Source organism: Comamonas sp. A23, from assembly GCF_004522605.1.
GTDB lineage: Bacteria > Pseudomonadota > Gammaproteobacteria > Burkholderiales > Burkholderiaceae_C > Comamonas > Comamonas thiooxydans.
The window spans coordinates 110085-166430 of sequence record NZ_RSDT01000012.1; the positions used below are offsets into that span (position 1 = coordinate 110085).

Genomic DNA, 56346 nt, shown 5'->3' on the forward strand with positions numbered 1-56346 from the left:
GCAGAGCGAGCCGCGGCTTCGATACGCTGCTGTGGACCTACCAGCAGTGGCCTGATCAGGCCTGCCTCCGCCGCTTGCAGGGCCGCCTGCACAGAGCCGCTATCGCAGGGGTAGGCCACGGCCACGGCGACCGGACCTTTGGCGCGGGCGAGCTCCTGCAGATGTTGCAGATGAGGGCGAGGCGTGGCGGGCGCATCGTCGGCGGCCACGGCAAGAGAGAGTGGGGGAGTCATGAATGCTCCTGCGGGAAGTACAGGGCCCGGCGCGAGCAACGCAGGGGGTCTGGGAGTCGGCTTTCGAGGGCCTTGCGCTTTACCCAAGGCGCATGGAGCTGGCGCGGCCCAACCCAGGGACACCGAGGAAGGGCCTGGCCGGCCGCGCCGCCCCGCACCGAGGGTGCCGAGGGGGCGCGCCATGCAACGGGAAGGCGCGCAGCGCCTCAGGGGGTGTCAGACGGCGTCAGACAAAGTCCTTGTACTTGTCCAGCATGCGCACGGGCTTGGACAAGGCGTCGCGGCGGAAGGGATCGCCGAGCTCGCGGGTGCACATGATCTCGATCACGCAGGTCTTGCCTTCCTTCATCTGCATGTCGATGGCTTTTTGCAGTGCCGGGCCCACGTCCTCGATGTGATCCACCACGATGCCTTCGGCGCCCATGGCCTTGGCGATGTCGGAAAAGCTTTCGCTCTCCAGCTCGCCGGCCACGAAGCGGCGGTTGTAGAAGTCCACCTGGTTCTTCTTTTCCGCACCCCACTGGCGGTTGTGGAACACCACGGCGGTCACGGGAATGTCGTGGCGCACGGCGGTCATGATTTCCATCATGCTCATGCCCCAGGCGCCGTCACCGGCGTAGGCAATGGCCGGGCGATCGGGTGCTGCGCACTTGGCGCCGATGATGGTGGGCAGGGCATAGCCGCAGTTGCCGAAGCTCATGGGAGCGAAGAAGCTGCGCGGTTCGTCGAAGCGCAGATAGCTGTTGGCCACCGAGTTGATATTGCCGATGTCGGTGGACACCATGACGCGCGCCGGCATGGCTTTTTCGAGTTCGCGCAGCACCTGGCGGGGATGCAGATAGCTGCCGCCGGTCGGCGTGCGTTCGCCCTTGGCCTCTTCGATCATGTCCAGGCTGTAGGGGTCGCGCTCATGGGTCCAGCCGTCGAGCTCCTTCTCCCAGGCGGCTTTTTCCGTGGCGATGGTGTCGGCGCGCGCTGCCTTGGTGGCATCGCAGCCCAGTGTCACATCGGCCAGGCGCCTGCTCAGTTCGGCCGCCACGGCCTTGGCATCGCCGTTGATACCCACGGCGATCTTCTTGACCAGGCCCAGATTGGTGTGGTCGGCCTCGATCTGGATGATCTTGGCGGTCTTGGGCCAGTAGTCCATGCCATGCTGGGGCAGGGTGCCGAAGGGACCCATGCGCGAGCCCAGCGCAATCACCACGTCGGCCTGGGCGATCAGCTTCATGGCGGCCTTGGAGCCCTGGTAGCCCAGAGGGCCGGCCCACAGCGGGTGCTTGGCAGGGAAGGCGTCGTTGCGCAGATAGCCTGTGGCCACGGGTGCGCCCAGGCGCTCGGCCAGTTGCTTCGCTTCCTCCACGGCATCGCCCATGACCACGCCACCGCCGGCCAGGATCACCGGGAACTTGGCAGTCTTGAGCAGCTCCACGGCGGCCTGCAGGCTGGCTTCGCCGCCATGGCCGCGGTCCACGCGCATGGGCTTGGGGATCTCGCACTCGATCTCGCCGTAGAAGTAGTCACGCGGAATATTGAGCTGGGTCGGGCCCATCTCGGACATGGCGCGGTCGAAGACGCGGCCCGTGAACTCGGCCATGCGCTTGGGGTTGCAGACATGGCCCTGGTACTTGGTGAACTCCTGGAACATGGGAAGCTGATTGGCTTCCTGGAAGCCGCCCAGGCCCATGCCCATGGTGCCGGTCTCGGGGGTCACGATCACCACCGGGCTGTGCGCCCAGTAGGCTGCGGCAATCCCGGTCACGCAGTTGCTGATGCCGGGGCCGTTCTGGCCGATCACCACGCCGTGGCGACCCGAGACGCGGGCATAGCCGTCGGCCATGTGGGCCGCACCTTGCTCATGCACCACCGGGATCAGGCGAATGCCTGCGGGGGCGAAGATGTCCATGGCATCCATGAAGGCGGAACCCATGATGCCGAACATCTCGCTGACGCCATTGGCGACGCAGGTTTCCACGAATGCTTCCGAAGGGGTCATCTTGTGAACGCCTTCAACCACTTTACGATTGTCCGTTGCAGCCATCTCTGTCTCCTTGAAAATTTGAAACCTATGGTTCCGAAAAAAGAAATAACGATGTCAGTCTATGGCATTTTTTTGTTTTCGTGCAAATAAATTTCTTTTTATGGAATAAATTGACTCGAAAAATGGAAATTAATATGATCGACAACGATATGAAGCACAGCGAAGACACCCCCTCGGCTCGCCTGGACGGAGACACGCCCAATCTGCGTTTGTTCGCGCTGCTGGAGGCCGTGGCGCAGAAAAGCCAGCCCTTCACCTTGCAAACCATGGTGGAAGAGACAGGCTTGCCCAAGCCGACCATGCACCGCATGCTTGCGCAGCTGGAGGGCGCCGGAATCCTGCAAAGAGATGGCAACGGCCGCCACTACGGCACGGGCCAGCGGCTGATGCGGCTGGCGGAGAACGTGTTGCTCAACAACACCACGCATGGCGCGCGGCATGCGGTGCTGACCCAACTGGTGCGCGAGCTCGGCGAGAGCTGCAACATCACGGCTTTTTCAGGTAGCGAGGTGCTGTATCTGGACCGCGTGGAGACGCCGGCGCCGCTGCGCTTTTATCTGCATCCGGGCTCGCGCGTGCCCGCGCACTGTTCGGCCACGGGCAAGCTGTTCCTGAGCCAGATGTCGCCTGCTCAGCGCCGCCGGCTGCTGGCCAATGTGCCGCTGGAAGCGTTCACCGGCAACACGTTGACGACCTTCGAGGCGCTGGACCAGGAGCTCGATCAGGTGCGCGCCCAGGGCTATGCCTTCGATAACGAGGAATTTCTGCCCGGGCTGCTGTGCCTTGGCGTGCTGGTGCCCGCACCCCATGGCAACTCCAATATGGGGCTTGCCGTGCAGGCTCCCATCATGCGTTTTTCCAAGGAGAAGGCCTTGTCCTTTCTTCCCAAGCTGCAGGCGGCCGTCGCGGCGATCGCCCGCATTAACGATGACGTTCCACCGGAAACCGATGATGACTGACCTGAGCCAGCTGCAGCCCACCCGCACCGTCAGCGTGCGCGATGTATTTGGCATCGACACGGACATGACCGTGCCGGCTTTTGCCGAGCCGGGCGAACATGTTCCCGCCATTGACAAGGCCTACCGCCTGAATCCGCAGGTGACGCAAGCCATTTTGGCTGGCTTCTCGCACAACCGGCGCGTCGTCATTCAGGGCCTGCACGGCACGGGCAAATCCACGCATATAGAGCAGGTGGCCGCCAGGTTGAACTGGCCCTGCGTGCGCGTGAATCTGGACGGTCATATCAGCCGCCTGGATCTGGTGGGCAAGGACAGCATCGTGCTGCAGGAAGGCAAGCAGGTGACCCAGTTCCAGGAAGGCATTCTGCCCTGGGCGCTGCAGCGGCCCGTGGCCATGGTGTTTGACGAGTACGACGCCGGACGCCCCGATGTGATGTTCGTCATCCAGCGGGTTCTGGAGCGTGAGGGCAGCTTTACCTTGCTCGATCAAAAGCGCGTGATCCAGCCGCATCCCTGCTTTCGGTTGTTTGCCACCATGAACACCCTGGGACAGGGCAATCTCAACGGGCTCTATCACGGCACGCAGCAGCTCAACCATGCCCAGCTCGATCGCTGGAATCTGGTCACCAGCCTGAACTATCTACCCCCGGAGGAGGAAGCGGCCATCGTGCTGGCGCGTGTGCCGGAGCTGTTCACGGCCGACGGGCGCCGCAAGGTGGACGCCATGGTGGCGCTGGCCGGGCTGACCCGCAAGGGCTTTGCCGTGGGCGATCTGTCCTTGCTGATGTCTCCGCGTACGGTGATCACCTGGGCTGAAAACGTTTCCATCTTCCATGACCTGAAGCTGGCCTTCGAGCTGTCTTTTCTCAACAAATGCGAGCCTGCCGAGCGCGACATCGTGCGCGAGTATTTCCAGCGCTGCTTTGCCCAGGAACTGACGCAGCCCGAAGAACCAGCGCTGGCGCTGCTGGCATGAGCGCCGGGACCGCCAGCCCTGCCTCGCTGTCTCGCATGGAGGCCTGGGGCGGCGCCATGCTGCGCGCGATCACCGGCGACGCCAGCCTGCAATGGAGCGGCCAGACGCTGTACCGAGGCACCACGCCCATACCCCAGGCGGCGGCCCACCATAGCCAGGTGCCGGTGCAGCCGACGGATCAGCGCGGCCTGCTCGACAGCATGGGTCTGCGTCTGCAGTGGAGCGATCAGGCCCTGTTTCAGGCGCATCTGCCCCAGGACCCGGTGGAGCGCATGGTGTTCGAGCAGCTCGAGCAGTTGCGCGTGGAGAGTCTGGTGCCCGAGGCCTGGCCCGGAGCGCGCGAGAACATGCGCCAGCGCTTTGTGAACTGGTGCCAGGCATTCGTGGATTCCGGCCTGACGGAAAGCAGTCTGGGCATCTTGCTGTTTGCGGTGGCCATCACGGCCTGGATCCGGCTGACCGGGCATGAGATACCGGAGCGCATGGCCGATCTGGTGGAGTCCACGCGGATGTCCATGGCTTCCCCGCTGGGCCGGCACTGGGATCGGCTGCGGCGCTTCAGAGACCGACAGCAGCAGTTTGTCGAGCCAGCCCTGGCCGTCAGCCGCTGGGTCGGCATGGCGGTGCGTGCGGCGCAGGACGATGCGCCGCGCGGTGCCGGCGGCCCCAGGCGGCGCAGCAGTTTTGCCCTGCCTCTGCACTTTGAATCCCAGAGTCAGGACGGCATGCCCGTGGCGCAAAGCGGCGACAGCCGGGCCTGGGCCGGCACTGCACAAAGCTACCGGGTTTTCACGCGCGAGTTCGATAGGGAGGTGCAGGCCGCCGAGCTGATCCGTGCGTTGCAGCTGGCCCAGTTCCGGGAGCAGATGGATGAGGAGCTGGCGCGCTCGGGATTGCAGCAGACCGGGCGGCTGGCGCGCTATCTGCAGCAGCGCCTGGCCAGCACGCAGCGCAATGGCTGGAACTTCGGGCTGGAGGAAGGCCATCTGGACGGCAGCCGTTTGTCCCAGCTGGTGACGGACCCGCAGCAGCGTGCGATCTTCAAGGACGAAATGCAGCGCCCCGTCAACGAGACCGCAGTCACCATTCTCATGGACTGTTCGGGCTCCATGAAGACCTTTGCCAGGCCCCTGTCGCTGTTGCTCGACGTGCTGGGGCGGGCGCTGGAGATGGCCGGTGCGAGCGTGGAGTTACTGGGTTTTTCCACGCAGGCCTGGAATGGCGGCAGAACGCGCCGCCGCTGGCAGCGCGCCGGCCAGCCGCAGTTTCCGGGGCGTCTGAACGAGCGCCTGCACATTGTCTTCAAGGACGGGGCCAAGCCCTGGCGCCACGCCCGGCATGGCATTGCGGCGCTGCGCAAGCCCGACATCTTTCGTGAAGGCATCGATGGCGAGGCCGTGGAATGGGCGTGCCAGAGGCTGCGTGCAAAGACCGCGCAGCGCCGCATCCTGCTCGTGGTCTCCGATGGCTGTCCCATGGACACGGCGACCCATCAGGCCAATGACGAGCATTATCTGGATCAGCATCTGCGGCAGGTTCTTGCCGCCCAGGAGCGCATGGGCGGCGTGAAGGTCTGCGCCTTGGGCGTAGGGTTGGATCTGGGGGTCTTCTATCGTCAAAGGCTTGCCGTCGATCTGCAGCACGATATCGACGAGGCCTTGCTGTTTTCGGTGGCCGAGATGCTGTGCCGACGATGACCGGGGTGGCGCGTGCGACAGGTATCGCACAAGGCCGAGCAAGCTCAGGCGACAAGCCGAAACAACGGAAAACGGAAAAGCGGGAAGGCGCAATACCTGCCCGCTTTCTGCTTGCCGGAGCCATCCCCGCCGGGGAGTCGGCAGCACTTACATGCGTCCCTTCCAGGGAACCAGGCGCTTTTCGACCCAGCGCATGAACAGGTCGAACACATAGGCGATCACACCGATGACGATGATGCCCATGATCACGATGTCCGTGCGCAGGAAGTTCGAGGCGTTGAGCACCATCTGACCCAGACCCACGTTCGCCGCCACCATTTCGGCGGCAACCAGAGTCGTCCAGCCAAAGCCGATGGCAATGCGCATGCCCACCAGAATGTCGGGCAGGGCCGCCGGCAAGATCACATGGCGGATCACCTGGAAGTAGCTCGCTCCCATCGAATAGGCGGCATTGATCTGCTCCTGTGCTGCGCTGCGCATGCCCGAGCGGGCCGCCAGGGCCAGGGGTGCAAAGCAGCTCAGGAAGATCAGCAGAATCTTCGGCGTTTCATCGATACCGAACCAGATGATGATCAGCGGCAGATAGGCCAGCGGCGGCAGGGGGCGGTAGAACTCGATGGGGGGGTCGAAGATGCCGCGTGCAAAGCGTGACATTCCCATCGCAATGCCCAGCGGAACGGCAATCATGAAGGCCAGCCAGAACGCCACGGTCACGCGCAGCAGACTTGCCGAGAAATGCTGCCACAGCGGTTTGTCGTTGGCTTGCCCGGTCAGGTATTCATAGAACTGCTGGAACACCGCTTGCGGGCTGGGCAGGAACAAGGGCTTGATCCAGCCGAGATTGGTGGCGGCAAACCACAGTGCCAGCAGCAAGGCCACGGTGACGATGCTGATGCCGAGGCTGGAGCCTTCGCCGGGGGTCTTGAAGCGACTGGTCTTCACCGGTCCCGACGCCTGCGGGGCAGTGGTCTTGGGCTGCACGCGCGCTGTCGTGGCGGGCAGATGGTTGATTTGGACTGCTTCAGACATTGGCAGGCTCCCGGTGGTGAATCAGACTTAGAACTTCCTCGCGCATCCTGATGAAGTCGGGGCGCGACTTGACGGCACGCGCATCGCCGGTGCGCAGAAACTCATGGCAGAACGGCATATCGTCGTAGACATGGGAGATGCGGCCCGGGCTGGGGCTCATGACGATCAGCCGGCTGGCGAGAAACAGCGCCTCTTCCACCGAATGGGTGATGAAGAACACCATCTTGTGGGTGGCATGCCAGACACGCAGCAGGATTTCCTGGACCTGCTCGCGCGTGAAGGCGTCCAGGGCGCCCATGGGTTCATCCATCAGCAGCAGGGCTGGATCGTTGGCCAGCGCACGGGCAATGCCGACACGTTGCTGCATGCCGCCAGACAGTTCATAGACGGCACGCCTGGCGTAGTTCTGCAAGCCCACGAGGCCCAGTTTCTCTTCGGCGATTTGCGTGCGCTGCTTCAGATCCATGCCGCGCATGCGCAGTCCCAGTGCGACGTTGTCGATCACATTGAGCCATGGCATCAGCGCATGCTTTTGAAACACCACCCCTTGGTTGGCTCCGGGGCCCTGAATGGGTTTTCCGTCCAGCAGGATCTGGCCGCTGGAAGGCGCCAGAAAGCCTGCCATGCAATTGAGCAGCGTGGTCTTGCCGCAGCCCGATGCCCCCAGAGCGACCACGAAGTCGCCTTCATGCATGGTCAGGTTGACGGGTGCCAGGGCTTGCAAGTGTCCGCCCTTGACCTCGTAATTGACGGTCAGGTCGCGTATATCCAGAGTCGGCATGACATTGCCCTCCTATGTGAAACAAAGCTGGGAGCCACGACGGGGTTGGCCGTCGTGGGCGGGCAGTCAGCGGCCGAGAGCCTGCTTGACATAGCTGCTGGTCACGTACGCGGCGTAGTCGGGCCTGACCTCCTGGATTCGTCCCTGCGACTTCAGAAACGTTGCGGTATTGGTCATTGCCTTGGCCGCACCGCCTTCCAGCCACTGCACGCCGAGCTGCTCTTCAGCACTGGGGAAGCGGTAAAGCGCCATGGCTGCGGGCACGTCCTTGGGGTCGGCCTTGCTCCATTTGGCAATCGCCTTGATCTCGGGCGAATCGGGAGTCCACCTGGCCAGGTTGTCGCGCACCTGGGCGCTGGCCCGATTCAGGGCCTTGATGAAAGCCACCATGAACTGGGGATTTTCCTGGGCGAACTTGCTGCTCACGGCAATGCCCTCGAAGGTGGGATAGCCCATCTGCGCAATGGAGCCGGAGGTGGCAATCACCTTGCCCTTTTGCTTGACCTTGGCCAGTACCGGATCCCAGACAAAGGTGGCATCGATATCGCCGCGTTCCCATGCCGCGGCAATCTCTGGCGGGCGCATGTTCATGATGTTGACCTTGCGCGCGTCGACGCCTTCCTTGCCCAGGGCAGCGACCAGCTGGTAATGCGCGGTGGAGACGAACGGCACGCCTATGCGCTTGCCTTCCATGCTCTTGAAATTGCTGATGCCGCCGCCATCGCGTGCCACCAGGGCTTCGGCACCGGCGATATCCGCGGAGATCCAGAGCAGCTTGATGTCCTGCCCCTGGCTGGCGGCAGCGGTCAGCGGGCTGGATCCCACCTCTCCCATCTGCACGTCGCCCGAGGCCATCGCCCGTATCACGTCGCCGCCGCCCGAGAACATGCGCCAGTTGATCTTGTAGCCCGTCTCCTTTTCCACCTCGCCCGACTCCATGACCAGGCGCAGAGGCACCAGCATGTCCTGGTTGGCGAAGGTCACGGTTTTCTGCTGCGCCAGCGCGAAGCCGGTCATGGCCAGTGCTGCTGTTGCGGCACCCGCTTTCAGCATCCATCGTTTTTGCATTTTCATTGCCAATTTCTCCATGGTTAGAGCGATATCGGTTGAAGACTTAGACCAGAGAACCCTTGCTGTGCTCACTCTTGCTGACTTGCTTTCCCATTCCCGCTTCTGGCTGAACCGGTAGAAAGCCGCATCGCGAGGCTCAAAGAGCTTTCTGAGCGGATCGTAGTGAGCAACCTTGCGCAGCCAGTAGGGCCAGTTGCTGTGAATCGTTAGGTCCAGTCGCGCACGGCCTGGGATGGGGCGCGCAGCATGGGTCGGCATGCACCGCGACCGTGCATTGCAAAGCCTTGCATGGCGCGGCTTGCGCGGTATATCTCGGTCCTGGTGAAGGGCGTTTTTGCGGCATCTGCATGGGCTTAGGTGGTTTCACTGATCGCAGACAGATGAGGGAGGATTGGGCTGTCCGAGAGGCATGAATGCTTGCGCAATATGCGTGCCAGAGAGGCGGTTTTTCCTGTGGCCGGGGCTCCGGGGTGTGCACCGCACCGCATCCGTAGATAGCATGAAAAAAGCACCTTCCTGGCGGAAGGTGCTCTTCGTTGCGTGAAGCCCGAACGGCTGCTGGCAGGGTCAGTTCTTCTCGTCGTTCATGTGATACCAGTGGTAGAGAAAGCGCTGCCCCATGCGGCGAAATGGTGCAAATGCCTCCGAGCGCACCATATTGAACACATTCGGATATTCGAGCGATGAGTTGTAGATTGGCAACTCGAAGGCCTTGAGGTTCTGGCCTGCGATGCGCTGGGCCATGCGCCGGCCTGCATGCGCAGAGAACGACACGCCGTTGCCACCATAGCCGACCGCATAGAAGACGCTTTCCCTTGGATCGGGCTGGGTGATGCGCGGCATCATGTCGTGGCTCACATCGACCCAGCCCCACCAGGAGTAGTCCACCTGGATTCCCTTGAGGGCCGGGAACTTGTGGTGCAGGCCCTCGACCAGCTTGGCCATATGGACCGGATTGGGCGCATCGGCGCCGGTGACGGCGCTGCGGCTGCCGATCTGCACGCGGTTGTCGGGCAGCTTGCGGTAGTAAAAGCGCAGCGTGCGCGTGTCGGTGATGACTTGCGTGGTCTTGAAATTGGTGGCGGCCAGCTCTTCTTCCGTCAAGGGTCTGGTGACCAGCGAGTTCGAGAGAATCGGCATGATCTTGGAGCGCAGACTGGAGTGCAGGCCGTTGCTGGTATAGCCGCCGGTGGCAAAGCCGACGGCGCGTGCCTTGACCGTGCCGCCCGGTGTCTGGAGGTAATGCACGCCGTTGCGTGTCTCCATGCCCAGCACGGGACTGGCGGGATGCACCTTCACTCCCAGCTCGCGGGCCTTGCGCAGATAGCCGAATGCCAGCTTGAGCGGATGCACGCCAATGCCGTCGGGCTCATGCATCGCGCCACGGCAGTCGGCGTCATCGACATAGTCGCGGCGCACAGCATCGACGCTGAGTATGCGGGCGTCGTAGCCGAAGACTTCGCGCATGACGCGGGTCTCGTTGCGCAGAAAATCCATTTTTCTGTCGCGGTGGGCAATATACAAATGCCCTCCCGGTTGCGGCTCGCATTCTGGAAACTCCGCAACCAGTTTCTTGAACGTGTCGAATCCTTCGCGGATCTCCGCATCCAGCTTCAGGGCTGTGTCCTTGCCCCAGCGCTCTATCCACTGCGAGCGATAGAGGCGGCCGCTGGCATTCTGGCCCTGGCCGCCGTTGCGGCTGGTGCAGCCCCAGGCGCTCTGGTTGGCCTCGAGAACCACGGCGCGAATGCCGTGTTCGCGGGCCAGAAACAGCGCAGTGGACAGGCCCGTGAAGCCCGAGCCCACGATGACCACATCGGCTTCCATGTCGCCGCAGACCGGACCATCGTCCTCGGGGGGGCGGCCTGCCGTTCCTACCCAGTAGGTCGGAGCGTAGCCGGCGCCATGTCCGGGGGTTCTTGCCACCAGGGGGTCGTACTGCGGGTCGTATGGATTCAGATGGCTGGGGCGGATGTCCTCGGCTTTCATGGCGGTCGTCTCCTGGTGTGGCTGCGTTTGAAGCGGCGCTCTATTGCTATGGAATTGATGGACGCAAAGTCAATGCAGATGCACTGCTTGCGATGTCCAGAGCAGCATAGCCAGCCCCTTGTGCAGCTGGTTAGGGCCACGGCACAGGTTTTGATGGAGCCAGCGCGCAAGCCTGGCCATCCGAATCTCGGGATTGCCGCAGACGGGCGGCAGCGAGTCTCCTGCAAACCGGGCGCCCCACCGAGTCACGCTCGCCGGGCGGGGCTGCGCGCCGGCCTGCTTCAGATCGGCATGACACAGGCTGTGTCAGCCGCAACCTCAGGGGGATGCATTGGAGTCCACCGCCACCTGTGCAGACAGCGGGCGTGGCCGTGAACTGCCCCTGCGCCTGTGGCAGCGATGACCGCATTGAGCGTGTTGATGTTCTCCTATCGTTTTCACCTAAATGAAGCGGCAGAAGAGGCATTTGCCGGCGGGCTTCGGTCTGCATCCGCAAGAGCTGGGGCAGAGCGTCGCGCTCAGAGGAGAAGCGGACTTTCTCAAGGCATCTTTCGGTGCGCGCCGCCGTCATCTCGCGAGGGATCACTGTCTTGCGCGGCAAGGCCTTGGACTTAACGATTGCCGGCAACTGGCCCTACGAAATGGAGCCAGTGCTACCTACCATGAGCCATCGGAATTTCAGACATTTTTCGATAGAAAGGGGGCGCTTTGCAATGGTCGCCCCCCATGACATGACAGCAATCTGGAGAGCATATGAGCAAGCAAGAATCCCAACCCGATGTCCAGTTTCTGGCGCGTTTCTCCGACGCGTGGAATCGCCATGACATTGACGCATTGATGGACTTCATGGCCGACGAGTGCGAGTTTCATGCCGTTGCCGGCCCTGATCTGATGGGACGCAGCTTCGTGGGTCGTGAAGCCGTGCGTGAGGGCTTTCAGCTGGCCTGGCAGGCATTCCCCGATGCGGCCTGGGTGGATGGAGAGCATTTTGTGCAAGGCACGCGCGGTGTTTCGGAAAGCACCTTCAAGGGGACCAAGGCCGACGGCCTGCGTGTAGAGGCACGCATGGTCGATGTGTTCACCTTCCGCGACGGCAAGATCGCCGTCAAGAACGCCTACCGCAAGGATCGTCCTCCAGTGGCGCTTTCCTGACACACGGCGGGCCTGCGTGCGCACCTTCTTGCCTTACGGTGGGAGGCGTTGCACGCAGGGCTCCTCACGACAATTTTCAAGCAGATAACTGAACGACCACGGCAGCGGCCTGCACGAGCGGCAAGGCACGACCCGATACATAAAGCCGTGGCGACCGGTATTCCCATGCCGGCAAGACAGGAGACAAAAATGATTGGAAATCCGCATTCGTCGCCGGACGGGCTGTCGCACAGCCTCAAACAGCGGCACATGACCATGATTGCCCTGGGCGGCGTCATCGGAGCCGGGCTGTTCGTCGGCAGCGGCGTGGTCATCAAGTCGGCCGGGCCGGCAGCCGTCATCTCTTTTCTGATCACCGGCCTGCTGGTGGTGCTGGTGATGCGCATGCTGGGCGAGATGGCCTGCTCCATGACAGGCGGCTCGTTTTACGAGTACGCCCGCGAAGCCTGGCGCGACCGGCCCGCCGTGGGGCAGCTGGCGGGGTTTCTGACGGGCTGGATGTACTGGTATTTCTGGGTCATCGTCGTGGCCATCGAAGCGGTGGCGGGCGCCGAGCTTGTGCGCTACTGGCTGCCCGACGTGCCGGCCTGGAGCATCAGTCTGGTCCTGCTGGTCATGATGACGCTGACCAATCTGGTCTCGGTCAAATCCTTTGGCGAGTGCGAGTTCTGGCTGGCATCCGTGAAGGTGGCCGCCATCGTGGTGTTTCTGTTCATTGCCGGTGTCTATGTGCTGGGCCTGACACCGGGAGGCAGCGGAATGCATGTCGCCAACCTGAGCCAGAACGGCGGCTTCATGCCCAACGGCATTGTTCCGGTGCTCACGGGCGCCGTGGCCGCGACCGGCTTCTATTTCGGCGCTGAGATCGTGACGATTGCGGCCGCCGAAACCGCTGAGCCCCAGAAGGCCGTGGCCAAGGCCACGAATTCGGTCATCCTGCGCGTGCTGGTGTTCTATGTGGGATCGGTGTTGCTGGTGGCATGCCTGGTGCCATGGAACTCCATCGGCATGTCCACGCCCTATGTCAGTGCTCTCGATGCCATGGGCGTGCCGGCCGCTGCCCAGATCATGAATGCCGTGGTGCTGACCGCCGTGCTGTCGGCGCTCAACTCCGGGCTTTATGCCTCTTCGCGCATGCTGTTTGCGCTGACGCGACGCGGCGATGCGCCCAAGGTGCTGGCCCAGGTCAGCCGCAACGGCGTGCCCGTGTACGCGATTCTGGTGGCCACCTTGTTCGGCTACGGTGCCATCGTCATGTCCTATCTGTCTCCCGACAAGGTGTTCGCCTTTCTCGTGAACTCCTATGGCACCGTGGCCATCTTCGTCTACATCCTGATTGCGATTTCCCAGCTGCGCCTGCGCTATCGATTGGAGAACGAGGCTCCGCATCTGCTCAAGGTGCGCATGTGGTGCTTTCCTTATCTGACCTGGCTGGCGATTGCGGGCATGCTGTCCATCGTGGTGGCCATGGGCTTCATTCCCGAACAGCGCACTCCGCTGGCTCTGGGTGTGGCCAGCCTGTGCATCTTGCTGATTGCCTATCGCGTGCGCATGGCGTTGCGGCGCGGAATCAGTCCCGAGGGGCTGCTCGACGAGCTGGCTCCGCCCAAGCTGCGCAAGAATTGATGAGACCGACAAAAAAGCCCCGGACCCTGAGTCCGGGGCTTTTTGTTTTGCGCCTCTACATGCAGTGCATGGCTTCTGCCAGGGCCTTGATGCCCTGGGCGATTTGTCCCGCGGGAATGGACTGATAGCCCAGGCGTATGAAGTTGCCCGTGTTGCGAGGGGAGGTGAAGAACACATCGCCGGGCTCGATCAGCACTCCATGCTCGGCGGCCTGGCGTGCCAGTGCCTGCGCGGGCACATGGTCGGGCAGTTGCACCCAGCACGAGCCGCCGCCGCGTACCGGCGTGATGCGGCATTGGGGCAGGTAGCGAGCCATGGCTGCCGTCAGCTCGGCATGACGCTCTTTCTGGGCCTGGCCGAGGCGGCGCAGCTGGGCCTCGTAGTGGCCCAGCGAGATGAACATGGCCAATGTGCGCTGGATGAAGGTGGAAGGATGGCGGATCATCAGGCGGCGCAGGGCACGCAGCTCCTTGATCAGCTCGGGCGGAGCCACGATATAGCCCACGCGAAGGCCGGGTGCCAGGCTCTTGGAGAGGCTGCCGATATAGATCACGCGGTTGTTGCGGTCCAGGCTTTTGAGTGCCGGGATGGGTTGTTCGTCGAAGCTGCTTTCGCTTTCGTAGTCGTCCTCGATGATGATGAGATCGTGCTTTTGTGCGGCCTCCAGCAAGGCTTCGCGCCGCTCCAGCGGCATGGTGACGCCCGTGGGGCACTGATGGCTGGGCGTGACGTAGAGGTACTCGAGTTTGCGCATGGCATTGACGATAGGCAGTCCATCGCCATCCACGCCAATCGGGATGACCTGCGAGGTGCGGCTGCTGAAGATATTGCGCGCATCGGGGTAGCAGGGGTTTTCGATGCCGATGGAGGTGCCCTCGCGCATCAGCAAATCGGCCACCATGTACAGCGCATGCTGGGCGCCGACCGTGATGATGATTTCGTCGGGTGACGCCCAGACGCCGCGGCGCGGCAGGATCTTGGTCTGCACCTGCTGGATGAGGCTGTCGTCGTCGCGGGTGATGTGATCGGGCGCCCACATGCGGATGTCCACCACGCCCAGGGACTTGAGGCAGCATTCGCGCCAGGCGGCCGTGGGAAACAGCTCCTTGTCGAACTGGCCGTAGAGAAACGGATAGGGGAACCGCTGCCAGTCGTCTTCCTTCACGATGCTGCGCTGCAGGCTGGGGCGCAGCCACAGGCGGCGCGACCAGTCCGTGTGCGCCTCGGCGTCCGTGGTCCTGCCGCTGCCCGGCGTGCGCTCGGCCGTGCGGCCCTGCAGCACATCGGGGTGTATGAAATGGCCTTTTCTCTCGCGGCTCAGCAAGAAGGCCTCTTCGGTCAGCTGCTGGTAGGCCATGACCACGGTGATGCGACCCACGCCCAGCAGCTTGGCCAGTTCCCGGCTTGAGGGGATAGCGTCGCCGGGCGCGAGAATGCCGCTGAGGATGGCATCGACCAGCATTTCGCGAATCTGACCCTGAAGGCTCAGAGAGGGCCTGGCGCTGCGGCGAAACAGCTGCTCCCACATGGCCACGGATGGAGGAATCGAAGGCGAGGCCTGTTGTCTGTCTGTCGTCATTGATGGTTCTGAATGCACTGCCGCAGCGTGCGGCGGCCTGGAGCGACCGGCTGCCCTGACGCGCGGGGGCTGGCTCTTTGGGGTCCATGAACGCGGCATTGCAGAGGCCGCCAGCAGCTTGCTGGCGGACCGGTTTCGACGCTCAAGATTAGCGCATATGCATGTGCTTGGAATCAGGCTTTTCATGTGGTCGCAAGCCTGAAGCAGCGCGCGGGATCCGAAATTCCTGGAGACCTTATCTGTAGGCTCCAAAAACTGTATATAATTTGAGGCTTAGCGGCTGTAGCTCAGCTGGATAGAGTACTTGGCTACGAACCAAGGGGTCGTGGGTTCGATTCCTGCCAGCCGCACCAAACGACAAGCCTCAGAACTGAAAAGTTCTGAGGCTTTTTCGTTTCTGCTCTGCCTGTTGCGACGGGCCTGGAGGGATTTGGAAGAAAAATCCGGGTTTTCACCGATTAGCTTCAAAAACTGTATATAATTCGAGGCTTAGCGGCTGTAGCTCAGCTGGATAGAGTACTTGGCTACGAACCAAGGGGTCGTGGGTTCGATTCCTGCCAGCCGCACCAAACGACAAGCCTCAGAACTGCAAGGTTCTGAGGCTTTTTCGTTTCCGGGCTTTGACGAGCCATGCTCTGATCAGGCCCGGATCTGTGTGAAGATCGGCTTCATGAGCAAGGCTTTCACCAAAGAATCGGACGGCGACGACGATGATGACGTCGGCGCTCTGCCGCCATTGCCCGCCGGCGGCAAGAACTACATCACGCCCCAGGGCTACCAGCGCATCAAGGACGAGCTGCTGGATCTGATCGACAACGAGCGCCCCAAGATCGTGGAGATCGTGCACTGGGCGGCCAGCAACGGCGACCGCTCGGAGAATGGCGACTATCTCTACGGCAAAAAGCGTCTGCGCGAGATCGACCGCCGCATCCGCTTTCTCACCAAGAGACTGGAGATTGCCGAGGTGGTCGACCCTGGCGTGCATGCGGGCAGCGACCAGGTCTTCTTTGGCGCCACGGTCAGCTATGTCGATGACGAGGGCGTGGAGCGCACCATCACCATCATGGGCATTGACGAGGCGGACAGCGCGCAGAACCAGGTCAGCTGGATTGCCCCGGTTTCGCGTGCGCTGCTCAAGGCGCGCGTGGGCGACGAGGTGGCCTTGCCCACGCCGGCCGGTGTGCGCATGCTGGAGATTCTGGACGTCAGCTATCCGCAGCCCACAACTCGATCCTGATTTCAGGGGCAACAAAAAAGCGCGGCTTCCGTGTGGAAGATGCGCTTTTATTTTGTGAGCTTCACTCGCTTGATGTTCAATGATTTCAGATGGTTTTAGTATTGAAATCATTGATTAATAAGCGCTAAAAGCTATTGTTTTTGAGATGGGTTGCCAGCCTGCAGGCGTTGCAGCAGCTCCAGCGTGGGGTAGCCGTCTGCCGCCAGACCCTGGCTCTGCTGGTACTGACGAAGCCCGGCACGGGTGGCAGGACCCATCACGCCGTCTGCCGCTCCGGTGGCAAAGCCGCGCTGGGTGAGGGCGGTCTGCAGCGCCCGGGTCTGCTCACGCGTCAGTGCGCCGAGATCGCGCGGCCATTCGGCGCTGACGCCGCCATTGCCTGCCAGCTGCGATGCGAGCAGGCCCACGGCGAGTGCATAGTTGGTGGAGTTGTTGTAGCGCAGGATGGCTCGAAAGTTGCTGCCCACCATGAAGGTCGGACCACGGGCACCGGCCGGTGCAATGATGCTGGCTCCTGCCATCGCAGGCAAAGCCTGGCCGTTCATGCTTTGCACGCCTTCTGCAGCCCAGGCATTGCTGTTCTGGCGTGTGGAAAGCTCGGTGCGCGCGTAATCGAAATCGGCTGGCAGGCGCACTTCCACACCCCAGGGTTCGCCGGGGTTCCAACCCGAGCTTGCAAGATAGTTGGCCGTGGATGCGGCCACATCGGCCATGGAGCCCCAGATGTCGCGGCGGCCGTCTCCATCGGCATCGACTGCATATTGCAGGAAGACCGAGGGCAGAAACTGGGTGTTGCCCATGGCGCCGGCCCACGAGCTGATCATATGGGCGGCGTCGATGTCACCGTTGTCGATGATGCGCAGCGCGGCAATCAGCTCCTTCTGCGCCCATTCGGCGCGGCGGCCGTCGAAGGCGAGAGTGGCCAGTGCATCCACGGCCGAGAAGCTGCCGAAGTTGCTGCCGTAATTGCTCTCCATGCCCCAGATGGCTGCAATCACGGGCGCCGGCACGCCATATCGCTGGCTGGCCGCTTGCAGACTGGCTGCGTATTCCTGCATCTTGAGCTTGCCGGTCCTGATGCGTTGTGCGGAGACGGCGCTATCCAGATACTGCCAGGGCGTGCGCGTGAACTCGGGCTGTGAGCGGTCGAGCTTGACGATGCTGGGCTGGAGTCTGGCACCGGCCAATGCGCTGCGCAGCGTGCGCTCCGAAATGCCTGCTGCGCGTGCGCGTGGGGCAAATTCCTGCTTCCAGTGTGCGAAGTTGCTGGCCTGTATGGGACTTTCCATCGCTGCTTCTTCAGTGCCTTGCTCTGCTTTGGCAGGCGGTGCCGGTTCGGACACCGCCGCTGCTGGAGGCTCGGACCGGGTGGCGCAGCCTGCGAGCAGGGCTGCTGCGATGGCGGTGATCAGCAGCGGCTGACGGACATTCAGAAGCGAAGGTGCGGTTTGGAGCATGAATGCCATTGTCGCTTGCTGCCGTGGCCTGGGGACTGTTGCATGGCGGGATAGCGCCCGCAGAATGCAACAAAATCTTTCGCCCATGAAAAAGGCCGCCCGAGGCGGCCTTGTGGAGCATGTGAGAGGTCAGGCCATGACGCGGCTGGCACGAATGACCGAGTGCAGGCGGCGCAGATTGCGCAGCGCATTCTCCAGCTGAACGCTGTTCTGCACGGAGATGACAAAGCGCAGGTCGGTGGTGCCGATCGCGGCTTCATCGGTCATCTCGACGCGCACGATATCGGCTTCGGCATTCGATAGCTCGGCCGCCACACGGGCCAGCACGCCCTTGTTGTTTTGCACCGTGACCACGATGCCTGCCTCGAACAGGCGTGTGATGTCGTCGGACCAGTCCACGGTGATGAAACGGTCGGCATCCTTTTCACGCAGCTTGATGGCATTGTTGCAATGGGCGTGGTGCACGACCAGGCCCTGACCGCCCAGGTAACCCAGAATCGGGTCGCCAGGCACGGGGCGGCAGCAGTGCGAGTAATAGACCGAGCTGCTCTCGTCGCCGTTGAGCGTGACCGCACCCTGGAAGGGGCGGTTGTGCGTATTGAAGCGCTCCTGCGTGATGAGCAGGGCATCCGGGCGCACCCCCTGCTTGGTCATGAAGGCGGTCATGCGCGCCGCCACCAGCGAGGCGATGCGGCGGCCCATGCCGATATCGACCATGAGGTCTGCGGGCGTGCGGTTGCCCGTGATGCGCAAGATTTCGTCCCAGACGTTCTTGTTGGCATCGTCCTGCGCCGGTACGCTGTCAATGCCTTCGGCACGCAGAGCCTGGGCCAGCAGCGTTTCTCCAAGCTGACCGGCTTCGGTCTGGGCCGCATTCTTGAGGTAGGAGCGAATCTTGGAGCGCGCGCGTCCGGTTTTCACAAAACTCAGCCAGGCCGGGTTGGGCGTGGAGGTTTCGGAGGTGATGATCTGCACCACATCGCCGCTCTTGAGTTCGGTGCGCAGCGGCACTTCCTCGTCATTGATCTTGGCCGCCGTGGTGCGATGCCCGATCTTGCTGTGGATGGCGTAGGCAAAGTCCACCACCGTGGCACCGCGCGGCATGGCCATGATCTCGCTCTTGGGCGTGAACACGTACACGGCATCGGGGAAGAGATCGACCTTGACGTGATCCCAGAACTCCGCCGCGTCGCGGGTCTCGTTCTGGATGTCGAGCAGGGATTGCAGCCACTGGGTGGACAGATGCTCGGAGTCATGACCTTGCTGCGCCTTGTACAGCCAGTGGGCCGCGACGCCGGCCTCGGCCACGATGTTCATCTCTTCCGTTCGAATCTGGAATTCGATGCTGACGCTGGAGGGACCGACCAGCGTGGTGTGCAGCGACTGGTAGCCATTGCTCTTGGCGATGGCGATGTAGTCCTTGAAGCGGCCCGGCATGGGCTTGTACTTCTGGTGCAGCACGCCCAGGGCGGTGTAGCAGTCCAGCGTCTTGGGGACGATGATGCGAAAGCCGTAGATGTCGGTGACCTTGGCAAAGCTCAGCTGGTTCTTCTGCATGCGCTGGTACAGCGAATACAGCGTGCTCTCGCGGCCCAGCAGGCGCACCGACAGGCTGTGCGTGGCAAAAGCGGTGCTGACTTCATCCTGCACGCGATGGACCAGGTCACGGCGGCGTGTACGCGAGCGACCGATGGCTTTTTCCAGCGTGGCATAGCGCCAGGGGTGCAGATGCTTGAACGACAGGTCCTGCAGCTCGCGATAGGTCTGGTTCAGACCCAGCCGGTGGGCGATGGGGGCGTAGATCTCCAGCGTTTCGGACGAGATGCGGCCCCACTTGCTGCGCGGCATGTCGCTCATGGTGCGCATATTGTGGGTGCGGTCGGCCAGCTTGATCAGGATGACGCGCACATCGCGCGCCATGGCCAGCAGCATCTTGCGAAAGGACTCGGCCTGGTTTTCCTCGCGGGTATTGAACTGCAGCTTGTCCAGCTTGGTCAGCCCGTCCACCAGTTCGGCCACATCCTCGCCAAAGCGTTCCTTCAGATCCAGCTTGGTGATGCCGCAATCCTCCATGGAGTCATGCAGCAGGGCCGCCATCAGGGCGGGGGCATCGAGCTTCCAGTTGGCGCAGATTCCCGTGACCGCGATGGGGTGGGTGATATAGGGGTCTCCACTGCTGCGCCACTGATCGGTATGTGCTTGATCTGCGTAGATATACGCTTGGCGTACGCGCTCGGCGCTGTCGGCATCCAGATAGCCGAGATGCTCCATCAAGCCCTCAAAAGCAGCAGCCGACACACGTGCAGCCTGATCAGCGGGCATGCGCTGAGGCTTGGCCGGTGCCGTAGAGGAAGGAGCAATCGTCGAGTTCTGGGCCGCTGTCATATTCCTTAAATGTAGCCTGCAAGTATGGAGTGCAAGCTGCTAGGCACAAAAAAGCACCGACGAGCGGTGCTTAATTGTCTATTTTGGTGCTGCGATGCAACAGCTCAACCCGGCACCTTCTTCAGCATTTCCAGGCCTACCTTGCCGTCTGCGATTTCACGCAGGGCTGTGACGCTGGCCTTATTCTTGGTTTCAATCTTGGGGGTATGGCCTTGATTGAGCATGCGGGCGCGATAAGTCGCGGCCAAAACGAGCTGGAAGCGGTTGGGGATCTGCTCCAGGCTATCTTCAACAGTAATGCGTGCCATCAGGAACTCCGGGAACGGTCAGTTGGATTCAGGGATATTGAGCGACTCGAAGGTGTCGGCGCGAAGGCGCCGCTGGGCCGCATATTTGAGGCGTTGCGCGTGAATGATCGCCTTGAGATCAAAGAGCGCACTCTCAAACAGTTCGTTGATTATAACGAAGTCGAATTTTGCGACCTGCGCCATTTCCTCTTCGGCGTTCTTCAGGCGCAACTCGATGACTTCGGGAGCGTCCTCGCCACGGTTTTCCAGGCGGGCCCGCAACTCGTCCCAGCTGGGCGGCAGGATGAAGATCAGCACGGCATTGGGAAATGCCCGTTTGACCTGCAATGCGCCCTGGTAGTCGATTTCGAGGAGCACATCGGTGCCGCTCTGGATGCGCTCCTCCAGAGACCTCTTGGCCGTGCCGTAGCGGCGGCTGTGCACATTGGCCCATTCCACAAAGCCGTTGTTGGCGACCATGGCGTCGAATTCGGCGTCCGAGACGAAGTAATACTCACGGCCATGTTTTTCCTGGCCGCGCGGCGCGCGCGTGGTGTGAGAGACGGAGGGGTAGACGCGTGCATCGAATTCACGCAGGGCGCGTACCAGAGAGGATTTGCCGGCACCGCTGGGTGCCGACACGACAAATAGATTTCCGGGATGGTCCATGACTTTGGGCATGACTTTGGGCATGAATCGAGCGTACGGGGTAGGTACGCCCAGGGCTTGCTTACTCGATGTTCTGCACTTGTTCGCGCATTTGCTCGATCAGCACCTTCATGTCGACGCTGATGCGGGTCAGCTCCAGCGTGGCTGATTTGGAGCCGAGGGTGTTGGCTTCACGGTGCAACTCCTGGATCAGGAAGTCCAGACGCTTGCCGATGTCGCCACCCTTTTTGAGCAGGCGCTCGATTTCGTCGAGGTGAGAGCCCAGGCGCGTGACTTCTTCAGCCACGTCGATGCGGATGGCAAAGGCCGTGGCTTCGGCCAGGGCGCGGTCCTGGGCGGCTTCGGGTGCAACCGAGCCTTCGCCGAGGGCCATGGCCTCCTTCCAGCGCTCCAGGAACTTCTGGCGCTGCTGCTCCACCAACTGCGGCACCAGCGGCGTGGCGGTCTTGGCCAGTTCGCGCAGTTGCTTGATGCGGTCGAGCAGCATGTCGGCCAGGCGCTCGCCCTCACGGGCGCGAGCCGCGAGCAGCTCGGTGACGGCCTGTTCGGCCAGGGCCGGAGCGATTTCGCTCCAGTCCGTGGTGGCGGTGGCGGTGCCGCTGCACAGGCGCAGCACATCGGCCACGGAAAGGTCGCGTGCCTTGGGCAGCCAGGCCTGAACCGAGTCCTGCAGGGTCACCAGGCGTTGCAGCTGGGTGGCTGAGGGAATGGGCAGGGATTGGTTGCTGGAGACGTCGATGGCGGCTCGTACTTCCACCTTGCCGCGCTTGAGGCGCGCGGTGAGCAAGGTGCGCAGGGCCGGTTCAAGGGCGCGCAGTTCGTCGGGAAGGCGGAAGGACAAATCCAGAAAGCGGCTATTGACCGCGCGGATCTCAAGGCCCAGACGGCTGTTGGACTGGGACTCTTGACCACCCTCAACGGATGCGCTGTGCTGGGCACTGGCGTATCCGGTCATGCTGTAAACTGGCATTGGACTTTTGATGGATGCTTGCAATTTCCCGATTATCCGGGTTTCGTATCATCCTTGAGGTTTACCGGTAAAAAATGTCTACAAAAACCAAGCCAGCCCCCCTACCGTCGGGCAGCACAATAGGCGGATACCGGGTGGTGCGCAGGATTTCCTCGGGGGGGTTCGGGATTGTCTACCTGGCTCTGGACGCCGATGGCCAGCAGGTAGCGATCAAGGAGTACCTGCCGGCTTCGCTTGCCACTCGGGCGCCTGCCGAACTGCAGCCCATGGTGGCGCCAGAAAAACTGTCCCTCTATCGCCTCGGGCTCAAGAGCTTTTTCGAGGAAGGGCGCTCGCTGGCGCAGATTTCCCACGCCTCCGTGGTGAGCGTGCTGAATTTCTTTCGCGAAAACGAAACCGTCTACATGGTGATGAACTACCTGGAAGGGGCGACCCTGCAGGAGTTCATCGTCACGGCGCGCGAGCTCAAGGCCGACAAGGTGTTCAGGGAGTCGACCATCCGCTCTCTGTTTGACGAGGTGCTGCGCGGCCTGCGCATCGTGCATCAGCACAAGATGTTGCATCTGGACATCAAGCCCGCCAATATCTTCATCACCAATGACGACAAGGCCGTGCTGATCGATTTCGGCGCCGCGCGCGAAGTGCTGTCCAAGGAGGGCAACTTCATTCGTCCCATGTACACACCGGGCTTTGCTGCCCCTGAGATGTACCGGCGCGATTCCCAGCTGGGTCCTTGGACCGATATTTACGCCATTGGCGCCTGCATCTATGCCTGCATGCAGGGCATACCGCCCAATGAAGCTCCGCAGCGTCAGGACAAGGACCGACTGGCCCTTGCCTTGAACAAGCTGCGCGGCGTGTATTCGGACAATCTGATCGAGGTGGTGGAGTGGTGCATGGCCATGGATCCGCTCTCGCGCCCGCAGTCGGTGTTTGCCCTGCAAAAAGAGCTGAGCCGCGAAGGCGAGCGTCGCTATACCAAGCTCAGCATGCAGGAGCGCATGCGCATGCAGTTTGACAACATGGTGCATGACGCCAGGAAGAATCTTCAGAAACTCGGCGGCTCCGAACGTGGAGCGGTGACCGACAGCAATCGCAAACCATGAAATTTTCCGTCTTCCAGCTCAGCCGCCGTGGAGGCCGTGCCCTCAACGAAGACCGCATGGGCTACTGCTACACGCGAGAGGCGGCATTGTTCGTGCTGGCGGACGGCATGGGCGGGCATCCGGACGGCGAAGTGGCCGCACAGATAGCATTGCAGGTGGTTTCCACGCTTTTTCAGCGAAAGGCCAAGCCCATGCTGGAAGAGCCTGCCCTGTTTCTGGAAGAGGCGTTGCTGCAGGCCCATCGCCAGATACTGCGTTATGCCAGCACCAAGGGCATGATGGACACGCCGCGCACCACGCTGGTGGCGGCCGTGCTGCAGGACGGCAAGGTGACCTGGATACACTGCGGCGACTCGCGTCTGTACTGGGTGCGCGACGGGCAGCTCGTGGAGCGAACACGTGATCATTCGTACAGCGAGATGCGCAAGGTCTCCGGTGCGCTGGCGCCGGCCAACCGCAATGTGCTGTTCACCTGCCTGGGCTCGCCTTCCAAGCCCATCTTCGATGTGAGCGAGACAAGGCGGCTTGAGGAGGGCGATCAGCTGATGCTGTGCTCCGATGGCCTCTGGGGGGCGGTGCCGACGCCGGAAATTCTCCAGATCATGAACGACAAGGCCGTGGCCCACTTTGTGCCCATGCTGGTCGACACCGCACTCAAGCGCGCCGGGGACGGCAGCGACAATGTCACCGTGCTGGCACTGGTATGGGAAACACCGAATAATTTCGAGCCGTCTTCCATTTCCACACAGGAAATCGAGGATCAGGGCTTCGAGTCCACGATACAGGTGGGGCCGATCGAAGACTGCGAGGATGAGCTCGACGACGAGGCCATCGAGCGATCGATTGCCGAAATCAACGAGGCCATACGCCGTTCGGCACAGCGCCAGAAAGCCAAGACCTGAACACGGTTGCACGCTGCAATAGGCGCTGGCTTGAAACTACTGAATCAATAGCTGATTGCGCAAGCGCCATAAGCGCTTCCATGGATTTTTATTATGAAAATTGTGCTGGCATCCAACAACCGCGGAAAGCTCGCCGAGTTGCAAGCCATGTTTGCCCCGCTGGGCGTGGAGCTGATTCGTCAGGGCGATCTGTTCGAGGGAGAAGCTCCCGAGCCCTATGGCACCTTTGTAGAGAATGCGCTGTCCAAGGCGCGCTTTGCGGCCGAGAAGACCGGCTTGCCCGCCATTGCCGATGATGCCGGCATGTGTGTGGATCATTTTGGCGGTCTGCCCGGCGTGGACACGGCCTACTATTGCACCCAGTTCGGCTACGAGAAAAGCGACGACAACAATGTGCGCGCGCTGCTCGAGCAGATGCAGGGTGTGACCAACCGCCGTGCCGCCATGGTCAGCACCCTGGTGGGCGTGCGCTCGCCCAAGGACCCCGAGCCGCTGATTGCCGTAGGACGCGTGCAGGCTCTGCTCACGACCGAGCGCCGTGGCAGCAATGGCTTCGGCTTTGACCCGGTACTGCTTATTCCCGAGCTGGGCCTGACCTTTGCCGAGATGGAGCCCGAGCTCAAGCATGCGCACAGCCATCGTGGACTTTCTTCGCGCACCATGATCGAGATGGTGAAAGAGCGCTGGTTATAACCAGCGGTTCCCCCTGAGGCGCTTTGCCTAGGCGGCCCCGCGCCTTCCCCCTTTCTCTGCGCGCTATGGAAGGGGGACGACAGCCTCGCTGCGGGGCGGCGGGGCCGCCTAAGCCCTTGCTTGCTGTCCCATGGTGTTTTAGCGGCGTCGGTTTTGTTTGCGCTAGAAAAGCATATTTCCCATGATTCCCATTCAGCATCAAACAGAGACCGCCGAAGCGGCGGTGCAGCGCGATATTCAGCATTACATGCGGCCTGGCACGCTGCAACTGGGCAGCCTGCCGCCGCTGTCGCTGTATGTGCATCTGCCCTGGTGTCTCAAGAAATGCCCGTATTGCGACTTCAACTCGCATGCATGGGCCAAGGGAGATGCGCTGCCCGAGGATCGCTACATCGATGCTTTGATGGCCGATCTGGAGTCTGCACTGCCGCTGATCTGGGGGCGCACGGTGCACAGCGTCTTCATGGGCGGGGGCACGCCCAGCCTGTTCTCGCCCGAGTCCATAGACAAGCTGATTGCCGGTCTGCGCGCGCGTCTGCGCATGGAGCCCGATTGCGAGATCACCATGGAAGCCAACCCCGGCACCTTCGAGAAGGACCGTTTCAAGGCCTTCCGTGCGGCTGGCGTGAACCGCCTGTCAATCGGGGTGCAGAGCTTTGACGACCGCTATCTGCAGGCTGTCGGCCGTGTGCATGATGCGGCGCAGGCCCAGGCTGCGGTGCGCGAGGCGGCGGACAATTTCGAGACCTTCAATATCGATCTCATGTATGCGTTGCCTGGCCAGAGCATGGTCGATCTGCAGCGCGATGTGGACACGGCACTGTCGTTTGCACCGCCACATCTGTCGATTTATCACCTGACCATCGAGCCCAACACTTATTTCGCCAAATATCCGCCCGTGGTGCCGGAGGACGATACGGCCTATGAGATGCTGGACCTGATCACGGCCAGCACCAGGGCCGCGGGCATGCAGCGCTATGAGGTCTCGGCCTATGCCAAGGACGGCCATCAGTGCTTTCACAACAGCAACTACTGGCAGTTCGGCGACTATCTGGGCATTGGCGCCGGTGCGCACAGCAAGCTGAGCTTTGCCCATCGCATCGTGCGTCAGGTGCGTTTCCGCGATCCGGCCCGCTATATCGACATGGCACTGGCCGGCACGCCGCTGGCACAGGACAACGAGGTCAAGCGTGCCGATCTGCCGTTCGAATACATGCTCAACGCGCTGCGCCTGCGCGGCGGCTTTGCCTTGCAGGAGTTCATGGAGCGCACGGGCCTGCCCATGTCGGCCATTGCCAAGGGGCTCGATCAGGCCCAGGCCAAGGGCCTGATCAGCCGCGATCTGGGCCGCGTGGTGCCCACCGAACGCGGCTTTGACTTTCTGAGCGACCTGCAGGAAATGTTCCTGTAAGTCCTGGCGGGTGCTCAGCCGCAGCGCAGCGCCGTGATCTTGCCTGCGTCATTGGTGATGACGTTCAGGCGCTCCTGGTTGTAGTCCATGGTCGCGGGCTGACCCTCGCGCAGCACGCGCAGCAGGTACGAGCCGGACTTCTGGCGGATGGTTTCCAGCGTCGATGCCACGGTGTTGTGGCCGATATAGATCTGTACCGGCTCCGCGTGGCATACCTGCAGCTGACGCGCAGGCGGGGCGGTCTTGCCGCCTGCGACCATGCCATTGCTTGCGCAGCCCGCCATCAGCACAGCCATGCTGGCAGCAGCCATGCCGAGCAAAGGGCGGGTGGAAATATGCAGAGTGGGTGTTCGATGCTTCATGCCCCACACCATAGCGCCCCCAGGTGCTCGCGCATGCCAGACCAAGCCTTGATGTGCAAGCGGGTGCAACAAAGCAATGCGAAAATTTGATAGCTTTATGCGCAATTCCCTCAAGGGAATGGTCGCATTTTGACTGTGAATTTTCAGCGCCAGAGTCTATGGCTTGTGGGCTCCTTCTGCACTTTGAAAGATGCCGGCATCGATATTCGCGGCCTGCAGCTTGCGTGCAGCCTTTTCAGCGCGCTTTCGGCTCTCGAAGGGGCCGCTGCGTACTCGGGTGACTTCCCCCTTGTTGCTGGCCATCTTCTGCGTCAGCGCGGGCAGTCTGGACTTTTGCAGCTGCGCCAGCACCTTGTCGGCATTGCCGGCCTCGGAATAGACGCCCAGATTCAGATAGAACTTGCCAGGAACCAGGTCCGAGCCGGCATGGGGTGTCGAGGGGGCAGCTTGTTCCTTTGTATCTGTCGCGGGCCTGGCTGTCGGCTTTTCGCTCAGCTCGGCCTTGACCGCCGCTTTGCTCGGCACTGAGGCAGCTGCGTCGGGCGCAGCCTGCGCTGTGCGTGTGTCTGTCTCGGTGGCGGTCACAGGCGCTGGCTCTGCCGGGCGGTTTTCTGGCTGGGCGGCAGCAGAGGTCGCCTCGGGGGCGGGCTTTGCCAGGTCCGGGCTGGCAGCTGGACGATTGGCCACGGCGGTGGCTGCAGGCACTGCGCTCTTGGTCGGTGCCGGGCCGTCGGCGGGCAGCAAGGCCAGGCCCGCGCCTGCGGCCGCTGCCGCAGGCAGGGCCAGCACCAGCATGGCTGCGGTTCTGTTGCGAGGAGAGCCGACCTGCGCCTGCAAGGCGGCATGGGCGGCGGCCATATTGGGCGCGTCCGTAATCGCCTGCAGCGTCTGGGCCCTGATCTTGCGCCAGTACCAGCCATTGCCCAGCAGGCCGGGCACGGCCACAGCCACCAGCCAAAGTGCAATGCCCAGGCCCAGCGCCATGGCCTCGGGCAGAGCCGGGCGCAGGCCAAACCACCAGATCAGCGCGGTTGCCGTGACGGCTGCGAGGTATTTGCCAGCCTCGCGCCATAGACCGTGCAGGCTGCACCAGGCCAGGGTCAGGAAGGCTGCCGCCATATTCCAGCTGGGCAGGCTGCGGTCCAGGGCATCGAAGCGCTTGAACTGGGCCAGGTAAAAGTCGCGTGAACGTGGGCTCAGGCGGCTGGCATAGAGCTGGGGCAGCAGGCCGCTGTCCTCCTCTTCGGGTGCAGCGGTCTGCCCGGCCTCGTGTTGCAGACTGTGCTGCATGGAATAGGCCGCGGCTGCAAAGGCTCCTGCGATGGAGGCAGGCAAGGGGCTGGCATCCGAGCGCGCAGGCTGGTTCAGCACGGGCTCCTGGCGCTGGTTTCGGCCAGCAGGGGCGAGCGCAGGGGTGGGGGTGTCCGAAGCGGAAGGCATGGCTGCAATTGTGTCATGACGTTACGAGCAGGCCGAAGGCAGATTCCCAACAAAAAACCGGCGCCAGGCCGGTTTTTTGCGGGATGGCCGAGGCCCGCTCAGGCCTGGTGCGCGGGCAGAACGGTGGCACGGCATTCGCCAAAGCCGATGCGCGCGGCACCGGGCTTTTCGCACCAGCCGGCAAAGACCACGGCGTCTCCGTCGAGCAGGAAGGTGCGGGTTTCGCCGTTGCTCAGGCTCAGGGGCTTTTTGCCGCCTTCGGTGATTTCCAGCAGGGCGCCGGCTTCGGCCATGGTGGGGCCGGACAGCGTGCCCGTGCCCAGCAGGTCACCGGGTTGCAGATCGCAGCCGTTGACGGTGTGGTGGGCAATCAGCTGGGCCATGGTCCAGTAGGCGTGGCGGTAGCTGGTCCGGGTGATCTGCTCGGCGGCCTTGCCTTCGGCGCGCATCTTCTCGGTCTGGATGGCAACCGTGAGCTGCACGTCGAGCGCACCGCGCTGCGAGTTGGCTTCGGAGCTGAGGTAGGGCAGGGGCTGTGGGTCCTCGGACGGGCGGACAAAGGCCGTGCGATAGGGCTCCAGTGCTTCCAGCGTCACAATCCAGGGCGAGATGCTGGTGGCGAAGTTCTTGGACAGGAAGGGGCCCAGTGGCTGGTATTCCCAGGCCTGAACGTCTCGTGCCGACCAGTCGTTGAGCAGGCACAGGCCGAAGATATGGTTTTCGGCGTCCTCGATGCCGATGGCCTCGCCCCAGGCATTGGCCGAGCCGGCATAGATGCCCATCTCCAGCTCATAGTCGAGGCGGTTGCAGGGCTTGAGCACGGGGTCGGCATCGGGAGCCTTGAGCTGGCCATTGGGGCGCTTGAAGTCCACGCCCGAGATGCGGATGCTGGAGGCACGACCGTGGTAGCCGATGGGCACCCACTTGTAGTTTTCCATCAGCGGGTTGGTGGGGCGGAACAGCTTGCCCACATTGGTGGCGTGGTGCACGGAGGTGTAGAAGTCCGTGTAGTCGCCCACCTGTGCGGGTACGCCGTATTCCACATCGGCCTGGGGCACGAGGCAGGCCTTGAGGGCGGCTTCCTGGGCAGCGCCGGCACGCAGGGCGCGCGACAGGGCCAGACGCAGGGCCGACCAAGACGCCGGGCCCATGGCCATCAAGCTGTTGAGCTGAGCTTGCGCCGCTGCGTCGACCTGGGCCTGCACATCGCCGCCCAGTGCCTTGGCATCGCGAACAGCCGCCATGTCCAGCACCTGGTCACCAATCGCCACGCCGCCGCGAAAAGCCTCGCTGCTGCTCTTGCGACGAAAGACTGCAAACGGCAGGTTCTGGATGGGGAAGTCGCTGCTGCCCGTGTTGGCGCTGGCGACCCAGCTTTGCAGGCCGGCGTCGTGGGTTTCGTTCAATGCCATGTTCGTCTCCTTAAACGATTTGAATAAAAACAGGCTGCAGCGCTGATCTGCTGTGCGCTGTCAGCCATCGATCTATGACTGATCTATGGGATCTGGCTTGTGCTGGCTTGTGGATCCTTCATGCTGCGGTAAAGCCTCCATCCATATTCCACTGTGCACCACGCACCTGGGCGGCGTTGTCGCTGGCCAGAAAGCCGACCAGTGCCGCGACCTGTTCCACCGTCACAAAAGCCTGCGAGGGCTGCTTGGCGCCCAGCAGCCTGGCGCGGGCTGCCGCCTCGTCCAGCTGCTCGCGCTGCGCCAGGGCTTCGATCTGGGCCTGCACCAGCGGCGTGAGCACCCAGCCGGGGCAAATGGCGTTGCAGGTCACGGGCGTGGTGGCCAGCTCCAGCGCCACGGATTTGGTCAGGCCCAGCAGGCCGTGCTTGCTGGCCACATAGGCGGGCTTGTGGGCCACGCCGACCAGGCCGCTGACGGATGCCATATTGATGATGCGTCCCCAGCCGTGCTCCAGCATGGCCGGCGTGCAGGCCTGTATGGTGTGAAACGGTGCGCTCAGGTTGACGGCCAGCATGTTGTTCCATCGGTCTGGCGGAAAACTGAGCACGGATTCCACATGCTGCATGCCCGCGTTGTTGACCAGAATGTCCACAGCGCCGAGCTCGGCGGCGATGCGCCGGGCCAGCGGGGCAATGGCCAGGCCGTCGCTCAGATCCAGTGGGTAATAGCGGGCGGCCACACCCAGTGCGTGCAGCTCGGCGAGCTGTGCATCGGTGCTGGCAGACGCCTGGGCGCTGCCATGCAGGGCAATGGCGGCGCCTTCGCCGGCCAGTTGCCTGGCAATGGCCCAGCCGATGCCGCTGGTGGAGCCGGTGATCCAGGCCACACGGCCGCTATGGGGCTTGGAGGGCTGCTGGACTTGGGGCAGGACGATGGTCATTTGAGCAGGTCCATTTCGATATGCACGTATTCGCTGATGAAGCGTACCTTGGCCCAGTAGACGATCAAGCCCTGTGGATTGCAGGCCCAGCGCAGCGCCTGCATCAACGGCGTGCCCAGCGGCACGCCCAGATGCTCGGCAATCAGCTCGTCGGCCGGGGCTACGCTCAGGTACTGGCGGGCCGTGGCGATCTGCGCTGGGTCATTTCCCAGCGCCTGAGCCAGCGTGGTGCGCTCCAGCTGCTCCTGCAACCTGGGGTAGAGGTTTTGTTCCAGGTACAGCTCGGACAGGCAAAAGCGTGCATCGCCGTGCTTGTGTACGCGTAAAAAATAGGTATAGGCAGAGGCCAGTTCGCCAGGGGAAGGGAAGCCGGCCGGAATGGGCGGCACGCAGTCATTCGCTTGCTGCAGCGTAGTCTGCTGAATCTGCTCACCAAAGGCCACCAGCTCCTGCCAGGTCGTTGGCAGCAAAAAGGATGGGGGCTTGTAGGGCTGGCCCACGACCTTGGTGCCGCCGCGCTTGCGGGTCTGCAGCAGGCCTTCATCGACCAGCGCATGTACGGCCATGCGCACCGTGGTGCGCGAGACGCTGTGCAGGGCCTCGAGCTCCTCGACGGTGGGGATGCTTTGTCCGACCGTCCACTCGCCCGTCGCTATCTTGTTGCGAAACAGTCGGGCCAGCTGCAGGTGCAGCTTGTCGCGGGATTGGGAGGCGGTGGACGCAGCAGTCATAAGCACGGTTTTGCGGGGCAGTGTAGCAAATAAAGTATCTAAAAAAGTACTTTATTGAAAAAAGACCAGCAGACACCCAAGATGGCGCAATAAGGCAGCGGACGGGAGTGCAAACCAGCCCAAAGAAGCGCAAGAGTTCACAAATGTCACCATTCAGACAGTGCAAATGACTTTTAAACTCCTCGCTTTTGATAGCGGATAGTGCAGGCAGCCATTGGTTGCAATGTGCTTTGACAAGGGCAATCCTTGCCTGGGAGTTGGTAGTTTCATGCAGAAGCAGTACGAGTGGCAGTTTTTCCGCGCCGGCGAGGTGGATCAGGTGGTGATTCGCACGGGCCAGGACATTGCCCATATTGGTGAGCTGGATCAGAAGCTGTGGGTGGCTCTGGCCTGTCCCACGCGAGGTATCGAGTTCGACAGCGCAACGCTGGATTTGATTGACGAGAGCAAGGACGGCCGTATTCGCCCTCCGGAGCTGGTGGCCGCCTGTGAATGGGCCGTGGCAAGAGTGCGTGATCCGCAGGTTCTGGCCGATGGCGGCGATGTGCTGCAACTGAACAGCATCAACGATGCGACGGAGGAAGGCGCGTTGTTGCTGGCAGAGGCCAGACGCGTGCTGGAGCTCGCGGGCCTGCCCGATGCCCAGTCCATCACGCTGGCCCAGGTGCAGGAGCGCATGGCTTCGCTGCAGGCCCTGCGTTTCAATGGCGACGGCGTCGTCAGTGCAGCCACGGCCGAAGGCGATGAGGCCCTGGCTGGTCTGATTGCCCGCATTCAGGAGCTTTACGGCGCGGTGGACGGCAGCGATGGCGTTCCAGGCATCGATCGCAGCAAGGCCGAGGCCTTCTGGGAAGACGTACAAGCCCTGCAGACCTGGTTTGACCAGGCGGCAGAGCTGGGTTGCAATCTGCAGCCGCGTGCACTGGCGCTGGCGGCTGCGGAGGCCGTGAACGCAGTGCAGGCCAAAGTCGATGACTTTTTTGCCCGCACGCGCCTGGTGGAGTTCGATGCCAATGCACGTGCACCGCTCAACCCAACGGAAGAAGGCTATGCCGCTTTGGGCGCGCAGGTGCTCAGCAATGCATCGGAGTCTCTGGCCGCGCTGCCGCTGGCCGCAGTGACCGGCGAGCGCAGCCTGCCGCTGGTGAATGGCGTCAACCCCGCCTGGGCTGCTGCCTTGCAGACCTTGCGCGAGCAGGCCGTGCAACCCGTGTTCGGCGAAGCGTTGACGGCGCTGACCGAGGTGCAGTGGGATCAGCTCAAGACCATGCTGGCCCATTGCCAGCAATGGTTGTCGGAGTGCCCGGCAACGCCGCTGGGCGCAGTGAGCGAGGCCGAAATTCAGCAACTGCTGTCCAGCGGGTTGAAAGACGCAGTGATGCAGTTGCTGGACCATGACGATGCCGAAAAAGAGCATGCCGTCCAGGCCATGGCTCTGGAGAAGCTGATCCGCCTGCAGCGCGATCTGCTGGAGCTGCTCAACAACTTTGTCTCCTTCTCCCGCTTCTATCGCCGCGAAGGCGCGGCCTTCCAGGCCGGTACCTTGTTCCTGGACGGCCGCAGCTGCGATCTGACCGTGGAGGTTGCCGATGCGGCAGCCCACTCCACGCTGGCCGCCATGGCCAAAACCTATCTGGCCTACTGCGAATGCAAGCGCGAGGGGCAGAAAAAGACGATCGTCGCGGCCTTTACGGCAGGCGATGTGGACTTTCTGTTCGTGGGGCGCAACGGCGTCTTCTACGACCGTGCGGGCAATGACTGGGATGCCACCATCGTCAAGCTCATCGACAACCCGACCAGCATCGGCCAGGCCTTTTTCTCGCCCTACAAGAAGTTCCTGCGCATGATCGAGGAGCAGGTCGCCAAGCATGCCGCAGCCAAGAACGATGTGGTCAATACCAGCCTCAGCGACAACGCGACCAAGCTGGTGACGGCGCCCAAGGACCTGGCCCAGGCACCTGCTCCAGCGCGCAAGACCGATGTGGGGACGGTGGCCGCCATCGGCGTGGCGCTGGGCTCGCTGAGCGCCGTGATCGTTGGCATCTTCGGCAAGTTCATCGAACTGGGGCCGTGGATTCCGGTGGCCATACTGGGCCTTATCCTGGCCATCTCCGGTCCCAGCATGCTGATTGCCTGGCTCAAGCTGCGTCAGCGCAGCCTGGGACCGATTCTGGATGCCAGCGGCTGGGCCATCAATGGCCGCATGAACATCAATCTGGGCCTGGGCCGCAGCCTGTCGCAGACGGCCAAGGTACCGGTCAACGCCAGGCGCAATATTGCCGACCCTTATGCGGACAGCCATGGCCTGCGCAACAGCCTGTGTGTGCTGGCATTGATGGCAGCCGCCGCGCTGCTGGCCTGGCGCATGCACTGGCTGGACGCCGTGCTGCCTGTCAGCTGGCAGCATGTCCCGGCGGCGGCCAGCGCGCCAGCGGTCACCGCACCGGCAGCGGCCGCAGCAGAGTCCGCTGTCAGGTAAGCCAGAGGCGCGCGCCGTCTGCAGAGGCTGGCGGAAGGCCCATCGCTTCGCCGTACCACCCAATACCGCTTGCATGGGTGCGGTATTGGGGGCTGGAGCCGGAATCTGTCCTAGAGTGCTGTTCTGTACTCACCGAAGCATCTTGGATGTGCATGCATTCAAGGTGCTTTTTCGTTGCATTTGATGACAGGAGCAAGCCATGGGACGTGCCATCCATTCCGCGCATGAACTTCTCGCCACCAATGAGCGTGAGCTCTACGATCTTTCCCAGTCCGATACGGCCCTGGTCAGGCTGAGCCCGGCCCAGCGCCGCCTGCAGCTGCAGCGCGCCCGCGCCATGCGCGATCGGGCACGTGCGCTGTACCGCCGGCAGGTCGGCCACACGCTGCACCACACGGCCACCAAGCGTGGCTTCACGGGCATGGCCAATGAGCGCACCCGCCAGAAGGCCCAGGTGCTGTCCGAGGTGGTGCGTCGGCTGGCGGGCGAGCCGGCCTGAGTTCCCTGCAATCTCTGTGGAGCTTTGTGGCTATTGAAAAGTGAGCTTATTACGCTCGTCACTCAAGGATTTCAATATCAAATGCCATTGAAATCATTGAATAACTTGCGTAGTAAGCTCATTTTTTATGCTTGCGGTAGATGCACGGCCGACAGCAGCGGCATGCCGGTGCGGCGCGTGAACTCCTCGTAGCTGATGGGCGGGCCCATGCGGGTGTCGGCACTATTGGCCTGCCAGTACACCCAGCTCTTGCCGGTGCTGGCGTCATAGACCAGCTTGAAGATGTGGCAGGGCACATGGACCTTGCCCGGCCCGATGGTGAGCGGCTGCCCGTCGAACACCGGGCCGGTGAAGACGTAGACATCATTCTTGGCGCGCTGGGCGTAGCGGCGCGTGTCCTGCTCGACCTTGCTCCAGACGCCGCCGTTGTGGGTCTGGTCCTGCGGAAGTCAGGATTCGATTCGACCAAGCCACAAGAAGACGGAGATCATCGAGTGGTCGGCCTGGATGCTCAGTCAACTCTCATGATTTTTCTGAGCGATGAGATCTTCCCAGTCATCTGGGCGCTGATCCTCTCCGCGCGAGTGCCAGTACTCATCATTGTTGGGATTGCATTTATTTGCATGGTTGTCGTTGTCGGCTTTGCTGGGCATGGTCGCTCTCCTTGATGGATGTGTCAGGAATTCCATTTCTGCTTTTTTGCGATGGCTTGTTGCATTCGATCAACATACGAGCCCTTGGGCACGCTACCTCCTGTCTTGATTGCAACAGCGCTTTGAATACGGGAAATCGCCGTCTGGGTAACGGGGGGCGGGTTGGCTGCCGGGCGCAGGGGCACTACGGCGAACGGATGACTTGGTCATAGAGTCTCCAATGAAGTTGAGAACGTGGCATTTTTCAGTGCCACGTAGGCACTGTCATCGATCAGTTCAATGGAGTTCATCCAGAAATGTTCACTTTGGCATGGGCGTGTACGGCACAGGGCAAGTTTTTGGAGGTACCCACGTCCGGCACAGGGTGCGGTCTATGCCAAAGCGGGTCGGCAGGCACCTTATCCATGGAATGTTTGCGTTTTAGATAAGTGATTGCTAAAGTGTCGCCATGCCCGAAAACGACATCTTCAAGGCCCTGGCCGACCCCACGCGCCGCTCCATCTTCGAGAAGCTGGCCGCTGGCAGCATGCATGCCAGCGCACTGCGCGAGGGCAAGGAGATCAGCCAGTCGGCCATGTCCCAGCATCTGGCCGTGCTGCGCAATGCGGGGCTGGTGAGCGAGCAGCGCCAGGGGCGCTTCGTGCATTACGAGGTCGATCCCGAAGGGCTGGCGCTGATTGCGGGCTGGCTGGCGAAGTACCGCGCCTACTGGCCGCAGCGTATGGATGCTCTCAAGGGCCTGCTCAAGGACATGGACCAATGAACGATATGGACAACGACGATGCGGCCTGCGAACTGGTGCAGGAGTACGCGCTGGACGCCTCGCCCGAGAAGGTCTGGCGCGCGCTGAGCATTCCCGAGTTGCGCGCGCAGTGGCTGCCGGGCACCGAGCATGCCGAGCCGTTGAGCGAGGTGCCGCCGCAGGCGCTGAGCCTGCGGCTGCGTGAGGCCGAGCCGCCCTTTCTGGAAAGCACGGTGGACCTGAAGATTAGCCCCGCTGCCGACGGCGGTACGCTGCTGCGCATCGTCCATGTGCTGACCGATGCGCGGGCGCAGCCCGCCAGGGAGGTGGCCAATGATGGCGGCTTCCTGATGTACGCGACCTGAGGCGCTGCCCTGGCAACGGGGCGTGCGGCGCAGGGCTGCGGTTCTTTTTTTCACCATCACACACAGGAGTTCGCCCATGCGCGAATCGATGATGCTCGTCCCCATGGTTGTCGAACAGTCGGCGCGCGGAGAGCGGTCCTTCGACATCTACTCGCGCCTGCTGCGCGACCGCGTGATCTTTTTGAACGGCGAGGTGAACGATGCGGTCTCTGCCTTGGTCTGCGCGCAGTTGCTGTTCCTGGAGGCGGAGAACCCCGACAAGCCCATACACCTCTACATCAACTCGCCGGGCGGCGTGATCACCAGCGGCCTGGCCATGTACGACACCATGCAGTTCATCAAGTCGCCCGTGCACACGCTGTGCATGGGCACGGCGCGGTCGATGGGCTCCTTCCTGCTGATGGCCGGCGAGCCCGGCCACCGCATGGCCATGCCCAACGCCAGCCTGCACGTGCACCAGCCGCTGGGCGGCGTGCGGGGGCAGGCCTCGGACATCCGTATTCATGCCGAGGAAATGCTGCGCACCAAGGACCGCGTGACGCGCCTGTACGCCCAGCACTGCGGGCGCAGCTACCAGGAGGTGGAACGCGACCTGGACCGCGACCGCTTCATGACCGCCAAAGAGGCCCGCGAGTGGGGCCTGATAGACAAGGTTCTGGACCGGCGCACGGCAACTCTCTGAGCCGCAGCGCCAGCAGCGCGCTTCTCTTCTCCCCATCCTCGTAACCGCCACGAGGCAAGTTGCCCGCAGCGAAGCGGAGGGTCGCGGACATTCGGGTCGCCTTTTCTTGGCCTACGTTCTTTTAGCGAAGCAAAAGAAGGTAGGTCGGCCGCCGGGCCGAGACCCGGCTTCAAAAAACAACCACCCGGCAGGGGCAAAGACGGCCTCCTAGTCCACGCCAGAAGGCTAACCGTGACCCCGCATCACCCCCGCCAACAACGGCATCCCCGTCCTCCGAGTGAACTCCTCATAACTGATGGGCGCACTCATCCGCGTATCCGCACTGTTGGCCTGCCAGTACACCCAGCTCTTGCCGGTGCTGGCGTCATAGACCAGCTTGAAGAGGTAGTCGGGCACCGCCACCTTGCTCTCACCGATGGTGGAGGCGTTCTTGTTGAATACAGGGCCGGTGAAGACAAAGACATCGCCCCGGGCGCGCAGCGCATATTTGCGCGTGGCCTGTTCCACCTGGCTCCAGGCGCCCGCGTTGTGCACCTGGTTCTGCGGCACCATGTTCGCGAGGCTGAAGCTCTGGGCCATGGCCTCGGGCGTGCTCATGTCGGCCGCCGGCGCCATATGGCCGCGCGAGAAGCCGGAGCGTTTGTAGTCGTCGAGCTCGGAGCGCTCGGCGCGCGGCAGGCGGGCGTCGGCATAGAACTTGTCGCTGCGCTGCAAGCCCTGGGCCTGCTGCAGCATCTGGCGATTCAGGCGCTCGGCCACAAACACAGGGGTCTTGGTGCTGCCGTTGTGCAGCACGGCAAAACCCGAAAAGCACAGCTCGCGCTCACGGGGTTGAAGCTGCAGGGCCGGAGCCTTGCCGCCGGGAAAGAACTGGGGGCAGCGGGCAAAGTGCGTGGGCAGGGCTGTGGCCGTGACATCGGCCTTGTCCACCTTGCCGCCCACGCTGGGCGTGTGGGCGCCGGAACCGGAACCGGAACCGGAACCGGAACGCAGATCATCCAGATCCGGCCAGCCGTTCTTGCGAAAGGCCTGCAGGGTCTGGCCGAGCGCATCGAGTGCGGGAATATGCAGGGCTGCCAGCGCCTGGCCCAGCAGTCTCTCGGCGGAGACGCTGGGATTGAAGCTGCAACTGGCGATCTGGAAGCTGGCCAGTGCCGCAGCACCCGCAGACAGGGCAAAGCGCCTGATGCGGGAGAGGCTGTTGCCAGCAGTCCTGGAAGCTTTGCCGCGCTTGCGCGCAGGCGTTTTCTTTTTCTTGGCGGTCGTCATTCAGGCGGCAATGGTACGCCGCCTGAATGCTGCTTGAAGCGAGGTGCGGGCCGCAGGCCGCACTTTGTGTGTCCGGCAATGAAACCGTATGTGAACCATAGGCCCAGAGGCCTGCGATTCAGGGGCAGCCTGCGTGCTTCAGACCGTGATGTTCCCGGTACTGGCCTGGCGTCAGGCCCAGGTGTTTGCGAAACACATGGCCCATATGCGACTGGTGGTTGAAGCCGCAGTCCAGTGCAATTTGCGGAAGGGGCTGATCAGAGCCTTGAATCATGGTGCGGGCCGCCTGCAGCCGGGTCTCCATGATCCAGGCATGCGGAGTCATGCCCGTGAGCCGTGTGAACTCACGCAGAAAGCGCAAGGGGCTGGTGCCCACCATGGCGGACAGATCGGCAATGCTCAGCGACCGCTCGAACTCGGCGGCAATGCGGTCCAGCACGCGCGCATAGCCGGCGCCGGGGCGTGCGTCGGCCCCGCAGGCGCTGCCCTCCTGGCAGGCCATGAAGTGCAGCGCAGCCTGCTCGATGGCCAGAGCGTCCGGACAGGGGCTGAGCAGCAGCAGGCGCAGATGCAGTGCCATCTGCAAGGCCGAGCGCTGGCCATGTTGCGAGATGCGCTGCGATGGCCCGGGAGCGTCAGCCTCATGGGCGGCATAGCGCAGCACCAGATATTCGCCGCCGGTGGCCGACTCGGAAAATACTTCGACGCCTGGCGGCGTATAGCTCAGGGTGCCGGGCCAGGTATCGAAGTCCTCGCGCCTGTCGGAGGCAATGGCGTGCACGCCTTGCTGTCTTTGCAGCGCAATGCCCAGCGCATGCATGCGCACCGGGTCGCGGCTGCTGTAGGGCGCGCGGCCTAGCAAATGGATCTGCACCGCTGGCGCATCGGTTGCAGAAGGCTGAATCAGGTGGGTCTTCATGGCTTGCTGAAATTTCATGATAGACGATGGCGGTCGGCCGGCCTCACACTGCTGCTCATGAATCAAGACCTGCAAACAAGCACCGGGCCGCATCGCGTCATAGGCCTGATCGGCGGCATGAGCTGGGAATCCAGCGCCGAGTATTACCGCCTGATCAACCAGGGTGTCAGGGAGCGTCTGGGCGCGTTGCGCTCGGCCAGGCTGCTGATGTACAGCGTGGACTTCGGCCCTGTCGAGCAGGCCCAGCATGAAGGCCGCTGGGACGATGCGGCAGCGTTGCTGGCCGATGCCGCCCGGCGTCTGCAAGCCGGTGGCGCCGACTGTGTGCTGCTTTGCACCAACACCATGCACAAGGTGGCGGATCGGGTGGCAGCAGCCGTGTCGATCCCGTTTTTGCACATAGCCGACCCGGTCGGTGCGGCCGCGCGCGCAGCCGGTGTGCAGGTGCTGGGGCTGCTGGGTACGCGCTTCACCATGGAGCAGCCGTTCATGCGCGAGAGGCTGGAGCAGCAGTTCGGCCTGAAGGTGCTGGTGCCAGGCGAAGCCGAGCGCGCGCAGGTGCATCGCATCATCTATGAGGAGCTTTGCGCGGGGCAGATCAGCGATGTGTCGCGCAAGCTCTATCAGCGTGCCATCGAGTCATTGGCGGCCCGTGGCGCGCAGGCCGTGGTGCTGGGATGCACGGAAATCGGCTTGCTCATCAAGAGCGAAGACAGCGTGTTGCCGGTGCTGGACACCACGGCCTTGCATGCTGCAGCGGCCGTGGATTTTGCGCTACGGGCCTGAGTCGCCGGATATCAGCGCGCCGAGCCCGGCTGGAGGATTTCCGGAATGGCGCAATGCGTGCTGGCCTCGTTCATGGCGATGTCATGCTCGTGTTTGGCCACCTCCACCGACATGGCCTGCGGCAGCGGCACGGCGTTTTTCACGGCCAGAATCTCGGCCATTACGCTCACCGCGATCTCTGCCGGAGTCTTGCTGCCGATATAGAGGCCGATGGGGCCGCGCAGTCTGGCCAGCGAGGCTTCGGTCTCGCCGAAGTGCTCCATCATGCGCTCGCGCCTTGCGTGGTTGTTGCGGCGCGAGCCGATGGCGCCCACATAGAAGGCCGAGCTGTGCAGGGCTTCGAGCAGGGCCAGGTCGTCGAGCTTGGGGTCATGGGTGAGGGCGACGATGCAGCTGCGCGCATCGGGCTTGAAGGCTGTGACCGCATCGTCCGGCATGTCGGTGACGGTGTTGACCTGGGCCACCGACCAACTGCCCATATATTCCTCGCGCGGGTCGCAGACGGTGACCGTGAAACCGTTGAACAAGGCCATGGTGGCCAGGTATTCGGCCAGGGCCCCTGCACCGATCAGCAGCATGCGGTAGCCGGGGCCGAGGTGGTTGACGAGTTGCTGGCCGTCAAACTCCAGCGCGTCGGGGTGCTCGGCCGTCTGCAGGCGGACTTCGCCGCTGCTGCAGTCGACACTGCGTTTCACCAGTGATCCTGCTTCAAGCTCGGCCACCAGTTGCTGCAGGCTGGCCGCATCGGGGTTGAATTCCAGCAGCAGCTCCAGCGTGCCGCCGCAGGGCAGGCCGAAGCGGTGGGCCTCGTCGGCGCTCACGCCGTAACGCACCAACTGCGGCGGGCCGTCGGGAATTCCCAGGTTCTGGTTCAGGGCCTTGGTGTGGCGAGCTATCAAATCGTCTTCGATGCAGCCGCCCGATACCGAGCCAATGGCGCGACCGTCCTCGCGCAAGGCCATCATGGAGCCCACGGGGCGCGGGGACGAGCCCCAGGTGCGCACCACGGTGGCCAGCAAGGCGTGCTGGCCGGCCGAGCGCCAGTCACGCAATGCCTTGAGTACCAAGACGTCGATATTGTCCATTGCTTGCTTTCTCTGTTTCTCTCGCTCGCTGCAATTTTGAAGCATCAGGCGGGCACCGGGTAGCGGCGCTACCCGTAAATGATCACGCGCAAAAAGGCCTTCCGAGGCCTGAAGGACAGGGAAGGCCGGCTTGTGCAGAGCTGTGCAGCGCTTTGGCAGCGCCTGCTGTCAATGCGCCTGGGTCTGCTTGCGCAACTGGCCTACCTTGGCAGCCAGGTCCTTCCACTCGTCCACGCCGTACTGGGCACGCATGGTGTTGAGCAGGGTGGCGATCTGTGCATCGCTGAGCGCATGACGGAAGGCCGGCATGGTGCCCAGGTCGGCATGGGCCGGATGTTGCACGCCTTCGAGCACGGCCATGATGGCGTTGTCGGGCGATGCGGAGTGCAGGCTGGTGCTCAGGGCCAACTGGGGACGCACGCCGAAGCTGCTGCCCGAAGGGTCTGCCTTGTGGCAGGCCATGCAGGCGCCCTGGTACAGGCGATAGCCTTCGGCATCGAGTGCCAGCTTGGGCTTGGCGGTCTTCTCCTCGATGAGTGCCTTGGCATCGCCGGGGGCGGCGTCGGCCTTGCGGTAGCTCATCAGATAGGTGGCAATGGCGTCGAGGTCGGCATCGCTTTGCTGCGACAGGCCGTGGGCCACGGGAGCCATGGGGCCGGCTGCCACACTGTGACGGGCCGAGAAGCCGGTCTTCATATAGTCGACCAGATCCTGCTTGGTCCAGGGCAGGGGCGAGGCCGTCTTGTCCGTCAGAGCGGGGGCATCCCAGCCTTCGGCGCTGCCGCCGCTCAGGTGGAATTCACCCGTTTTCTCGGCGGCCAGGCCGTTGCGCGGTGTGTGGCAGGCGCTGCAGTGACCCAGGCCTTCGACCAGATAGGCACCGCGATTCCACTCGGGAGCCTGCTTTTCATCGTCCTTGACGACGCCGGGCTTGAGGTAGAGCCAGTTCCAGGCCGCAATGCCGCGGCGCACGTTGTAGGGGAAGTTCAGCGCGGTCTTGGGCGCCTCGTTCTCCACGGCAGGCTCGCTCATCAGAAAGGCGTACAAGGCCTTCATGTCCTCATCCGTCACGCGGCTGAAGGCCGTGTAGGGGAAGGCGGGGTAGAGGTACTGGCCTTCGCGGTCCACGCCGTGGCGCATGGCGCGCTCGAAGGCTTCATAGCTCCAGCTACCGATGCCGGTCTGCAGATCGGGCGTGATGTTGCTGGTGTAGATGGTGCCGAAGGGGCTGGGCATGGCCAGACCGCCCGCATTGGTCTTGCCGTTGGCTGCCGTGTGGCAGACGGCGCAGTCGCCCATGGCGGCCAGCAGCTTGCCCTTGGCAATCTGCTGGGGCGTGAAGTCGGCCGCGGGAATGGCTGACTGGGGCGCAATCTCGCCCTGATGGGTGAGAGCCAGGCCGGCGGCAGCCAGCACGACCACTACAGCCGCACCGCCCGCCAGAATCTTTTGGAACGTTCGCATATCTATGTTCTTTATCGGTGGAGTCACTTGGACGAGGCGGCGCTGCTCTTGGCTGCCTTGAGCGTGGCCAGCACGCGGCTGGGCGTGAACGGCACTTCCAGCAGGCGCACGCCGGTGGCGTCGAAGATGGCGTTGGCCACGGCGGCGGCGCTGGGCACGGAAGCCGATTCACCGGCACCCATGGGCGCTTCGTTGGGGCGCTCGACCAGCAGCGAATCGATCTCGGGCAGCTCGTCAAAGCGCAGGATGGGGTAGCCGCCCCATTCCACGGAGGTGACGCCGCTCTTGTCGAAGGTGACGAACTCCTTGAGCACGCGACTGGTGGACTGCACCACGTTGCCGTGCACCTGATGACGCACGCCTGCGGGGTTGACCATGGCGCCGGTGTCCTGGGCGACAAAGACCTTGTCGACCTTGACTTCGCCGGTTTCGCGGTCCACGGTCACGTCGACCACCCAGGTCGCCCAGGCCGCTCCATAGCCGGGGAACTTGCTGTGGAAGTAGCGGGCATAGGCAAAGCCGCGACCCTTGACCAGACGCTGATCGTCAGCTGCCGCATTGCGTCGCGCCGGGCCTTCCTGCCAGTTGCACTGCTTCTTGGCCTCGGCAATCAGTGCCACGGCACGCGGATCCTTGAGATAGCGCAGACGGTACTCGATGGGGTCGGCCTTGGCCAGGTAGGCGCATTCGTCGATCCAGGACTCATGGGCGAACACATTGGGCAAGGCGGAGACGCCGCGCATCCACGAGGCGCGCACGATGGGCACGGCGTCCTGGGAGATCACGCGCATCTTGGGATACTCGTACTGCGGGATGGCCGTGCGGTCGCCCATTTGCTGGGCCTCTATCTTGGCGGACACCTTGCCCGTCAGAATCAATGCCAGCGCCGAGGCGTTGTTCGAGGGGTAGCAGGTGCGCAGCTCGTAGGCGGCGACATTGTTCTGCTCGTCCAGGCCGCCGCGCACGCGAATCAGCTGGCCCGTGCCCTTGGGCTCCCAGCCGGCTTCCTGCTCGCGCATCAGCTGCACGCGCACGGGCTTGCCCACGGCGGCAGACATCAGCACGGCGTCCGAGCAGACGTCGTCCGCACAGTTGCGGCCGTAGCAGCCGGAGGCTTCGAGGCGGGTGACGTTGATGTTGTCGGCATTCACGTCCATGAGCTTAGCGATGTCCTTGCACACGTCGTGAGGGTTTTGCGAGCCGGTCCAGACCTGGATCTGGCCGTTGCCCACTTCGGCAATCGCACAGGACGGGCCGATGGAGCCGTGAGCGTGATAGGGCCAGACATAGTCGCGGGTCAGCGCAGTCTTGACCTGCTCGATGGCCTGCAGCGCGCCTTCGTCTTCCTGCAGCACGCGGTCGGTCTTGGCGTGGTCCACCAGGGTCTGGTGCAGGCCGCTCAGCGACATATCGGGCAGGCCGTTCCATTCCTTCCAGGTGACCTTGAGCTGGCGCATGGCAGCGATGGCCTGCTCTTCACGCTCGGCCACCACACCCACGAAGTCGCCCTTGACCACGACCTTGACGATGCCGGGCAGATGGGCAATGGACTTCTCGTCCACCGACACCAGGCTGGAGCCCAGGGGCGCCGTGGCATCGGCGCCGGTGTAGGGAGGACGGATCACGCGGCCGTGCAGCATGCCGGGCACGCGCAGGTCGTGGATATAGGTCAGCGCGCCCAGCACCTTGTTGGGGATGTCCACGCGCTGCACCGATTTGCCGATGTATTCGAAGCCGGACTTGCGCAGCTCGATCTTGTCGTCGACCTCGATCTGCAGATCCTGGCCCTGAACCAGCTCGCCATAGCCGTAGCGCTTGCCGCCGGCGATGACAAAGCCTTTCTGGGTGGTGATGCGGTCAGCGGGAACACCGGATTTTTCGCTGGCCAGCTTGATCAGCAGCTGGCGCACCTGCGCTGCGGCATGGCGCATGGGCAGGGACGACACCTGGATGGTGTTGCTGGCAATGGTGGGGCCCAGATCCGGGGTGCGGGCGGTGTGGCCCAGTACCATGGTCACGGCGGCAAAGTCCACATACAGCTCGTCGGCCACCAACTGGCCCAGAGCCGTGCGCACGCCCGTGCCCAGGTCCACGTGGCCGTTGTAGGCCGTGACGGAGCCGTCGGCGCCAATCGCGATGAAGCTGTCCACCAGCTTGGCCGAGGGAATAGGGAAAGCGCCCTTGGCGGCAGCTTCGGGGGCGGTCTGGGCCATCAGCAGATGGCCGCCTGCAACGGAGCCGACCATCAGCATGCCGCCGGCCTTGAGCAACTGGCGACGGGTGAGCTGGGCGTGATTGTCTTTGGTGAAGAATTTCATGATCAGGCAGCCTTTGCGGTTGTGGATGCGCCGGCGGCGGGGAGGGCAGGGCTGTGGCCCTTGGCAATCAGCTCGCGGGCGCGCGCGGCGGCCTGCATGATTTCCACATGGGTGCCGCAGCGGCACAGATGGCCGGACAGTGCGTGCCTGATTTCTTCGTCGCTGGCCTTGGGCTGCTGGTTGAACAGGGCGACCAGCGCCATGATCATTCCGTTGGTGCAGTAGCCGCACTGCGCAGCCTGTGCATCGACAAAGGCTTGCTGCACCACATGCAGGGTGTAGGTGCGTGGGGTGGCAGGCGCCTTTGTCTCGGCGGCGCTGACATCCAGCACGGCGCGGTCCTGCAGGGCCTGCGCGCTGGCGGCCTTGCTGGCGTCAGGCGACAGGCCTTCCAGCGTGGTGACTTTCTTGCCGTCGACGGCCTTCAGGGGCACGGAGCAGGAGCGCGCCACCTTGCCGTCGATCAGCACGGCGCAGGCACCGCATTCGCCCAGGCCGCAGCCGAACTTGGGGCCGTTGAGCTGCATGTCATTGCGCAGCACATACAAAAGAGGTGTGTCGGCAGTGGCGCTTTGCGCGTCCACTTCCTGGCCGTTCAGAGTGAATTTCATGACGTAGGTTTCAAGAGTCAGTCTTATATATGTGTAGTCAATTATATGACTAGACAAAAATAAAGGTGCCTGGCTTGATATAAAGCAGATTCGATTGCTCTGGTGTGCGCTAGCGAGGGGGTAAGCAGACCGGTGCCGAGCGGCGGCTTCAGCGTTCGGAGCTGCGGCCCCGGGGCCAGGCAGGGCGCGCGTGGTTCCGCATGCGGCCCCGAGCGCACGAGAAGCCGTCCGGGCCGCAGCCGTGGCGAGAGCCGGACTGCCAGGCTGTTTGGCAAGGCATGACCCTGCGCTCCTGATATGGGGATTGAAGCGCTGGGGAAATGCGGCTTCAATGCACAGACGCCGAAAGCCGCCGGTGCATCGACGCATTGGCGCATCGGCGCACCGGCGCACCGGCGCACCGGTGCCTCGATAGAGAGGGGTCCGCGGTCTGCGGGTTTGCAGACATTCATCAGTCCCTGTTCAGGAGAGCCAAGATGGTCAGCAAAAACACGATTTGTCTCTGGTACGAAGGCGAGGCCCTGGAAGCCGCCAGGTTCTACGCCCAGACTTTTCCCGATAGCGCCGTGGGCGCGGTCCACCACGCACCGGGCGACTACCCCTCCGGCAAGCAGGGCGATGTTCTGACGGTCGAATTTACGGTCATGGGCATTCCCTGCCTGGGCCTGAACGGCGGCCCTGTCTTCAAGCACAACGAGGCGTTTTCGTTTCAGGTTGCGACGGACGATCAGGAGGAAACGGATCGCCTGTGGAACGCCATCGTCGGCAACGGCGGCCAGGAAAGCCAGTGCGGCTGGTGCAAGGACCGCTGGGGGCTGTCCTGGCAGATCACGCCGCGTGTGCTGACCACGGCCATTGCCGACCCGGATCGCGCGGCGGCCAGACGGGCTTTTGAAGCCATGATGGAGATGAGGAAGATCGATATCGCCGCCATCGAGGCTGCCTGGCGCGGCTAGGCGGGCGGCTGCGATAGGAGCAGCGACAGGCTGGCAGGCTGCATTCATCGTCGCTGCACAGCTGCGACGGTCCGGGTCGGAGCAAGGGCGCATCGGAGTGCCCGCGTGCTCTGGCGCACTTTGCCAAGCTTTGAGCGTCCTGGGGCAAACGCTTTGCAGACAGCTCTCCTACAGTGAAATTGCTTTCAATTTCGACGATTCGGTGCCTGCCGGCCGGTGTTGCCCATGCCTTTTGAATGCCTGGCGGCATTGCACAGGGCGGGCAAGCCGCGGCCATGGCTGTCCGTCGAAGCCCGCATTCACTTGGAGACATGTCATGAACTTCCTCGACGGCCACCTGTTCCCCGAAAACCAGCAACCCCTGATCATTACTGCGGCGCCCTATGCTCCGGGCTGGCTGCCTTCGGATTTTCCCGAAGACATTCCCGTCAGCATGGAGGCGCAGATCCAGAAAGCCGTGGACTGCTATAACGCGGGCGCCACGGTGCTGCACCTGCATGTGCGCGAGCTGGACGGCAAGGGCAGCAAGCGCCTGTCCAAGTTCAACGAGCTGATCTCCGGCGTGCGCAAGGCCGTGCCCGAGATGATCATCCAGGTTGGCGGCTCCATCAGCTTTGCACCCGAGGATGAAGGTCAGGCGGCCAAATGGCTCTCCGACGACACCCGCCACATGCTGGCCGATCTGGACCCGGTGCCCGATCAGGTGACCGTGACGGTGAACACCTCGCAGATGAACGTGACCGATCAGGCCGAAGACGCGGACTTTGCCGGTACCTCGCGCGCCAATCCCACGCTGTTCAATGCCTACAAGGAAATGACCGTGCCCGCCCAGCCGGGCTGGGTGGAGGAGCATGTGCGTCGCCTGACCAAGGCCGGCATCCAGAGCGCTTTCCAGTGCTACAACCTGAACAGCTTCGAGTCGGTGGAGCGCCTGATGCGCCGTGGCTTCTACATGGGCCCGCTGGTCATGAACTGGGTGGCGATCGCTGGCGGCATGGACACCCCCAGCCTGTACAGCCTGGCCAACTTTGTGCGCGCCGTGCCCGATGGCGCCGTGCTGACCGTGGAAAGCAATGTGCGCAACGTGCTGCCCGTGAACATGTGGGGCATTGCCGCCGGTCTGCATGTGCGCTGCGGCACCGAAGACTGCCTGTGGAACCAGACGCGTACCGAGAAGGCCAGCACCGTCTCGCAGATCGAGCAACTGGTGCGCATCTCGCGCGAATTCGGTCGTCCTGTCGCCACCGCCAAGGAGGCGCGCGAGATCAGCAAGATCGGCGTGTTCTACGACAGCGTGGAGGAAAGCCTGGCCGCCAACGGCTTTGCGCCCAACCGGCCCGGCGCCAACCAGGGTTTCCTCAGGAAGACCTCCTGATCTCCCGGGACAGGCTTGCAGGCAAGGCGATCACGGCCTCGCCTGCAAGCGGTCTCTGCTGAACCGACATGCGCAAAAACGGCCTCCGCGATGGAGGCCTTTTTCATGCGCGGATGATTTCGGGCAGACATGGAAAAATGGCTCTGGCAAGGCTGGGGCCGGGCCTGAGACAGGCCTGGTGAAGGCGTCTGGGCCGGCGGCTGCGGATGGATGGATGGTCTTGAGCATGCCTCTGGCCAGCTCACAGCTGTCAAGGCGCGGGAGGAGCGGGAGGTCCGTGATGCGCACGCTGCAGTGCTCGTCACCGACTCGCCGCGCAGAGATGCTGCAGGCGCGGTTGACGAGGATCACCATTGTGGTATTCAGGCTCGTCAGGCTCGCGCGTGCCATGGCTCACAGCAATGGCTGGTTGTACCTGGCAGTGCTGTCGCCCTCCCGGGCCTGCGCTCTGTCATCGGCCTCAGGGCGCGATTGGCGCAAGGCGGGGCCTGGTCAGGCGCACATTCATGCAGGAGGTGATGACAGAAAAAATAATAGCTGCCTGCGCTTGATTTAAAAGCGTTTCAGGCAGCTATGACTTTATCTTCAATGGCAGTCAAGCGATACAAGCTATTGCTTTTGCGCAGCGCCGGTGTGATGCGCCGTGTTCCGGCGCCGGCATGCGGCGCAGGTGGCGCTCGCTCAAAAAGGCTTGTCGCCGATGATGGCAGCGCGCTCCATCTTGCGCGCGGCGGGCCAGTAATCCTGCACGGCGTAATGCTGGGTGCAGCGGTTATCCCACATGGCGACGCTGCCGGGCTTCCAGCGAAAGCGCACCTGGTACTCGGGGATGGCCGCCTGGCTGATCAGATAGTTCAGCAGCATGCTGGCACCGGGCGTCTTGTCCTGACCATAGCGCACGTTCTCGGGCGTGTGGTAGTTGGCAAAGTGGGTGGTGAAGCTGCAGACGTAGAGAATCTTCTCGCCGGTTTCGGGGTGGGTGCGCACCACGGGATGTTCGACCGGAGGATGCTGGCGACCCAGCTCCAGACGCTTTTCTTCGGGCATGACGGCGCCGAAGCCGTGCTCGATGCTGGACTTGGCCTTGAGACCGTCAATTTTTTTCTTGATGTCCTCGGGCAGATTGCGGTAGGCCTCGGCCATATTGACCCAGATGGTGTCGCCACCGACGGCAGGGCCTTCGATGCAGCGCAGCACGCAGCCCATCGTCGGGTTCTCGCGCCACTGACCGTCGGTGTGATAGGTGTTCTCGTAGTTTTCGCGCTTTTCGCTGCGGTAGATCTGCACCAGACCGGGGTGGTCGGGGTCGCTGCCGGCCACGGGGTGATCCTCCAGATCGCCGAAATGGCGGGCAAAACCCACATGCTCGGCACGCGTGATGTCCTGATCGCGGAAGAACAGCACTTTGTGCTGCAGCAGCAGGGCGCGAATTTCCTCGGCCAGGCCCTTGTCGCGGGACGCATCGCCGAGGTGGATGTCGGAAACCTCAGCGCCGATGCTGCAGGTCAGTTGTTCGACTTTCATGGTCTTCTCCTAAGTACCCGGCAAGGCCTTGATGCAGGGCGCCGCCGTCTGATGGAAAAATTCTCGGCGCAGCAACAGTCCTGGGGCTTGACCGATCGCGTCAGCTTGTTGCCCTCTTGGGTGGGTGCAAGGAAAACCCTAGGGCCGGGCCTGGGGTGTCTTGAAGTGGACGCATCTGCGCGCCGAACCGTCATATCTGTCGCGATCTACTGGTATCCATTGATTGACTGCTTGTTGTGATATTGATAAACATCAACACCCGAAACGCAGGTTGCCCTTAAGGCCTGTGTCCATCCATGAAATCCGGGCCTGTTGCGCAGTACCCGGGTCAACCGTTTTCCTGGTCACGATGAAGCCCCGTATCCGAAGTGTGAGCCTGTGCAAATACGCCAAGGTGGCGAATGAGCTCGGCATTGACCCGCTGCGCATGTTCCGCCAGGTGGGGCTGGACCACAGCTGCCTGAATTCTCCCGATCTCATGGTTCCCGAAGCTGCGTTTGCGCAGTTGCTCGAGGCTTCTTCCGCCCAGGCCGGGCATGCCTCGCTGGGCCTGCTCATGGGCTCGCATTGGCGTCTGTCCGACTTCGGGCCGATCAGCCTGCTGCTGCAGCACCAGGCCAGCCTCTCCAGCATGCTCAAGACCTTCAAGGACTATGACCACATGATCAGCACCACCGTGGGCACGGAGGTGGTGACCCAGGGGCGCTATTCCATCATCCAGCTGAACCTGGATACCGAGCGCGAGAACCCGGGGCGCCACCCGGTCGAGCTGGGCATCACGGCGCTGATGAGTCTGTGCCGATATCAGCTGGGCAGGGGCTGGAGCCCGGCCAGCATCCACTTCTCGCACAGCTCGCCAGGCAGCACCATGAGCCATCGCCGCGTGCTGGGCAGCGAGATTGTGTTTGGCTCGGACTTCGATGGCATCGTGGTGAGCAACGAGGATCTGGAGGCCATCGATGCCGACCACGACAGCCTCATGGAGAGCCACGCCCGCAGCCTGATGGAGAGCCATGCACCGCGGCCCATGGCCCGGTCGCTGGAGCAGCAGGTGCGCAGCACCTTGCAGTCGCTGCTGCCTCACGGTCGCCACAGCATTGCCCATGTGGCAGGGGCGCTCGGCTACACGGCGCGCTCGCTGCAGCGGCACCTCGAAACCCAGAACACCAGCTTTCAGGAAACGCTGGACGCCGTGCGCAGCCAGGCCGCGCTGCGTGCGCTGCAGAATCCGCAGCTGTCGGTGAGCGAAGCGGCCGCTCAGGCCGGCTTTGCCGAGAACAGCTCGTTCACGCGCTGGTTCAGCAAGCATTTTCAGCAAAGCCCCAGCAGCTGGCGTCAGCAGAATCTGAATCGCAGCCTGTCCTGAGGCCTCTGCCCGCATGAGAACGCCAGCCTGCTCGCTGGCGTTTTGCGTTGCGGCTCAGGGCTGGGGCATCGCGGCCAGCCGGGTTGCCTCGGGCTGGGCCTTGGCCAGCAGAAAATCGATGCAGGTGCGCACGGCCTTGGTCTGATGCCGGTTGGGCAGGTAGAGCAGATACATATGGGTGCCGAAAATGCTGAGCCGGTACTCGTCCAGCGTGCTCAGCACCTCGCCCGTGGCCAGCTTGTCCTGCACCACATAGTCGGGCACCAGGCCCACACCCAGACCGGCCAGGATGCCGTCGCGCAGAAAAGGGAAATGCTCGGAGATCATGGTGGGCTCCAGCATCACTTCGTGGCGCTCGGAGCCCAGATAGGCGGCCAGGCGCAATTGCCGCCCCGTGACTCCGGCGGTGATCAGCGGGCTGGCGCGCAGGGCATGCAGGGTTCTGGGCAGGCCGTGGGTCTGCGCATATTCGCGTGAGGCGCAGGCCAGGTAGCGCACCGTGCCCAGGCTGCGCGCCACCAGGGACAGGGGCGGCTCCTGGATCACGCGCACGATGATGTCCACATCGTCGCGCAGATTGTCGGCCCGGTTCTCGAACAGCACATCAAGCACGATGCCCGGGTACAGGCGCTTGAACTCGATCAGCCATTCGCTCATCACGATCTGGCCGTAGCCGCTGGGCACGCTGATGCCCACGCGACCCTGCAGGCTCTGGCCCAGCGCCGTGATGGCCTCGCGTGCGGCCAGCATTTCGTTGTGGATGTTGCGCCCGTGCTCATAGAGGCGCATGCCGATCTCCGTGGGCTCCACGCGGCGCGTGGTGCGCTTGACCAGTTGCACGCCCGCAGACTTCTCCAGCTGGGTCAGGTGATAGCTCACATTGGCGCGCGTCATCTTGAGCTTGCGCGCCGCCTGGCTGAGATTGCCGCTATCAATGATTTCGACCAGCAGGGTCAGTGATTGGGAGTCCATGGCGTATTTGTCTAATTTTCTTTGACAGTCTGTCAATGATTCATGGGATTGTTAGAAAACATTGTCGTCGTAAAAATAAAGCCCATTCCATAAAGAGATTCAGGAGACTCGCATGACCGCCGAAGCCAGCACTTCTGTCGTTGAACTCAAGCAGGACGGTGACGTCCTGCTCGTCAGCGTCAACAATCCGCCCGTCAATGCGCTGGGCGCTGCCGTGCGCCAGGGTCTGATGGCGGCCATGGAGCTGGCCGATGCCAGCGCCACGGTCAAGGCCGTGGTTATCGTGGGTCAGGGCAAGGCTTTCATCGCCGGTGCCGATATTCGCGAATTCGGCAAGCCCCCGGTCCAGCCTTTCCTGCCCGATGTCTGCAACCGTATCGAGGCCTGCAGCAAGCCCGTGGTGGCCGTGATTCATGGCGCGGCACTGGGTGGCGGCCTGGAGATTGCCATGTCGGCGCATTACCGCCTGGCGCTGCCTGGTGCAAAGCTGGGTCTGCCCGAAGTCTCCCTGGGTCTGGTGCCCGGCGCCGGCGGCACCCAGCGTGCGCCGCGCCTGATGGGCGTCAAGGCCGCAACCGAGCTGATGCTCAGCGGCCAGCAGATCGGCGCCAAAGCCGGACTGGCAGCCGGTCTGGTGGACAAGCTGGACGATGGCGCGGACCCCGTGGCCGCGGGCCTGGCCTATGCACGTGAACTGCTGGCGCAGGGCGCGCCGCTGCGTCCTGTCAGCGCCACGCCGGGACGCCTGGCCGACAAGGCTGCCGCCCAGGCGGAACTCGATGCGCTGCGTGCGGACACGGCCAAGAAGTCGCGCGGCCTGTTCTCGCCGCTGAAGATCATCGATTGCGTTCAGGCTGCGCTGGACCTGCCTTTTGCCGAAGGCCTGAAGTTCGAGCGTGCCCAGTTTCTGGCCTGCATCGACAGCCCGCAGCGCGCCGGCCTGATCCACGCCTTCTTTGCCGAGCGCGAGACGGCCAAGATTCCCGAAGCCCGCGCTGCCCAGCCGCGCGCCTTCAGCAAGATTGCCATCATCGGCGGCGGCACCATGGGCGCGGGCATCACCGTCTCGGCGCTGGATGCCGGGCTGGTCGTGACCATGATCGAGCGCGATGCCGAATCCATCGCACGCGGCCAGGCCAATGTGGAGAAGGTCTACAACGGCCTGATCGCCAAGGGCCGCATGAGCGAGGAGGCCAAGGCCGCTATTCTTGCGCGCTATACGCCCTCGACCCGCTATGACGACATTGCCGATGTGGACCTGGTGATCGAGGCGGTCTTTGAAGACCTGGAAGTCAAGAAGGCGGTGTTCAAGGAGCTGGACCGCGTCTGCAAGAGCGGCGCCGTGCTGGCCACCAACACCTCGTATCTGGACATCGATGCGATTGCCGCCGTCACCAGCCGCCCGCAGGATGTGATCGGTCTGCACTTCTTCAGCCCGGCCAACATCATGAAGCTGCTGGAGATCGTCGTGCCCGCCAAGGTGGCGCCCGATGTGGTGACCACGGCCTTCGAGCTGGCCAAGAAGATGAAGAAGGTGCCGGTGCGTGCCGGCGTCTGCGACGGCTTTATCGGCAACCGCATTCTGGCCACTTACAAGCAGGCCGCCGACTACCTTATGGAGGACGGTGCCAGCCCCTACGAGATCGACGAGGCCGTGCGCGGCTTCGGCTTTGCCATGGGGCCCTTCCAGGTCACCGACCTGGCCGGCGGCGATATCGGCTGGGCCACGCGCAAGCGCCGCGCTGCCACGCGCGACCCCAAGGCCCGTTATGTGGAGATTGCCGACCGCATCTGTGAAAACGGCTGGTTCGGCCAGAAGACGGGACGCGGCTTCTACCTCTATCCGCAAGGCGCGCGCATCGGTCAGCCCGACCCCGAAGTGCTGGCGATTGTGGATGCCGAGCGCGCCAAGAAGGGCGTGACAGCGCGCCCGTTCACGGCCGAGGAAATCATGCGCCGCTACATGGCCGCCATGGTCAACGAAGGTGCCAAGGTGGTGGGCGAGGGCATTGCGCTGCGCCCGCTGGATGTGGACGTGACCTTTATCTCCGGCTACGGCTTTCCGCGCCACCGCGGCGGCCCCATGAAATGGGCCGATATGCAGGGCCTGGCCAAGGTGCTGGCCGATATCGAAGCCTTTGCCAAGGAAGACGCGCTGTTCTGGAAGCCTGCGCCGCTGCTGCAGAAGCTGGTGGCCGAGGGGCGCAACTTCGACAGTTTGAATAAGTAACACCCCCTGAGGCGCTCCGCGCCTTCCCCCTCCCTCGCTTCGCGGGAGGGGGACACTGCCCTCGCTGCGGGGAGGCGGGGCCGCCTAGGCCCTTGCTCGACAGTCCGGCTAAGGGGCGTGTCAGTTTTTGAGCGATTAATCAAAAAAGTAGCTGCTAGCGCATGATTTGCATTGATTTCAGTATGAAAAGCATCTGAAGGCAATGAATGACAAGCGCAGACAGCTATCAGAAATAGTTTTCAACATTCACAGAGACAAGCACCATGCGTGAAGCCGTTATCGTTTCCACCGCCCGCACACCGCTGACCAAGTCGCATCGTGGCGAGTTCAACATCACTCCTGCCGCCCAGCTGGCTGCTTTCTCCGTCAAGGCGGCGGTGGAGCGCTCGGGTGTCGATCCCGAAATGATCGAGGACCTGATTCTGGGCTGCGGCAACCCCGACGGTTTCCAGGGCCGCAATCTGGGTCGCCAGACCGTGTTGCGCGCCGGGCTGCCGCTGTCGATCGCCGGCACCACCATCACGCGTTTTTGCGCTTCGGGTCTGCAATCCATCGCCATCGCGGCGGGTCGCGTCGTGGCCGAGGGCGTGGACGTGATGCTGGCCGGCGGTATCGAAACCATCTCCGGCATCCGGGCCGGCAACAATCTGCCCACCGACATGGACCCCTGGCTGGTGGAGCACAAGCCCGAGCTCTATATGGCCATGATCGACACCGCCGATGTGGTGGCCAAGCGCTATGGCATCACGCGTGAAGACCAGGATGCGTTCTCGCTGCAAAGCCAGCAGCGCACGGCTGCGGCCCAGGCCGCCGATCTGTTCAAGGACGAGATCATTGCCTGCTCCACACGCATGATGGAGAAGAACAAGGAAACCGGCGAAGTCACCTACCGCGACGTGGTGGCCACGCAGGACAACTGCAACCGCGCCAGCACCACGCTGGAGGGACTGGCCAAGCTGGAGCCTGTGAAGGGCCCTGGCAACTTCATCACGGCCGGCAATGCCTCGCAGCTGTCCGACGGCTCCAGCGCCTGCGTGGTGATGGAAGCCAGGCTGGCAGAGCGCCTGGGCCTCAAGCCCCTGGGCGCTTTCCGCGGCTTCGCCGTGGCCGGCTGCGAGCCTGACGAGATGGGCATCGGCCCGGTGTTTGCCGTGCCCAAGCTGCTCAAGCGCCACGGCCTTACGGTGGATGACATCGACCTCTGGGAGCTGAACGAAGCCTTTGCCTCGCAGGCCCTGTATTGCCAGCGTCAGCTGGGCATTCCCAACGAGCGCCTCAACGTCAACGGCGGCGCGATTGCCATCGGCCACCCCTTCGGCATGACGGGTGCACGCCTGACCGGCCACATCCTGCTTGAAGGCCAGCGCCGCAAGGCCCGCAACCCCAAGGTCAAGTACGGCGTGGTGACCATGTGCATCGCCGGCGGCATGGGTGCTGCTGGCCTCTTCGAGATCTTTTGATCCCCCTGAGCCGCTGCGCGTCTTCCCCCAAGGGGGGACGGCTGCATTGCTGCGGGGCGGCCCTTGCTTGCAGCCTCTGGCGCAAGAGCATGCCAGTTTGAAGATTAAAGGCGCCAGAAGCAGCGCCATGGATTACCAGGAAATAGCAATGGATTTGCAATTCACCCCCCAGGAAGAGGCGTTTCGCGCCGAGGTGCAGAGTTTTCTCAAGGAAAAGCTGCCCAAGCATATTTCGGCCAAGGTCAAGGCCGGACAGCGCCTGAGCAAGGCTGATCAGGATGAATGGCATGCCATTCTCAACGAGCGCGGCTGGTATGCGAATCACTGGCCCCAGGAGCATGGTGGTCCGGGCTGGGGGGCGGTCGAGAAGTTCATCTTCGACACCGAGTGCGCCCTGGCGGGCGGCCCGCGCATCGTGCCCTTCGGCGTGAACATGCTGGGGCCGGTGCTGATCAAGTACGGCAACGATCAGCAAAAGAAGTACTGGCTGCCGCGCATTCTGAGCGGGCAGGACTGGTGGTGCCAGGGCTATTCCGAGCCCGGCGCGGGCTCCGATCTGGCCTCGGTGAAGACCACGGCCGTGCGCGATGGAGACTTCTACATCGTCAACGGCCAGAAGACCTGGACCACCCAGGGCCAGCACGCCAATATGATCTTCTGCCTGGTGCGCACCAACCGTGAAGCCAAGGCCCAGGCCGGCATCAGCTTTTTGCTGGTGGACATGAACAGCCCCGGCGTGGAGCTACGCCCCATCCGTACGCTGGACGGCGACAAGGAAGTCAACGAAGTCTTCTTCACCGATGTGAAGGTGCCGGCCGAGAACCTGGTGGGCGAGGAAAACCGGGGCTGGACCTATGCCAAGTATCTGCTGACCTACGAGCGCACCGGCATTGCGGGCGTGGGCTTTTGCATCTCGGCCCTGGCCAAGCTCAAGGTCATCGCCGCCAAGGTGCACAAGAACGGCCAGCCTTTGAGCCAGGACCCGCTGTTCGCGGCCCGCATGGCCCGTGTCGAGATCGACCTTGAGAACATGAAGACCACCAATCTGCGCGTGATCGCGGCCGTTGCCGGTGGCGGCGTGCCCGGTGCGGAGAGCTCCATGCTGAAGATCCGCGGCACCGAGATCCGCCAGGAGATCCTGTCGCTGATCCGCCGCGCCATGGGCGTGTATGCCGTGCCCTATATCGACGAGGCCCAGTACGAAGGCTATGACCAGGCGCCCCTGGGCGGCATCGACGAAGCCGCCACGGCCTCGGCCAACTACTTCAACTACCGCAAGCTGTCGATCTTCGGTGGCTCCAACGAAATCCAGAAGAACATCATCTCCAAGATGATTCTGGGCTTGTGAAATCCCCCCTGAGTCGCTGCGCCTGGGCGGCCCCGCACCTTCCCCTAGCCGGGCGCCCCCAAGGGGGACGACACCCTTGCTGCGAGGCGGCTCTTGCTCGGTGTCTCCCTC

47 protein-coding genes, 2 tRNA genes and 1 pseudogene (1 of these 50 cut by a window edge) are annotated in these 56346 nt (G+C 63.0%); 24 read left to right on the forward strand and 26 right to left on the reverse strand.

Going from position 1 to position 56346, the window contains the following annotated elements:
- On the reverse strand, nucleotides 1-233 hold the beginning of the coding sequence (locus EIC84_RS22125) for a bifunctional enoyl-CoA hydratase/phosphate acetyltransferase (RefSeq protein WP_003062708.1). The gene continues 745 nt to the left of window position 1, outside the view; the window shows 233 of its 978 coding nt (coding positions 1-233); its start codon is at nucleotides 231-233; its stop codon lies off the left edge, out of view.
- 226 nt (nucleotides 234-459) lie between these two features.
- Entirely contained in the window at nucleotides 460-2271 is a 1812-nt protein-coding gene (xsc, locus tag EIC84_RS22130) for a sulfoacetaldehyde acetyltransferase (protein ID WP_003062707.1), read from the reverse strand.
- Between the two features lie 134 nt (nucleotides 2272-2405).
- Here xsc and EIC84_RS22135 point away from each other — a divergent pair, with 134 nt between their 5' ends.
- Genes EIC84_RS22135 through EIC84_RS22145 form a run of 3 tightly spaced genes read left to right on the forward strand, consistent with a single transcriptional unit; the run spans nucleotide 2406 to nucleotide 5903 of the window.
- A complete protein-coding gene (locus EIC84_RS22135; protein WP_003062706.1) occupies nucleotides 2406-3230 on the forward strand; it encodes an IclR family transcriptional regulator in 825 nt (274 codons plus the stop codon).
- Nucleotides 3223-4206: an AAA family ATPase gene (locus EIC84_RS22140; RefSeq protein WP_003062705.1), complete on the forward strand. Its 984-nt coding sequence runs from the start codon at nucleotides 3223-3225 to the stop codon at nucleotides 4204-4206. Before EIC84_RS22135 ends, EIC84_RS22140 begins: the two co-directional genes overlap by 8 nt.
- Nucleotides 4203-5903, forward strand: a complete 1701-nt coding sequence (locus EIC84_RS22145) for a cobaltochelatase (RefSeq protein WP_003062704.1) — start codon at nucleotides 4203-4205, stop codon at nucleotides 5901-5903. The genes EIC84_RS22140 and EIC84_RS22145 overlap by 4 nt, the downstream gene beginning before the upstream one ends.
- Nucleotides 5904-6050: 147 nt before the next feature.
- On the opposite strand, the gene EIC84_RS22150 is transcribed toward EIC84_RS22145, so the two are convergent.
- The 4 genes from EIC84_RS22150 to EIC84_RS22165 form a co-directional block, all read right to left on the reverse strand.
- On the reverse strand, nucleotides 6051-6932 hold the full coding sequence (locus EIC84_RS22150) for an ABC transporter permease subunit (protein WP_003062703.1): 882 nt from the start codon (nucleotides 6930-6932) through the stop codon (nucleotides 6051-6053).
- Nucleotides 6925-7713, reverse strand: a complete 789-nt coding sequence (locus tag EIC84_RS22155; RefSeq protein ID WP_003062702.1) for a taurine ABC transporter ATP-binding protein — start codon at nucleotides 7711-7713, stop codon at nucleotides 6925-6927. The genes EIC84_RS22150 and EIC84_RS22155 overlap by 8 nt, the downstream gene beginning before the upstream one ends.
- 66 nt (nucleotides 7714-7779) lie before the next feature.
- A complete protein-coding gene (gene tauA, locus EIC84_RS22160) occupies nucleotides 7780-8787 on the reverse strand; it encodes a taurine ABC transporter substrate-binding protein (RefSeq protein ID WP_003062701.1) in 1008 nt (335 codons plus the stop codon).
- A 564-nt stretch (nucleotides 8788-9351) separates the two neighbouring features.
- On the reverse strand, nucleotides 9352-10773 hold the full coding sequence (locus tag EIC84_RS22165) for an FAD-binding oxidoreductase (RefSeq protein ID WP_003062700.1): 1422 nt from the start codon (nucleotides 10771-10773) through the stop codon (nucleotides 9352-9354).
- 753 nt (nucleotides 10774-11526) lie between these two features.
- On the opposite strand from EIC84_RS22165, the gene EIC84_RS22170 reads away from it, so the two are divergent.
- Entirely contained in the window at nucleotides 11527-11925 is a 399-nt protein-coding gene (locus tag EIC84_RS22170; protein WP_003062699.1) for a nuclear transport factor 2 family protein, read from the forward strand.
- 189 nt (nucleotides 11926-12114) lie between these two features.
- Nucleotides 12115-13551 (forward strand): amino acid permease, encoded by a 1437-nt coding sequence (locus tag EIC84_RS22175; protein WP_003062698.1) that lies wholly within the window; start codon nucleotides 12115-12117, stop codon nucleotides 13549-13551.
- A 55-nt stretch (nucleotides 13552-13606) separates the two neighbouring features.
- Here EIC84_RS22175 and EIC84_RS22180 read toward each other — a convergent pair whose 3' ends face one another.
- On the reverse strand, nucleotides 13607-15130 hold the full coding sequence (locus tag EIC84_RS22180) for a PLP-dependent aminotransferase family protein (protein ID WP_003062697.1): 1524 nt from the start codon (nucleotides 15128-15130) through the stop codon (nucleotides 13607-13609).
- Between the two features lie 276 nt (nucleotides 15131-15406).
- Here EIC84_RS22180 and EIC84_RS22185 point away from each other — a divergent pair.
- The 3 genes from EIC84_RS22185 to greB all read left to right on the forward strand — a co-directional run bounded on the left by EIC84_RS22185 (nucleotide 15407) and on the right by greB (nucleotide 16367).
- Nucleotides 15407-15483: transfer RNA gene (locus EIC84_RS22185), tRNA-Arg, on the forward strand.
- A 139-nt stretch (nucleotides 15484-15622) separates the two neighbouring features.
- Nucleotides 15623-15699: transfer RNA gene (locus EIC84_RS22190), tRNA-Arg, on the forward strand.
- Between the two features lie 101 nt (nucleotides 15700-15800).
- Nucleotides 15801-16367: a transcription elongation factor GreB gene (gene greB, locus EIC84_RS22195; RefSeq protein WP_003062696.1), complete on the forward strand. Its 567-nt coding sequence runs from the start codon at nucleotides 15801-15803 to the stop codon at nucleotides 16365-16367.
- A gap of 131 nt (nucleotides 16368-16498) precedes the next feature.
- Here greB and EIC84_RS22200 read toward each other — a convergent pair whose 3' ends face one another.
- The 5 genes from EIC84_RS22200 to EIC84_RS22220 all read right to left on the reverse strand — a co-directional run bounded on the left by EIC84_RS22200 (nucleotide 16499) and on the right by EIC84_RS22220 (nucleotide 22120).
- A complete protein-coding gene (locus EIC84_RS22200; RefSeq protein WP_003062695.1) occupies nucleotides 16499-17833 on the reverse strand; it encodes a lytic murein transglycosylase in 1335 nt (444 codons plus the stop codon).
- 120 nt (nucleotides 17834-17953) lie between these two features.
- Nucleotides 17954-20209 carry a bifunctional (p)ppGpp synthetase/guanosine-3',5'-bis(diphosphate) 3'-pyrophosphohydrolase gene (locus EIC84_RS22205; RefSeq protein ID WP_003062694.1) on the reverse strand — a complete coding sequence of 752 codons (2256 nt, stop codon included), beginning with the start codon at nucleotides 20207-20209 and terminating at the stop codon, nucleotides 17954-17956.
- Between the two features lie 104 nt (nucleotides 20210-20313).
- Nucleotides 20314-20517: a DNA-directed RNA polymerase subunit omega gene (rpoZ, locus tag EIC84_RS22210; RefSeq protein WP_003052081.1), complete on the reverse strand. Its 204-nt coding sequence runs from the start codon at nucleotides 20515-20517 to the stop codon at nucleotides 20314-20316.
- Between the two features lie 18 nt (nucleotides 20518-20535).
- A complete protein-coding gene (gmk, locus tag EIC84_RS22215; protein WP_003062692.1) occupies nucleotides 20536-21165 on the reverse strand; it encodes a guanylate kinase in 630 nt (209 codons plus the stop codon).
- A 61-nt stretch (nucleotides 21166-21226) separates the two neighbouring features.
- The gene (locus EIC84_RS22220) at nucleotides 21227-22120 is read right to left on the reverse strand and encodes a YicC/YloC family endoribonuclease (RefSeq protein ID WP_034361489.1); all 894 of its coding nucleotides are present in this window, start codon (nucleotides 22118-22120) and stop codon (nucleotides 21227-21229) included.
- Nucleotides 22121-22209: 89 nt separating this feature from the next.
- Here EIC84_RS22220 and EIC84_RS22225 point away from each other — a divergent pair, with 89 nt between their 5' ends.
- The 4 genes from EIC84_RS22225 (at nucleotide 22210) to hemW (ending at nucleotide 26247) form a co-directional block, all read left to right on the forward strand.
- On the forward strand, nucleotides 22210-23241 hold the full coding sequence (locus EIC84_RS22225) for a serine/threonine-protein kinase (RefSeq protein WP_034358139.1): 1032 nt from the start codon (nucleotides 22210-22212) through the stop codon (nucleotides 23239-23241).
- The gene (locus EIC84_RS22230; RefSeq protein WP_003062686.1) at nucleotides 23238-24143 is read left to right on the forward strand and encodes a PP2C family serine/threonine-protein phosphatase; all 906 of its coding nucleotides are present in this window, start codon (nucleotides 23238-23240) and stop codon (nucleotides 24141-24143) included. Before EIC84_RS22225 ends, EIC84_RS22230 begins: the two co-directional genes overlap by 4 nt.
- Before the next feature lie 93 nt (nucleotides 24144-24236).
- Nucleotides 24237-24836, forward strand: coding sequence for a non-canonical purine NTP pyrophosphatase (locus EIC84_RS22235; RefSeq protein ID WP_003062684.1), 600 nt, complete (start codon nucleotides 24237-24239; stop codon nucleotides 24834-24836).
- Nucleotides 24837-25017: 181 nt separating this feature from the next.
- The gene (gene hemW, locus EIC84_RS22240) at nucleotides 25018-26247 is read left to right on the forward strand and encodes a radical SAM family heme chaperone HemW (RefSeq protein ID WP_003062682.1); all 1230 of its coding nucleotides are present in this window, start codon (nucleotides 25018-25020) and stop codon (nucleotides 26245-26247) included.
- A gap of 14 nt (nucleotides 26248-26261) precedes the next feature.
- On the opposite strand, the gene EIC84_RS22245 is transcribed toward hemW, so the two are convergent.
- The 5 genes from EIC84_RS22245 to EIC84_RS22265 form a co-directional block, all read right to left on the reverse strand.
- On the reverse strand, nucleotides 26262-26609 hold the full coding sequence (locus tag EIC84_RS22245) for an I78 family peptidase inhibitor (RefSeq protein ID WP_231879734.1): 348 nt from the start codon (nucleotides 26607-26609) through the stop codon (nucleotides 26262-26264).
- A gap of 156 nt (nucleotides 26610-26765) precedes the next feature.
- Nucleotides 26766-28049: an SPOR domain-containing protein gene (locus tag EIC84_RS22250; RefSeq protein WP_003062678.1), complete on the reverse strand. Its 1284-nt coding sequence runs from the start codon at nucleotides 28047-28049 to the stop codon at nucleotides 26766-26768.
- Nucleotides 28050-28147: 98 nt separating this feature from the next.
- Nucleotides 28148-29461, reverse strand: a complete 1314-nt coding sequence (gene fahA, locus EIC84_RS22255) for a fumarylacetoacetase (protein ID WP_003062676.1) — start codon at nucleotides 29459-29461, stop codon at nucleotides 28148-28150.
- A 118-nt stretch (nucleotides 29462-29579) separates the two neighbouring features.
- On the reverse strand, nucleotides 29580-30401 hold the full coding sequence (locus EIC84_RS22260) for a 3-hydroxybutyrate dehydrogenase (RefSeq protein ID WP_003062674.1): 822 nt from the start codon (nucleotides 30399-30401) through the stop codon (nucleotides 29580-29582).
- Nucleotides 30398-31132, reverse strand: a complete 735-nt coding sequence (locus tag EIC84_RS22265) for a GntR family transcriptional regulator (RefSeq protein WP_003062672.1) — start codon at nucleotides 31130-31132, stop codon at nucleotides 30398-30400. The genes EIC84_RS22260 and EIC84_RS22265 overlap by 4 nt, the downstream gene beginning before the upstream one ends.
- A 268-nt stretch (nucleotides 31133-31400) precedes the next feature.
- Here EIC84_RS22265 and EIC84_RS22270 point away from each other — a divergent pair, with 268 nt between their 5' ends.
- Together EIC84_RS22270 and EIC84_RS22275 are read left to right on the forward strand one after the other, a co-directional pair.
- Complete coding sequence (locus EIC84_RS22270; RefSeq protein WP_003062670.1) at nucleotides 31401-33611, forward strand: hypothetical protein; 2211 nt, start codon at nucleotides 31401-31403, stop codon at nucleotides 33609-33611.
- A 199-nt stretch (nucleotides 33612-33810) separates the two neighbouring features.
- Nucleotides 33811-34110: a hypothetical protein gene (locus EIC84_RS22275; RefSeq protein ID WP_003062668.1), complete on the forward strand. Its 300-nt coding sequence runs from the start codon at nucleotides 33811-33813 to the stop codon at nucleotides 34108-34110.
- Between the two features lie 125 nt (nucleotides 34111-34235).
- Here the strand turns inward: EIC84_RS22275 and EIC84_RS22280 are convergent.
- Nucleotides 34236-34559, reverse strand: a pseudogene (locus EIC84_RS22280) (DNA/RNA non-specific endonuclease); the annotation flags it as partial.
- 652 nt (nucleotides 34560-35211) lie between these two features.
- On the opposite strand from EIC84_RS22280, the gene EIC84_RS22285 reads away from it, so the two are divergent.
- The 3 genes from EIC84_RS22285 to EIC84_RS22295 all read left to right on the forward strand — a co-directional run bounded on the left by EIC84_RS22285 (nucleotide 35212) and on the right by EIC84_RS22295 (nucleotide 36552).
- Nucleotides 35212-35526 (forward strand): helix-turn-helix transcriptional regulator, encoded by a 315-nt coding sequence (locus EIC84_RS22285; RefSeq protein WP_003062662.1) that lies wholly within the window; start codon nucleotides 35212-35214, stop codon nucleotides 35524-35526.
- Nucleotides 35523-35870, forward strand: coding sequence for an SRPBCC domain-containing protein (locus EIC84_RS22290; RefSeq protein WP_003062661.1), 348 nt, complete (start codon nucleotides 35523-35525; stop codon nucleotides 35868-35870). Before EIC84_RS22285 ends, EIC84_RS22290 begins: the two co-directional genes overlap by 4 nt.
- A 76-nt stretch (nucleotides 35871-35946) precedes the next feature.
- A complete protein-coding gene (locus EIC84_RS22295; protein WP_003062659.1) occupies nucleotides 35947-36552 on the forward strand; it encodes an ATP-dependent Clp protease proteolytic subunit in 606 nt (201 codons plus the stop codon).
- Nucleotides 36553-36777: 225 nt separating this feature from the next.
- Here the strand turns inward: EIC84_RS22295 and EIC84_RS22300 are convergent, their stop codons facing one another.
- Nucleotides 36778-37821, reverse strand: a complete 1044-nt coding sequence (locus EIC84_RS22300) for a DNA/RNA non-specific endonuclease (RefSeq protein WP_003062657.1) — start codon at nucleotides 37819-37821, stop codon at nucleotides 36778-36780.
- 118 nt (nucleotides 37822-37939) lie between these two features.
- A complete protein-coding gene (locus EIC84_RS22305) occupies nucleotides 37940-38740 on the reverse strand; it encodes an AraC family transcriptional regulator (RefSeq protein ID WP_003062655.1) in 801 nt (266 codons plus the stop codon).
- A 57-nt stretch (nucleotides 38741-38797) separates the two neighbouring features.
- On the opposite strand from EIC84_RS22305, the gene EIC84_RS22310 reads away from it, so the two are divergent.
- Entirely contained in the window at nucleotides 38798-39526 is a 729-nt protein-coding gene (locus EIC84_RS22310) for an aspartate/glutamate racemase family protein (RefSeq protein ID WP_034361486.1), read from the forward strand.
- Between the two features lie 11 nt (nucleotides 39527-39537).
- Here the strand turns inward: EIC84_RS22310 and EIC84_RS22315 are convergent, their stop codons facing one another.
- The 4 genes from EIC84_RS22315 to EIC84_RS22330 all read right to left on the reverse strand — a co-directional run bounded on the left by EIC84_RS22315 (nucleotide 39538) and on the right by EIC84_RS22330 (nucleotide 45004).
- Entirely contained in the window at nucleotides 39538-40611 is a 1074-nt protein-coding gene (locus tag EIC84_RS22315; protein ID WP_003062649.1) for an XdhC family protein, read from the reverse strand.
- A 168-nt stretch (nucleotides 40612-40779) separates the two neighbouring features.
- Nucleotides 40780-42075 (reverse strand): cytochrome c, encoded by a 1296-nt coding sequence (locus EIC84_RS22320; protein ID WP_003062646.1) that lies wholly within the window; start codon nucleotides 42073-42075, stop codon nucleotides 40780-40782.
- A gap of 23 nt (nucleotides 42076-42098) precedes the next feature.
- Nucleotides 42099-44393, reverse strand: a complete 2295-nt coding sequence (locus EIC84_RS22325; RefSeq protein WP_003062643.1) for a xanthine dehydrogenase family protein molybdopterin-binding subunit — start codon at nucleotides 44391-44393, stop codon at nucleotides 42099-42101.
- A 2-nt stretch (nucleotides 44394-44395) separates the two neighbouring features.
- Nucleotides 44396-45004, reverse strand: a complete 609-nt coding sequence (locus EIC84_RS22330) for a (2Fe-2S)-binding protein (RefSeq protein ID WP_003062639.1) — start codon at nucleotides 45002-45004, stop codon at nucleotides 44396-44398.
- A gap of 476 nt (nucleotides 45005-45480) precedes the next feature.
- On the opposite strand from EIC84_RS22330, the gene EIC84_RS22335 reads away from it, so the two are divergent.
- A complete protein-coding gene (locus EIC84_RS22335; protein ID WP_003062636.1) occupies nucleotides 45481-45960 on the forward strand; it encodes a VOC family protein in 480 nt (159 codons plus the stop codon).
- Nucleotides 45961-46276: 316 nt separating this feature from the next.
- On the forward strand, nucleotides 46277-47335 hold the full coding sequence (locus EIC84_RS22340; protein WP_003062633.1) for a 3-keto-5-aminohexanoate cleavage protein: 1059 nt from the start codon (nucleotides 46277-46279) through the stop codon (nucleotides 47333-47335).
- A 681-nt stretch (nucleotides 47336-48016) separates the two neighbouring features.
- Here the strand turns inward: EIC84_RS22340 and EIC84_RS22345 are convergent.
- Nucleotides 48017-48859 (reverse strand): TauD/TfdA family dioxygenase, encoded by an 843-nt coding sequence (locus EIC84_RS22345; protein ID WP_003062631.1) that lies wholly within the window; start codon nucleotides 48857-48859, stop codon nucleotides 48017-48019.
- Nucleotides 48860-49208: 349 nt separating this feature from the next.
- Between EIC84_RS22345 and EIC84_RS22350 the strand changes: the two genes are divergently transcribed.
- The gene (locus EIC84_RS22350) at nucleotides 49209-50225 is read left to right on the forward strand and encodes an AraC family transcriptional regulator (protein ID WP_034361482.1); all 1017 of its coding nucleotides are present in this window, start codon (nucleotides 49209-49211) and stop codon (nucleotides 50223-50225) included.
- 54 nt (nucleotides 50226-50279) lie between these two features.
- Here the strand turns inward: EIC84_RS22350 and EIC84_RS22355 are convergent, their stop codons facing one another.
- Nucleotides 50280-51197, reverse strand: coding sequence for a LysR family transcriptional regulator (locus EIC84_RS22355; protein WP_003062627.1), 918 nt, complete (start codon nucleotides 51195-51197; stop codon nucleotides 50280-50282).
- Nucleotides 51198-51309: 112 nt separating this feature from the next.
- On the opposite strand from EIC84_RS22355, the gene EIC84_RS22360 reads away from it, so the two are divergent.
- The 3 genes from EIC84_RS22360 (at nucleotide 51310) to EIC84_RS22375 (ending at nucleotide 56235) form a co-directional block, all read left to right on the forward strand.
- On the forward strand, nucleotides 51310-53427 hold the full coding sequence (locus EIC84_RS22360; protein ID WP_003062625.1) for a 3-hydroxyacyl-CoA dehydrogenase NAD-binding domain-containing protein: 2118 nt from the start codon (nucleotides 51310-51312) through the stop codon (nucleotides 53425-53427).
- 263 nt (nucleotides 53428-53690) lie between these two features.
- Entirely contained in the window at nucleotides 53691-54887 is a 1197-nt protein-coding gene (locus EIC84_RS22370; protein WP_003062624.1) for an acetyl-CoA C-acyltransferase, read from the forward strand.
- 148 nt (nucleotides 54888-55035) lie between these two features.
- Nucleotides 55036-56235 (forward strand): acyl-CoA dehydrogenase family protein, encoded by a 1200-nt coding sequence (locus EIC84_RS22375; protein WP_003062622.1) that lies wholly within the window; start codon nucleotides 55036-55038, stop codon nucleotides 56233-56235.
- Nucleotides 56236-56346: the final 111 nt, after the last annotated feature.

Excerpts from the sequence above, each read along its gene's own strand:
- EIC84_RS22235 (WP_003062684.1), top strand. The coding sequence starts at position 24,237 with ATGAAAATTGTGCTGGCATCCAACAACCGCGGAAAGCTCGCCGAGTTG.
- EIC84_RS22335 (WP_003062636.1), top strand. The coding sequence starts at position 45,481 with ATGGTCAGCAAAAACACGATTTGTCTCTGGTACGAAGGCGAGGCCCTG.
- EIC84_RS22180 (WP_003062697.1), bottom strand. The coding sequence starts at position 15,130 with ATGACGACAGACAGACAACAGGCCTCGCCTTCGATTCCTCCATCCGTG.
- EIC84_RS22245 (WP_231879734.1), bottom strand. The coding sequence starts at position 26,609 with ATGAAGCATCGAACACCCACTCTGCATATTTCCACCCGCCCTTTGCTC.
- EIC84_RS22135 (WP_003062706.1), top strand. The coding sequence starts at position 2,406 with ATGATCGACAACGATATGAAGCACAGCGAAGACACCCCCTCGGCTCGC.
- EIC84_RS22165 (WP_003062700.1), bottom strand. The coding sequence starts at position 10,773 with ATGAAAGCCGAGGACATCCGCCCCAGCCATCTGAATCCATACGACCCG.
- EIC84_RS22230 (WP_003062686.1), top strand. The coding sequence starts at position 23,238 with ATGAAATTTTCCGTCTTCCAGCTCAGCCGCCGTGGAGGCCGTGCCCTC.
- EIC84_RS22370 (WP_003062624.1), top strand. The coding sequence starts at position 53,691 with ATGCGTGAAGCCGTTATCGTTTCCACCGCCCGCACACCGCTGACCAAG.
- gmk (WP_003062692.1), bottom strand. The coding sequence starts at position 21,165 with ATGGACCATCCCGGAAATCTATTTGTCGTGTCGGCACCCAGCGGTGCC.
- EIC84_RS22265 (WP_003062672.1), bottom strand. The coding sequence starts at position 31,132 with ATGACTGCTGCGTCCACCGCCTCCCAATCCCGCGACAAGCTGCACCTG.
- EIC84_RS22300 (WP_003062657.1), bottom strand. The coding sequence starts at position 37,821 with ATGACGACCGCCAAGAAAAAGAAAACGCCTGCGCGCAAGCGCGGCAAA.
- EIC84_RS22360 (WP_003062625.1), top strand. The coding sequence starts at position 51,310 with ATGACCGCCGAAGCCAGCACTTCTGTCGTTGAACTCAAGCAGGACGGT.
- rpoZ (WP_003052081.1), bottom strand. The coding sequence starts at position 20,517 with ATGGCACGCATTACTGTTGAAGATAGCCTGGAGCAGATCCCCAACCGC.
- EIC84_RS22150 (WP_003062703.1), bottom strand. The coding sequence starts at position 6,932 with ATGTCTGAAGCAGTCCAAATCAACCATCTGCCCGCCACGACAGCGCGC.
- EIC84_RS22155 (WP_003062702.1), bottom strand. The coding sequence starts at position 7,713 with ATGCCGACTCTGGATATACGCGACCTGACCGTCAATTACGAGGTCAAG.
- EIC84_RS22175 (WP_003062698.1), top strand. The coding sequence starts at position 12,115 with ATGATTGGAAATCCGCATTCGTCGCCGGACGGGCTGTCGCACAGCCTC.
- EIC84_RS22320 (WP_003062646.1), bottom strand. The coding sequence starts at position 42,075 with ATGCGAACGTTCCAAAAGATTCTGGCGGGCGGTGCGGCTGTAGTGGTC.
- tauA (WP_003062701.1), bottom strand. The coding sequence starts at position 8,787 with ATGAAAATGCAAAAACGATGGATGCTGAAAGCGGGTGCCGCAACAGCA.
- EIC84_RS22330 (WP_003062639.1), bottom strand. The coding sequence starts at position 45,004 with ATGAAATTCACTCTGAACGGCCAGGAAGTGGACGCGCAAAGCGCCACT.
- fahA (WP_003062676.1), bottom strand. The coding sequence starts at position 29,461 with ATGGCATTGAACGAAACCCACGACGCCGGCCTGCAAAGCTGGGTCGCC.
- EIC84_RS22220 (WP_034361489.1), bottom strand. The coding sequence starts at position 22,120 with ATGACCGGATACGCCAGTGCCCAGCACAGCGCATCCGTTGAGGGTGGT.
- EIC84_RS22225 (WP_034358139.1), top strand. The coding sequence starts at position 22,210 with ATGTCTACAAAAACCAAGCCAGCCCCCCTACCGTCGGGCAGCACAATA.
- EIC84_RS22270 (WP_003062670.1), top strand. The coding sequence starts at position 31,401 with ATGCAGAAGCAGTACGAGTGGCAGTTTTTCCGCGCCGGCGAGGTGGAT.
- EIC84_RS22205 (WP_003062694.1), bottom strand. The coding sequence starts at position 20,209 with ATGACAGCGGCCCAGAACTCGACGATTGCTCCTTCCTCTACGGCACCG.
- EIC84_RS22295 (WP_003062659.1), top strand. The coding sequence starts at position 35,947 with ATGCGCGAATCGATGATGCTCGTCCCCATGGTTGTCGAACAGTCGGCG.
- EIC84_RS22310 (WP_034361486.1), top strand. The coding sequence starts at position 38,798 with ATGAATCAAGACCTGCAAACAAGCACCGGGCCGCATCGCGTCATAGGC.
- EIC84_RS22275 (WP_003062668.1), top strand. The coding sequence starts at position 33,811 with ATGGGACGTGCCATCCATTCCGCGCATGAACTTCTCGCCACCAATGAG.
- EIC84_RS22260 (WP_003062674.1), bottom strand. The coding sequence starts at position 30,401 with ATGACCATCGTCCTGCCCCAAGTCCAGCAGCCCTCCAAGCCCCATAGC.
- hemW (WP_003062682.1), top strand. The coding sequence starts at position 25,018 with ATGATTCCCATTCAGCATCAAACAGAGACCGCCGAAGCGGCGGTGCAG.
- EIC84_RS22285 (WP_003062662.1), top strand. The coding sequence starts at position 35,212 with ATGCCCGAAAACGACATCTTCAAGGCCCTGGCCGACCCCACGCGCCGC.
- EIC84_RS22290 (WP_003062661.1), top strand. The coding sequence starts at position 35,523 with ATGAACGATATGGACAACGACGATGCGGCCTGCGAACTGGTGCAGGAG.
- EIC84_RS22355 (WP_003062627.1), bottom strand. The coding sequence starts at position 51,197 with ATGGACTCCCAATCACTGACCCTGCTGGTCGAAATCATTGATAGCGGC.
- EIC84_RS22315 (WP_003062649.1), bottom strand. The coding sequence starts at position 40,611 with ATGGACAATATCGACGTCTTGGTACTCAAGGCATTGCGTGACTGGCGC.
- EIC84_RS22170 (WP_003062699.1), top strand. The coding sequence starts at position 11,527 with ATGAGCAAGCAAGAATCCCAACCCGATGTCCAGTTTCTGGCGCGTTTC.
- greB (WP_003062696.1), top strand. The coding sequence starts at position 15,801 with ATGAGCAAGGCTTTCACCAAAGAATCGGACGGCGACGACGATGATGAC.
- EIC84_RS22350 (WP_034361482.1), top strand. The coding sequence starts at position 49,209 with ATGAAGCCCCGTATCCGAAGTGTGAGCCTGTGCAAATACGCCAAGGTG.
- EIC84_RS22145 (WP_003062704.1), top strand. The coding sequence starts at position 4,203 with ATGAGCGCCGGGACCGCCAGCCCTGCCTCGCTGTCTCGCATGGAGGCC.
- EIC84_RS22340 (WP_003062633.1), top strand. The coding sequence starts at position 46,277 with ATGAACTTCCTCGACGGCCACCTGTTCCCCGAAAACCAGCAACCCCTG.
- EIC84_RS22140 (WP_003062705.1), top strand. The coding sequence starts at position 3,223 with ATGACTGACCTGAGCCAGCTGCAGCCCACCCGCACCGTCAGCGTGCGC.
- EIC84_RS22200 (WP_003062695.1), bottom strand. The coding sequence starts at position 17,833 with ATGGCATTCATGCTCCAAACCGCACCTTCGCTTCTGAATGTCCGTCAG.
- EIC84_RS22325 (WP_003062643.1), bottom strand. The coding sequence starts at position 44,393 with ATGAAATTCTTCACCAAAGACAATCACGCCCAGCTCACCCGTCGCCAG.
- EIC84_RS22305 (WP_003062655.1), bottom strand. The coding sequence starts at position 38,740 with ATGAAGACCCACCTGATTCAGCCTTCTGCAACCGATGCGCCAGCGGTG.
- xsc (WP_003062707.1), bottom strand. The coding sequence starts at position 2,271 with ATGGCTGCAACGGACAATCGTAAAGTGGTTGAAGGCGTTCACAAGATG.
- EIC84_RS22375 (WP_003062622.1), top strand. The coding sequence starts at position 55,036 with ATGGATTTGCAATTCACCCCCCAGGAAGAGGCGTTTCGCGCCGAGGTG.
- EIC84_RS22250 (WP_003062678.1), bottom strand. The coding sequence starts at position 28,049 with ATGCCTTCCGCTTCGGACACCCCCACCCCTGCGCTCGCCCCTGCTGGC.
- EIC84_RS22345 (WP_003062631.1), bottom strand. The coding sequence starts at position 48,859 with ATGAAAGTCGAACAACTGACCTGCAGCATCGGCGCTGAGGTTTCCGAC.